44 protein-coding genes and 2 pseudogenes are annotated in these 57671 nt (G+C 34.6%); 20 read left to right on the top strand and 26 right to left on the bottom strand.

The window, feature by feature from the left end; translation table 11 throughout:
* Positions 1 to 25: 25 nt before the first annotated feature.
* The 3 genes from IRZ80_RS09770 to IRZ80_RS09760 form a co-directional block, all read right to left on the bottom strand.
* Entirely contained in the window at positions 26 to 1021 is a 996-nt protein-coding gene (locus IRZ80_RS09770) for an NAD(P)H-dependent glycerol-3-phosphate dehydrogenase (protein WP_194641379.1), read from the bottom strand.
* Positions 1022 to 1318: 297 nt separating this feature from the next.
* Entirely contained in the window at positions 1319 to 2482 is a 1164-nt protein-coding gene (locus IRZ80_RS09765) for an iron-containing alcohol dehydrogenase (protein ID WP_194641378.1), read from the bottom strand.
* A 97-nt stretch (positions 2483 to 2579) separates the two neighbouring features.
* Complete coding sequence (locus IRZ80_RS09760; RefSeq protein ID WP_194641377.1) at positions 2580 to 3350, bottom strand: type 1 glutamine amidotransferase domain-containing protein; 771 nt, start codon at positions 3348 to 3350, stop codon at positions 2580 to 2582.
* Positions 3351 to 3449: 99 nt separating this feature from the next.
* On the opposite strand from IRZ80_RS09760, the gene IRZ80_RS09755 reads away from it, so the two are divergent.
* From IRZ80_RS09755 to IRZ80_RS09705, 11 genes and pseudogenes are all read left to right on the top strand, one after another.
* Positions 3450 to 4349, top strand: a complete 900-nt coding sequence (locus IRZ80_RS09755; protein WP_194641376.1) for a LysR family transcriptional regulator — start codon at positions 3450 to 3452, stop codon at positions 4347 to 4349.
* A 135-nt stretch (positions 4350 to 4484) separates the two neighbouring features.
* Entirely contained in the window at positions 4485 to 5177 is a 693-nt protein-coding gene (locus IRZ80_RS09750; protein ID WP_194641375.1) for an NUDIX hydrolase, read from the top strand.
* A 10-nt stretch (positions 5178 to 5187) separates the two neighbouring features.
* On the top strand, positions 5188 to 6390 hold the full coding sequence (locus IRZ80_RS09745; RefSeq protein WP_194641374.1) for a M48 family metalloprotease: 1203 nt from the start codon (positions 5188 to 5190) through the stop codon (positions 6388 to 6390).
* Position 6391: 1 nt separating this feature from the next.
* On the top strand, positions 6392 to 11800 hold the full coding sequence (locus tag IRZ80_RS09740) for an AAA domain-containing protein (RefSeq protein WP_194641373.1): 5409 nt from the start codon (positions 6392 to 6394) through the stop codon (positions 11798 to 11800).
* Positions 11801 to 11892: 92 nt separating this feature from the next.
* A complete protein-coding gene (gene prs / locus IRZ80_RS09735; RefSeq protein WP_194641372.1) occupies positions 11893 to 12726 on the top strand; it encodes a ribose-phosphate diphosphokinase in 834 nt (277 codons plus the stop codon).
* Positions 12723 to 13259 (top strand): NADAR family protein, encoded by a 537-nt coding sequence (locus tag IRZ80_RS09730; protein ID WP_194641371.1) that lies wholly within the window; start codon positions 12723 to 12725, stop codon positions 13257 to 13259. Before prs ends, IRZ80_RS09730 begins: the two co-directional genes overlap by 4 nt.
* 12 nt (positions 13260 to 13271) lie before the next feature.
* Positions 13272 to 13743: pseudogene (locus IRZ80_RS09725) on the top strand (Appr-1-p processing protein).
* Between the two features lie 56 nt (positions 13744 to 13799).
* Positions 13800 to 14435: a DUF4291 domain-containing protein gene (locus tag IRZ80_RS09720; RefSeq protein WP_194641370.1), complete on the top strand. Its 636-nt coding sequence runs from the start codon at positions 13800 to 13802 to the stop codon at positions 14433 to 14435.
* A 6-nt stretch (positions 14436 to 14441) separates the two neighbouring features.
* Positions 14442 to 14990: an RNA 2'-phosphotransferase gene (locus IRZ80_RS09715; RefSeq protein ID WP_194641369.1), complete on the top strand. Its 549-nt coding sequence runs from the start codon at positions 14442 to 14444 to the stop codon at positions 14988 to 14990.
* Between the two features lie 39 nt (positions 14991 to 15029).
* Positions 15030 to 15488 (top strand): nucleoside 2-deoxyribosyltransferase domain-containing protein, encoded by a 459-nt coding sequence (locus tag IRZ80_RS09710; protein ID WP_194641368.1) that lies wholly within the window; start codon positions 15030 to 15032, stop codon positions 15486 to 15488.
* Positions 15489 to 15492: 4 nt separating this feature from the next.
* A complete protein-coding gene (locus IRZ80_RS09705; protein WP_194641367.1) occupies positions 15493 to 16965 on the top strand; it encodes a nicotinate phosphoribosyltransferase in 1473 nt (490 codons plus the stop codon).
* 38 nt (positions 16966 to 17003) lie between these two features.
* Here IRZ80_RS09705 and nadD read toward each other — a convergent pair whose 3' ends face one another.
* The 5 genes from nadD to IRZ80_RS09680 form a co-directional block, all read right to left on the bottom strand.
* A complete protein-coding gene (gene nadD, locus IRZ80_RS09700) occupies positions 17004 to 17585 on the bottom strand; it encodes a nicotinate (nicotinamide) nucleotide adenylyltransferase (RefSeq protein ID WP_194641366.1) in 582 nt (193 codons plus the stop codon).
* Positions 17586 to 17679: 94 nt separating this feature from the next.
* A complete protein-coding gene (gene gmk, locus IRZ80_RS09695; RefSeq protein WP_194641365.1) occupies positions 17680 to 18252 on the bottom strand; it encodes a guanylate kinase in 573 nt (190 codons plus the stop codon).
* Between the two features lie 7 nt (positions 18253 to 18259).
* A complete protein-coding gene (locus IRZ80_RS09690; protein ID WP_194641364.1) occupies positions 18260 to 19135 on the bottom strand; it encodes a hypothetical protein in 876 nt (291 codons plus the stop codon).
* Positions 19136 to 19151: 16 nt separating this feature from the next.
* A complete protein-coding gene (locus IRZ80_RS09685) occupies positions 19152 to 20012 on the bottom strand; it encodes a YicC/YloC family endoribonuclease (protein WP_194641363.1) in 861 nt (286 codons plus the stop codon).
* Positions 20013 to 20378: 366 nt separating this feature from the next.
* A complete protein-coding gene (locus IRZ80_RS09680) occupies positions 20379 to 20729 on the bottom strand; it encodes an arsenate reductase family protein (protein WP_194641362.1) in 351 nt (116 codons plus the stop codon).
* Positions 20730 to 20804: 75 nt separating this feature from the next.
* Here IRZ80_RS09680 and IRZ80_RS09675 point away from each other — a divergent pair, with 75 nt between their 5' ends.
* Together IRZ80_RS09675 and IRZ80_RS09670 are read left to right on the top strand one after the other, a co-directional pair.
* Positions 20805 to 21260 (top strand): DinB family protein, encoded by a 456-nt coding sequence (locus IRZ80_RS09675; protein WP_194641361.1) that lies wholly within the window; start codon positions 20805 to 20807, stop codon positions 21258 to 21260.
* A 127-nt stretch (positions 21261 to 21387) separates the two neighbouring features.
* Positions 21388 to 22536 (top strand): annotated as a pseudogene (locus tag IRZ80_RS09670) (cystathionine gamma-synthase); the annotation flags it as partial.
* Positions 22537 to 22594: 58 nt separating this feature from the next.
* Here the strand turns inward: IRZ80_RS09670 and IRZ80_RS09665 are convergent.
* Positions 22595 to 23380, bottom strand: a complete 786-nt coding sequence (locus IRZ80_RS09665; protein WP_194641359.1) for a THC0290_0291 family protein — start codon at positions 23378 to 23380, stop codon at positions 22595 to 22597.
* A gap of 291 nt (positions 23381 to 23671) precedes the next feature.
* Between IRZ80_RS09665 and gdhA the strand changes: the two genes are divergently transcribed.
* From gdhA to recO, 3 genes are all read left to right on the top strand, one after another.
* A complete protein-coding gene (gene gdhA, locus IRZ80_RS09660) occupies positions 23672 to 25015 on the top strand; it encodes an NADP-specific glutamate dehydrogenase (RefSeq protein ID WP_194641358.1) in 1344 nt (447 codons plus the stop codon).
* A 212-nt stretch (positions 25016 to 25227) separates the two neighbouring features.
* Entirely contained in the window at positions 25228 to 27522 is a 2295-nt protein-coding gene (locus IRZ80_RS09655) for a T9SS type A sorting domain-containing protein (protein WP_194641357.1), read from the top strand.
* A gap of 90 nt (positions 27523 to 27612) precedes the next feature.
* Complete coding sequence (recO, locus tag IRZ80_RS09650; protein WP_194641356.1) at positions 27613 to 28326, top strand: DNA repair protein RecO; 714 nt, start codon at positions 27613 to 27615, stop codon at positions 28324 to 28326.
* 22 nt (positions 28327 to 28348) lie between these two features.
* On the opposite strand, the gene IRZ80_RS09645 is transcribed toward recO, so the two are convergent.
* From IRZ80_RS09645 to IRZ80_RS09570, 16 genes are all read right to left on the bottom strand, one after another.
* Entirely contained in the window at positions 28349 to 29653 is a 1305-nt protein-coding gene (locus tag IRZ80_RS09645) for an ATP-binding protein (protein WP_194641355.1), read from the bottom strand.
* A gap of 20 nt (positions 29654 to 29673) precedes the next feature.
* On the bottom strand, positions 29674 to 33195 hold the full coding sequence (locus IRZ80_RS09640; protein WP_194641354.1) for a hypothetical protein: 3522 nt from the start codon (positions 33193 to 33195) through the stop codon (positions 29674 to 29676).
* 43 nt (positions 33196 to 33238) lie between these two features.
* Complete coding sequence (locus IRZ80_RS09635; RefSeq protein WP_194641353.1) at positions 33239 to 34696, bottom strand: contractile injection system tape measure protein; 1458 nt, start codon at positions 34694 to 34696, stop codon at positions 33239 to 33241.
* Positions 34697 to 34701: 5 nt separating this feature from the next.
* The gene (locus IRZ80_RS09630) at positions 34702 to 35418 is read right to left on the bottom strand and encodes a hypothetical protein (RefSeq protein WP_194641352.1); all 717 of its coding nucleotides are present in this window, start codon (positions 35416 to 35418) and stop codon (positions 34702 to 34704) included.
* Positions 35419 to 35443: 25 nt separating this feature from the next.
* Positions 35444 to 37942, bottom strand: a complete 2499-nt coding sequence (locus IRZ80_RS09625) for a hypothetical protein (RefSeq protein WP_194641351.1) — start codon at positions 37940 to 37942, stop codon at positions 35444 to 35446.
* Positions 37943 to 38095: 153 nt separating this feature from the next.
* The gene (locus tag IRZ80_RS09620) at positions 38096 to 41098 is read right to left on the bottom strand and encodes a hypothetical protein (protein ID WP_194641350.1); all 3003 of its coding nucleotides are present in this window, start codon (positions 41096 to 41098) and stop codon (positions 38096 to 38098) included.
* A 4-nt stretch (positions 41099 to 41102) separates the two neighbouring features.
* Complete coding sequence (locus IRZ80_RS09615; RefSeq protein WP_194641349.1) at positions 41103 to 44201, bottom strand: baseplate J/gp47 family protein; 3099 nt, start codon at positions 44199 to 44201, stop codon at positions 41103 to 41105.
* 45 nt (positions 44202 to 44246) lie between these two features.
* Positions 44247 to 44657 carry a GPW/gp25 family protein gene (locus IRZ80_RS09610; protein ID WP_194641348.1) on the bottom strand — a complete coding sequence of 137 codons (411 nt, stop codon included), beginning with the start codon at positions 44655 to 44657 and terminating at the stop codon, positions 44247 to 44249.
* 5 nt (positions 44658 to 44662) lie between these two features.
* On the bottom strand, positions 44663 to 44956 hold the full coding sequence (locus IRZ80_RS09605; protein ID WP_194641347.1) for a PAAR domain-containing protein: 294 nt from the start codon (positions 44954 to 44956) through the stop codon (positions 44663 to 44665).
* A gap of 6 nt (positions 44957 to 44962) precedes the next feature.
* Positions 44963 to 46630 carry a phage baseplate assembly protein V gene (locus IRZ80_RS09600; protein WP_194641346.1) on the bottom strand — a complete coding sequence of 556 codons (1668 nt, stop codon included), beginning with the start codon at positions 46628 to 46630 and terminating at the stop codon, positions 44963 to 44965.
* 6 nt (positions 46631 to 46636) lie between these two features.
* Complete coding sequence (locus IRZ80_RS09595; RefSeq protein ID WP_194641345.1) at positions 46637 to 47407, bottom strand: hypothetical protein; 771 nt, start codon at positions 47405 to 47407, stop codon at positions 46637 to 46639.
* Positions 47404 to 47577 (bottom strand): DUF5908 family protein, encoded by a 174-nt coding sequence (locus IRZ80_RS09590; RefSeq protein WP_194641344.1) that lies wholly within the window; start codon positions 47575 to 47577, stop codon positions 47404 to 47406. The genes IRZ80_RS09595 and IRZ80_RS09590 overlap by 4 nt, the downstream gene beginning before the upstream one ends.
* Before the next feature lie 31 nt (positions 47578 to 47608).
* Positions 47609 to 48067 carry a phage tail protein gene (locus IRZ80_RS09585; RefSeq protein WP_194641343.1) on the bottom strand — a complete coding sequence of 153 codons (459 nt, stop codon included), beginning with the start codon at positions 48065 to 48067 and terminating at the stop codon, positions 47609 to 47611.
* Positions 48068 to 48071: 4 nt separating this feature from the next.
* The gene (locus IRZ80_RS09580; RefSeq protein ID WP_194641342.1) at positions 48072 to 48512 is read right to left on the bottom strand and encodes a phage tail protein; all 441 of its coding nucleotides are present in this window, start codon (positions 48510 to 48512) and stop codon (positions 48072 to 48074) included.
* A gap of 66 nt (positions 48513 to 48578) precedes the next feature.
* Positions 48579 to 50528 (bottom strand): phage tail sheath C-terminal domain-containing protein, encoded by a 1950-nt coding sequence (locus IRZ80_RS09575; protein ID WP_194641341.1) that lies wholly within the window; start codon positions 50526 to 50528, stop codon positions 48579 to 48581.
* Between the two features lie 44 nt (positions 50529 to 50572).
* Complete coding sequence (locus IRZ80_RS09570; RefSeq protein ID WP_194641340.1) at positions 50573 to 51247, bottom strand: DUF4255 domain-containing protein; 675 nt, start codon at positions 51245 to 51247, stop codon at positions 50573 to 50575.
* Between the two features lie 261 nt (positions 51248 to 51508).
* On the opposite strand from IRZ80_RS09570, the gene ileS reads away from it, so the two are divergent.
* The 3 genes from ileS (at position 51509) to IRZ80_RS09555 (ending at position 56112) form a co-directional block, all read left to right on the top strand.
* Positions 51509 to 54913, top strand: coding sequence for an isoleucine--tRNA ligase (gene ileS, locus IRZ80_RS09565; protein WP_194641339.1), 3405 nt, complete (start codon positions 51509 to 51511; stop codon positions 54911 to 54913).
* A gap of 4 nt (positions 54914 to 54917) precedes the next feature.
* A complete protein-coding gene (locus IRZ80_RS09560; RefSeq protein ID WP_100432822.1) occupies positions 54918 to 55298 on the top strand; it encodes a TraR/DksA family transcriptional regulator in 381 nt (126 codons plus the stop codon).
* A gap of 208 nt (positions 55299 to 55506) precedes the next feature.
* Positions 55507 to 56112 (top strand): lipoprotein signal peptidase, encoded by a 606-nt coding sequence (locus IRZ80_RS09555; protein WP_194641338.1) that lies wholly within the window; start codon positions 55507 to 55509, stop codon positions 56110 to 56112.
* A gap of 157 nt (positions 56113 to 56269) precedes the next feature.
* Here the strand turns inward: IRZ80_RS09555 and IRZ80_RS09550 are convergent, their stop codons facing one another.
* Positions 56270 to 56833: a 5-formyltetrahydrofolate cyclo-ligase gene (locus IRZ80_RS09550; RefSeq protein WP_194641337.1), complete on the bottom strand. Its 564-nt coding sequence runs from the start codon at positions 56831 to 56833 to the stop codon at positions 56270 to 56272.
* A gap of 408 nt (positions 56834 to 57241) precedes the next feature.
* Between IRZ80_RS09550 and IRZ80_RS09545 the strand changes: the two genes are divergently transcribed.
* A partial coding sequence (locus tag IRZ80_RS09545; RefSeq protein ID WP_194641336.1) for a hypothetical protein occupies positions 57242 to 57671 on the top strand: 430 nt, incomplete at its 3' end.

Here is a 57671-nt window from a genome sequence, read left to right as displayed (position 1 = left end):
TTTTATTTTATCTGAAATCTGCACTCTAATCAAGCTCCTCAGTTAGTTTTTTAAACACAGCTTTGGCTTCTTTTCCTTCGTACAAAATTGTATAAACAGCATCAATAATTGGTGTGCTCGCACCGTAACCCTGGTTGAGTTTATAGGCACTTTTTACGGCATAATATCCTTCGGCAACCATGCTCATTTCCATTTGCGCCGATTTTACGGTATAACCTTTTCCAATCATGTTTCCGAACATTCGGTTTCTGGAAAAAACAGAATACCCAGTCACCAATAAATCTCCCAAATAGGCAGAATCATTAATGTTACGTTTCATTTTGTGCACTTTTTTGATGAATTTTTTCATCTCCCGAATGGCATTGCTCATAATCACTGACTGGAAATTATCGCCATAACCCAATCCGTGTGCAATCCCTGCTGCAATAGAATAAATGTTTTTCAGCATTGCGGCATATTCAGTACCTATAATATCATCTGATATTTTTGCTTTGATATAATTTCCGGATAAATTTTTGGCAACTATTGAAGCTTTTTCAGGATCGCCGCAGGCAATGGTTAAATACGAAAGTCTTTCCAATGCCACTTCTTCAGCGTGGCAAGGGCCTGTAATTACTCCGATATTGTAATATGGAATATCATATTTATAGTGAAAATGTTCCCCAACAATTAAACTGGTTTCGGGAACGATTCCTTTTATAGCAGAAAAAATGATTTTATCTTTTAAAGAAACTGTTAGTTTTTCTAATTCAGCATTTAAAAATGCCGAAGGAATTGCAAATATAATGTAATCTGCATAAGCAACAGCTTCATTAATATCGTTCGTAAGTTTGAGTTTTTTATTATCAAACTCTACAGAGCTTAAATAATTAGGATTGTGTTTGTAGGCTTTAATGTGTTCGATGGCTGCTTCATTTCGCATATACCATGAAATCTCGGGAAGATTAACGCACAACATTTTAGCTATAGCAGTTGCCCAGCTTCCGCCGCCTATCACTGCAAATTTTAAATTATCGTCCATTATTTTATAAAATTTCACCAAAAGTACTTAAAAATATACCAATTACACAAATTAATTTTTTTGTTAGGTGTCTATTTTACAGGGGTTTTTAATGTCTTTTGTCAAAAAATTAAATTATTTATATTTTTTTTGATTTCATGCAATATTTACACAGCACTTACGTTGTAAGTGATTATAAATAAAATGTTTAAGTAAGAATATGAATTTTGAGTTAGTTAGTTTTGTTTTAGTATTTTAAAAAGGCGTCCATTGTGGTTAAATGAGCGCCTTTTTTTATGAATATATGTAATGTTTTGATTAGTAGCTTGCTAATACAATCTCTTTCACTTTTTCTAAAGTAATATTTTGTTTTTCTCCTAAAGCTTTCCAGCCTCTTTTTTCAAAACGATCAACAATAAAATCGGCAGTTTTTTCAATGTTTTCAGCATTTTCAGAAAGCAGGGTTTTCATTCCCATAGTTTGGAAAAATGCTATCGTTTTCTGAATGGCCTGTTCAGCAATTTCATCTTCGGTTCCTGTTAACTGAAACACGCGTTTTCCGTATTGAGCCAATTTCCCTTTTTTGGTTTCAAACATTACTTTATAGAGGTTAGGACCTATAATTGCTAGTGTTCTGGCATGGTCAATTCCGTAAAGAGCAGTTAATTCATGTCCAATCATGTGTGTAGCCCAATCGGTTGGAACTCCTTTTTGAATTAATCCGTTTAAAGCCATAGTACAGCTCCACATAAAATTGGAAGCCAAAGCATAATCTGTTGGGTTTTCTGCTACATCTGGACCAATTTGGATTAAAGTCTGTAAAATACTTTCAGCAATTCGGTCTTGTAAAAATCCCTCATGTACATACGTCAGGTATTGCTCCAGTACGTGAGTGTAGGCATCTACAACTCCGTTTTGTAATTGTTTTTTTGGCAGTGATTCAATTACGGTAGGATCACAGATAGAAAATTTTGGAAATAAAGCAGAACCGCCAAAATCCAATTTTTCATGAGTCGCTGCAATAGTTACCACCGAGCCCGAGTTCATTTCGCTTCCCGTTGCCGGCAAAGTCAAAACTGTTCCAAATGGAACGACATTTGCTCCTTCTTTAAAAAGAATTCTTTTTTTAAGAATATCAATTGGATCTCCTTCAAAAGGAACGGCAGCCGAGATAAATTTCACGCCGTCAATCACGCTCCCGCCGCCAACGGCCAAAATAAAATCAATATTTTGCTCTCTGATAATAGCAACGGCTTTCATCAAAGTCTCAAAATGCGGATTGGCTTCGATTCCGCCAAATTCCACAATATCGTAACCTTCCAGACTTTTGCGCACCTGTTCGTGAACACCATTTGTAAAAATACTACCTCCTCCGTAAGCAAGAAGAATTTTTGCATTGGCCGGAATCAGTGTGTTTAATTTTTCTATTTGTCCCTTACCAAAAACCAATTTGGTAGGATTGTATAATTCGAAGTTTAGCATGATGTATGTTTTTAATAAAGAAGTTACTAAGCAACTAAGTTACTAAGATTCTAAGTTTTTTAAATCTTAGTAACTTAGAATCTCAGAGACTCAGAAACTATTTTTTAGAATTTAATTGTGCTAATAATTTAGCAGCTACCAGTTTGGATGAAGCAGGATTTTGTCCTGTAATCAGCAAGCCGTCTTCTACTGCATATACTCCCCAATCAGCTCCTTTGGAATATATTGCGCCATTTTTTTGTAACTCGTCCTCTAGCAAGAAAGGAACAATTTTGGACAATCCAACAGCTTCTTCTTCAGTGTTGGCGAATCCTGTAACTTTTTTTCCTTTTACTAAAAATTCTCCATTTACTTTTACATTTTTTAGAACGGCAGGTGCATGACATACAAATGCAACTGGTTTTTTGTGTGTGTAAAAAGATTCAATCAAAGCGATAGATTTTTTGTCTTCGACTAAATCCCAAAGCGGTCCATGGCCTCCAGGATAAAATACAGCATCGTAATCAGCTTGATTTACGTCGGATAATTTTTTTGTGTTTTTTAGTTTTTCCAATAAAACTTTATCGGCATCGAATCGTTTGGTGTCTTCTGTTGCTGATGAAGGATCAGCACTTTTTGGGTCAATCGGAGGCTGTCCTCCCTTTGGAGTTGCGATGTCAATAATCACGCCTTTGTCCAATAATGCATAATATGGCGCAGCCAATTCTTCGGTCCAAAATCCTGTTTTCTCTCCTGTGTTACCCAATTGATCGTGGCTGGTAACTACGAATAATACTTTTTTCATCTTTTTGTTATTTTGCTTTTGCGCCGTTGCCATAAAGGAACCTGCAATTAATAATACGATTGTTAATAGACTTATTTTTTTCATAATTTGATGTGTTTAATAATTATCGATGAGCAAATTTATGGCGAATATGGTATCAGTAAAAATAATTTAAATTATGTTTGTGATAAATTTATTTATATCATGGTTAATCTAGAATGGTATCGAACATTTAAATCAGTGTATAAAAACGGAAACTTTTCTTTGGCAGCCAAAGAATTATTTATCAGCCAGCCCGCTGTAAGTCAGCAGATAGTTATGTTGGAGGCACATGTAGGCTACAAGCTTTTTAATCGAAAGTCCAAAGGGGTTGAACCAACGGAATACGCTAAGTTACTCAATAATTTAATTATCGATGCATTGGACCGTTTGGAAAATGTAGAGAATGGTTTTAGGGCTAAAGCGTTTAATTCCAATAGGTTAATTTCGGTTGGAATTTCAAGACATTTGATGAGCAGTATCGGGAGTGCATTGGTCTCAAAATTTGATTTTATCGATTTTAGTTTTCATATCAACGATGCGTTATTTGATTTGGTAAATACTAAAAAATTAGATTTTGCTATAATGACCAAACAATTTGACACCTTTGATACGATTCAGAAAAAAGTGGGGGAAATTAAGCAAGTGATTGTCGGTTCAGCCAATCTTGATTTTTCTGGTTTTGAATCAAAAAAGAAAAATCAAGATTATGCGGCTATTGAAAACTGGCTGAACGAGCAAAAATGGTACAGCCATGATGCGGGAATTCCGCATATAAAATTGTTTTGGCTACATGTTTTCGCTAAAAAAAGGCCATCAATGGTTGCCAATTATATCATTCCATCCGAATATGAGATGCTTGAAATCCTTAGTGAAAATACCGGAGTAGCCGTTACTTGGGATATCAATGCTAAAAATTTGATCGAAGAAAAGAAGTTGCAGTTGATATGGAATAGCGATGAAATGCCAAGTACAGCTGTGTTTTTGTTGTCGGGTAAAAACAGTAATTTGACTGCTGTTTTTGAGGATATAGAAAATGAATTGAAAGCGGTTTTGGGGAGTTGATTTGGTTTTAAATTCTAAAAAGCGAACTATAAAAATTGTGTTTCATTCAATTAGATTTTCTTTAAGAATTTCCGAAATAAAGTTCAATTTGTAAAACTATTTTTATATTTGTGTAAATCATACGCATTTATAAATATGAGTGAAAATCAGAATATCAGGGTTGCTGTTGATGCTATAGTTTTTGGCTACCAAAACAACCAACTGTACGTATTGTTAATTCAGCAAAAATTTGGAACCGAAAAATCCTATTGGGCGTTGCCTGGCGGTTTGGTCAAAAACGATGAATCTTTGCAGGACGCTGTAAAAAGGGAATTGAAAGAAGAAACCAACATTACGGTTAATTATTTTGAACAGCTTTTTACTTTTGGTGACGATGTATTTCGTGATCCTCGAAATCGGGTTATTTCGGTGGCTTATTTTGCGTTGGTGGATGCTGAAAAATTAAAAGTTATAGCCGATACGGATGCCGAAAAGGCACAATGGTTTAAAATTGATGAGATTCCTCCCTTGGCTTTTGACCATACAATTATTTTGGGCAAGGCAATTAAACGCCTAAAAGCCAAACTTACTTACGAACCCATTGGATTTGATTTACTGCCAAAAGAGTTCTTGTTCTCTGAACTCGAAAATTTATACTGCATCATTTTGGAAAAAGAAATAGATCGAAGAAACTTTAGAAAGAAAATATTAAGCTTCGAAATTATTGAGGAAACAGATCGATTTTCTCCAGTTAAAAGTGGTAGACCTGCAAAATTATTCAAATTCAACAAACAGAAATACAATGCTTTATTGAGCGAGGGTTTTCACTTCGAGATAAAATTTGCCTAAATAACATATAATGATAAAACCATTCCCATTTCATACCGATTTAAGAAATCATTTCAAGAAACAAGGCAAAACCTGGTCTTGGTTTTCTGAAGAAAAAGTAAAAGTAGAACAGCAGGAAGCCTATAAAACCGATCTATTAAAAAATGCTTATCGAATAGATTCCGAATCGGAACCGAAAGTGTATGAAATTTTAAGCAGGGCAAAGGATAAACTCGGAATTCTTATCCCGATTACGATTTATCAGTCACAAACGATTGAAGCCAATAATGCTGGAGTAGTTTTTTTCGAAAAAGAAGCGCACATCATACTTTCGGGAACGATTTTAAAATTGCTGAATGACAATGAACTGCTGGTTTTGTTTGCTCACGAACTGTCGCACATTTTATTGTTTAATTTGGAAAATGGTGATTTCGAAATTACAAACAGAATCATCAATACCATTGCGAGTGACCAAAGGAGCGAATTGTTTTATTATGAAACGGCAAGATTGTATCAATTATACACCGAATTATTCTGCGATTTGGGAGCTTTAAAAGTAAGCGGAAGTTTGGAAACCACAATTGGTACTTTGATCAAACTAAATGCTGGTTTGGAAAAAGTTTCAGCGGAAAGCTATCTAAAGCAAGCCGATGAAATTTTAGACAGAATTGATAAAGGTTCTGACGGAGAAACGCATCCGGAAAATTTTATTCGCGCCAAATCTTTGGAAATTTTTGAAAAGGATAATGCTAATTTTTACACTAGAGTTGAAAAAATTATTTCGGGAAAAACAGATCTTCATCAATTAAACTTGTTTACTAAATCATTGGTTTATGATATTACAAAAGAATTACTCTCTATTATCCTGAAACCAAAATGGACACAATCTGAATATTGCAACACACTTTACAAACAGTATTTTTCTAACGCTGAGCGAAACAGCAAAGCATTTATTGATGATAATTTCAAATTGAAAATAGAAAACAGCAGGAAAAATCTAAAAGATTATTACGCCTATGTGATGCTTGATTTTGCACTTTGCGATGCCGATTTAAAAGATGGTTTTATTGGACATATTCTGGATATTTCGGAGCAATTGGGTTTGGAGGACAATATGAAAACGGTTTTGAAAAAAGAACTGAACCTTACTGAAAAAACATATAAATCATTCTGTCAAAACTGCACCACTACTTTGAACAGCATTTTGGAATCAGAAAAAGAAAATACCTACTAAGATGATTACACCAATAAAGGAATCGGCTTTTTATCAATTTATTACCGAAAATTTTCAGAAAGGAACTTTTGCCAACGACGATATTATTGCCATAATGCTACCGCTGTTAAAAACGGTTGCCACCATTCATAATCAGGGGAAAGCAGCTTCCCTTCACGATATTTCTACGATTTATATTGACGATGAGCATCTTAATATCGATGATAAATCATTTGAAATAAAAAACAATTCGGCTCCTGTTTCGAAATTGTTTAAAAGCAAAAGCAGTGCATTCGAAATTACGGGAGAGCTTTATAATGAGGTCGAAATTGGCGAAGAAATAAGCAGTAAATATGATGACAAAAGTGTTGCTGACGATGATTCAGAAAATGTAAAAAAAGCAATTTACGTAAAAGATTACGGTTGTTTTGAGCTTGAATTTGGACATCATGACCCGCTGACGGATATTTTTATTTTGGGAATGATTTTGGCGAGTATCACACTGCGGTTTGATTTTACGGATATTGAAAATGTCAAAAAGTTTGTTGACTACAGAAAGAAAATGTACTTTTTGAACAGCAAAATTAATCCCGCCATTGCCAATATTATTTTGGGAATGACCGAACTAAACAGGGAAAAACGCTGGAAAGATGTAAACGAAATTACCGAAAAACTCAAAAATTACAGGGATTATAATCCTGAAACCGAATATGATTTGTCGAATTTAGTTGATGCTAAAACGCAAAACAAAAACCAATTTATTCACGAGAAACTCCGCAATAGACTTTTTGACAATAGCAAACGCAATAGATTATTGTATTTTCAGCCGAATTTAAAATTCCTTAATCTTACGGTTTCGTCGGTTCCGCAAGTGCTGAATTATCAGAATATAGACCCTAATTCTATTTTTTACTGGAATTCGGAAATTTCTAAAAAAATAAGTAAAACAAGCACGATTTCGCTCAATAAGTATTTGGAAATTGGTGATAATCCATACATTATTTCCACGTTGGATAAAATTCGTCTGGAGGCAAATAAGGATATAAATGAATATGGTTTTAGTCAATTAAAGCTGGCGATATGTAATTTAAATTGGTTCAATATTAAAGAAAACAGTTCCGAAAAAATAGTTTCGCCTTTGCTTTTGGTTTCGGTTATCCTGACCAAGAAAAAAGGTGTGAAAGACCAATATTCATTGGAATTTTTAGATTCGGAAGTAGAAGTGAATCCTGTTTTGGCTAACATGCTAAAAGAGTTATATGACATTCGTCTGCCGGAACGAATACAGCTTTCTGAAACCAAAATAGAGGAAGTTTATGAATTACTGCGACTGCAGGTAGAGGACAATAATTCGGGAATTGTTCTTGATTATATCGACAAACCCAAAATTAAACTGATTCATTCGCAGGCCAGACAGATTCTGACGCAGTTTAATAAACGTTCCAAAAAAAGAGAGGCAATTCAGGATCAGCGAAGTCTGAGTTATTCTTATCAGCAGGAAAATTTTCAGCCGTATGGTTTGGAGCTGTTCAGAAATTATGTTTTTACACAGGCCTCGTCTTTGGAATATTTGATAAACAGTGATATCAAAAGCAATCCGCAGTTTTTTAATCAAAATAAAACCATTGAGAGAGAATTTTATCAGCTCGACAATGGAGAAACAAATCCTTTTCGCTGGGAATTCGACACATGTAATTTGATCCTGGGAAATTTTAATTATAAAAAAATGTCATTGGTCCGTGATTACAATCAGGTTATTGAAAATGATGTCGAAAGCAATGTTTTCAAAAGCCTGTTCAATTCATTGGCACAAAAAGATTTTAAGAACGAATTGGAATCAAGCAACAGTTTTACAAAAACGTTTAACGTTGTTGCGAGCGATCCCACACAAAACAATGCGGTAAAATATTCGGAAACGGGCGAAAGCTATATTATTCAAGGGCCTCCTGGAACAGGGAAATCGCAGACCATTGCCAATTTGATCGCCAATTATGTTGCCAATGGCAAAAAAGTACTCTTTGTCTGCGAGAAACGTGCGGCCCTGGATGTAGTTTTTTATCGTCTAAAAAATCAGGGACTTGACGATTTATGCAGTTTGATTCACGATTCACAAGCCGATAAAAAGGAGTTTATTTTTGATTTGAAAAAGACTTTTTACGAGTTTACAGCCTCGAAAAATAGTTTTCAGTCCATAGAAAATAACCGAAATACTTTAGTTCAGAAAATTGACGAAGAAATCAATAAAATTTCAGGCTTTCATGATTTTATGAATGCAAGAATTGATTCTGAAAATGAGCTTACGATCCAATCGGTTTTTGATGTCCTGATTTCTAATTCCCATAAAGCTTTATTGGAGAATCTGAATATTTTGGACGATAATGCAGGTTTGCAGGATTGGGAAAAGAAGTATGAGTCACTAGAAAAATTATACGCCATCAATCAGGAAACGAACCAATCTGAGTTTTTTTCAGTGCATCCTTTCCGTTTTTTAAAGATGGATGTGTTTCGTAAATTTCAGCATGTATCCGATTTAAAAAAGGATTTGGAAAACAGTCAGGAAATAGTAGAAAATATTTCAGAACAATTGGATTTTGTTTCGATTCCAACAAACATTGATACTTTTTTTGAGATTCATAAATTTCTCCGAAAAGCAATGTCCTGTTTTATATATTTTGATGCTAATGTTTCTGAATTATTGGAACCGAACAGTACGCTGTTCAGATCGCTTGAAAATGATGTTCAGACTTTATTGAAGTTAAGAAATGAAATAGAGAAGCTAGCTCAGCAATATCCGCATTGGATAAAAACGGTATCTGAAACCGAGGCCAAAACTGCTTTGGAAATCATCAGAAAAAATGAAAACAGCTTTTTTAATTTTATAAATTCTGATTATAAAAAAACAAGAAAAGAAATTCTTGCCGTTTATGACATCAATAAACATGCAGTGAAGCCTAGTTTATCTGCCGTTTTAGAAAATTATAGCACCCAATTTGAACTGGAGGAAAAATTTAATTCCCTAAAAAGTGACTTCGAAAGCAAGTATAGTCTTGGTGATTTATTCGAATTAAAATACCATACCGAAACGTTAAGAAAAGAACTGGATTCTACAATTTTAGATTTTGTAAAAAACCTTAATGAGTCAGAACGAAAAGAAGTTGCTGTAATCAAAAATTTGTTTCTAAAAGTAAATTCTTCTTTATGCGACAGTATCGAAAATTATGAGAATTTAAGTTTGTCAGCTATTGAAAATGAAATTATAGAAATTAATAAAAAGAAAGCCTATTTTGATTTGTATGCTTCTTTTTTTGAGGAAATTCAGGATATAAATCCTTCCATAATTCAATTATTAAAAGGAAAGAAAATCCCGCTCGATCATTTGAAAATTACTTTGGCTGAAAGATCATTAGAGAAATATTATGCGATTCATTATACGCACAAGCGGTACAACATGGATTTGCTGCACGCATCGATTCAGAAAATCAAAAAAATGCATGTTGATTTATTGGAACTGAATGGTAAATATATCATTGCAAAGCAAATCAGTAATTTAAAAGAGCTGATTTTAACTTCTGAAATGTCAGTTTCTGGAATGACTTTGGGACAAAAAGAAAGAAAAAAATCGATAACAGAAGGGCGAAAAATTCTTGAAAATGAATTTAGTAAAAGCATCCGATTTAAATCTATCCGCGAATTGGCATCTTCAGATTCGGGGCAGATTGTCCGAGAAATAAAACCCGTCTGGCTGATGAGTCCTTTGAGTGTTTCGGATACATTACCGGTTGATGAAAACTATTTTGATGTCGTGATTTTTGACGAAGCGAGCCAAATTACGCTTGAGGAAGGACTTGTGCCTATTTACAGAGCCAAGCAAACAATAATTGTTGGGGACGAAATGCAGATGCCTCCGAGTAATTTCTTTGGAAGTTCTTCAGGCAATCAGGATGATTTATGGGCAGACGCAACGGAAGAGGATAACGATTCATTTTCACTTGATGCTGATAGTTTCCTGACGCAGGGCGCACGAAAATTCCCGTCGATTATGCTGGGCTGGCATTATCGAAGCAAACACGAAGCCTTAATTGGTTTCTCGAATGCTTCTTTTTATGACAGTAAATTATTGACGATTCCTGATTTGAAAGATCATGGAAAGTCAGCTAAACCTATAATTGTTGCTGATGTAATTGAGGCTAAGGACAATTTGGAACAATTGTTTTCGAAACCAATTTCATACCATTATATCGAAAATGGAGTATATAATGCGAGGTCGAATGTAAAAGAAGCACAATATATTGCCAATATGGTTCGGGAACTTCTGATGCAAAACAAGGAGCAAAGCATTGGAATTGTGGCTTTTTCGATGGAACAGCAAAATGAAATCGAAACTGCTATCGAAGCAATTTGTATTGGAGACAAGGTTTTTGAAAACTTGATTGAAGAAGAATACAAACGTATTGAAAACAATCAATTTGTTGGACTTTTTGTGAAAAATCTTGAAAATGTTCAGGGAGATGAACGGGACATTATCATTATGAGTACCTGCTATGGCTACAATCCGCGGGGAAAAATGCTGATGAATTTTGGTCCGATTAACAAACGGGGAGGAGAAAAACGATTGAACGTTATTTTTTCTAGGGCCAAGAAAAGTATGTGTGTCGTGAGTTCCATAAAATATTTTGACATTAAAAATGAATACAACGAGGGAGCCAATTATTTTAGAAAATACCTTCAGTACGCTGAATTGGTTAGTTTGGGGCAATTGGAATCGGCGAATAATGTTCTGAATTCAATCAACAGTAAAAACAGTATTCAAGTTTCAAGCCAAATAGCAGATCAGTTACTGGACGAAATTGAAAAAATGGGCTATTTCGTAACGAGAAATATAGGTCAGAGTAAATTTAAATGTCATTTGGGTATCAAAAAATCGGCTGATGACGAAGAATTTGTTCTGGGAATTATGGTTGATGATGAATTACATTATTCGAACAATGATATTTTGGAACAATATCTTTTGAGGCCTGAAATTTTGAAGGCAAATGGCTGGACTATCTGTCAAGTTTATTCGAAAGATTGGATAGAAAATAGGCCAAGAGTTTTGAAAATGATTGGAGCTTCGCTTAATAGTGAATTATTTTTTGATGAAGTTGAATTTGAGCAAAGCTCTGCCGAAACAGAAGATATTGTTGATGCCGAAGAAGAAATTCAGCCCGAATCAGGTGTAAATACTGATTTTGAAAGATACATCAACACTTCGAATGGCAGTAATAAGTTTTGGGAAATAGCTACGGAAAATAATAATGTAATTGTTCAATATGGCCGAATAGGAACCAAGGGACAGCGGATGGTTAAAGCATTTGAAACCGAAGATGATGCTATAAAAGAAAAGCGAAAACTGATTGCTCAGAAGCTTGCAAAGGAATATTTTAAGGATTAAAAATATATTTTGCGTAATTTTTACACAAAACAATTTGTAAGTTTAAATTTAATATTTATATTTGCGTATAATTAACGCAAAATAAAAAAATTATGATACTCAATTTAGATTCAAATTTCAAACCATTTACTACGGAGTCAGTAATCAGTTTTCAGAATTTTACTTTTTCAGGTGGTGAACCTCACATCAAAATAGAACCAAATTTTGACGTGACGCAAAAAGTCACTATTACCCACAGACTAAATTCATTCAATGATTTGGGATTATTGTGCATTGCCGTTGACGCGTTGCGCAGGATGGGTGTGAAAGACACGGAACTTTTTATTCCTTATTTTCCTGCCGCAAGACAGGACAGGGTTATGATAAAAGGAGAGCCATTATCTGTAAAAGTGTATGCTGATATTATCAACGGAATGCAATTCGATAAAGTGTTTGTTTTTGATGCGCATTCAGAAGTTACTCCGGCATTGGTAAACAATTGTGAAGTGATTCCGAATCATACTTTTATTGAAGCAGTTGTAAAAGCAACAGGTAACGGCGTTAAATTAATTTCTCCCGACGGTGGTGCTTTAAAGAAGATTTACAAAGTTTCAGAATTCCTTGGCGGAGTTGAAGTGGTAGAATGCAGTAAAAGCCGTGATGTAAAAACAGGAAGATTGTCAGGCTTTAAAGTGTATAATGACGATTTGCAGGGCGCAGACTGTTTGATTGTAGATGATATTTGTGATGGAGGCGGAACATTTGTTGGACTAGCCGAAGAGCTGAAAAACAAGAATGCCGGTAAGCTGTATTTGGCTGTAAGCCACGGAATTTTCAATAAAGGATTAGAAGTTTTGGATTGTTTCGAAAAAATATTTACTACCAATTCATTCAAAGATTTTGAAGGAGAAAGTGTTGAAGTCATAGGATTAAGTCAATTGATATGAAATACAGTTTGGAAAAATTGGTGGCTCAAAATAGTGAAAATAAATATGTTTTCTTTTGGGGACATCAGCCGTCAAAAGATGGAACCATTACGAAAACCTGTTTTAGTCAATGGTGGATTAGTCCATTTGTGGTAGAAGGCATAACTTATAAAACTGCAGAGCATTGGATGATGGCTAAGAAAGCAGAACTGTTTAATGATCAAGAAGTTTTAGAAAAAATAATTCAGGCAAATTCTCCGGCGGAAGCCAAAAAATTAGGAAGAGAAGTAAGGAATTATGTAGATTCCCTTTGGCTAAAGAACAGATTTGAAATAGTAAAACAGGGCAATTTCAATAAGTTCAATCAAAATCCAGATTTAAAAGAATTCCTAATCAATACCAAAGAAAGAATTTTGGTCGAAGCCAGTCCGGTAGATTCCATTTGGGGAATTGGTATGGCAACAGATCATAAAAACATTAATAATCCAGAAAAATGGAGAGGATTAAATCTTTTGGGTTTTGCTTTGATGGAAGTTAGGGATGAATTGAAATAAAATTAATAAAAGATGAAAGATATTCAATATATAAAAGGCGATGCAACATCTCCAGAAGGAATAGATAATAAGATAATTGTTCACGTTTGTAATGATATTGGCGGATGGGGTAAAGGATTTGTTATGGCTATTTCGAAAAGATGGAAAGAACCAGAAAAGCAATATCGTGAATGGTTCAAATCTAAAAATGATTTTGAATTAGGAAAAGTACAGTTTGTTCAGGTTGAAGAAAATTTATGGATAACTAATTTAATTAGGACAGCATAAAATCAATAAAGATGAAAACGGCGAAGCTCCAATTCGATATCATGCTATTGAAGAAGGATTAAAAGCAGTCTCTGATTTTGCAAAAACAAACAATGCATCAGTTCATATGCCAAGAATTGGATGTGGTTTAGCTGGCGGAAAATGGGAAATGATAGAACCAATTATTCTTAAAATGTTATCTAATCAAGATATAAAAGTCGTGGTTTATGATTTTTAAGCCACCAAAAATTAATTAAAGAACAAAATGCAATCACGTTATTGTGTTGTAATAAAATGAAAATAGAATTAAAAAAATATAGCGAGCAATTAAAAGAGTGGCCGAAATCTGGTTATCATATAATGGCTCAGTACGACGATGAAAAAATAATAGTATATCAGTCATACCGAAAAGAAATAGGCGAATTTGCCGTAAAAAATCAGTTTTTTGGAGGTGCTTTCAGTCTTGACCGAATGACTTGGATTAAGCCCAATTTTTTATGGATTATGTATCGAAACGGCTGGGGTACAAAAGAAGGGCAGGAAGTCGTTTTGGCAATCCATCTAAAAAGAGAAGCATTCGAAAAATATCTTCAAAATGCTGTTTATTCTTCTTATGCAATAGAATTTGAAGTGAGTTATGAAGAATGGCAGTCACAAGTAAAATCCTCTTCAGTACGATTACAATGGGATCCGGATCATAGCCCGTACGGAGAAAAATTAGAAAGAAGAGCAATTCAGATTGGTTTGCGAGACGAATTTACAAGATCTTATTCCAAAGAAGATATTTTATTAATTGAGGATATTTCAAATTTTGTAAAAGAGCAATATAAATTTGTTCAGAATAAAGAATTGGACAATCTGCTGATTCCAGCTGAAAAACCTTTTCTTTTTGAAGATGAAAAATTGAATAAAAAATTAAGACTTAAATAGAAAAAGATGAATGAAAAAATAGCAAAAAGCGTCAGCAAATTTTTGAGTCTAGTGCTTAGACATTCGCCTGAAACTATCGGATTAAAATTAGACAAAAACGGCTGGGCAGATGTTGATGAATTAATTGAAAAATGCCATCAATTTGGAAAAGAATTTGATTTTGAACTATTAGAGGAAGTTGTAGAAACCAATGACAAAAAGCGATTTACGTTCAATGAGGATTTAACAAAAATAAGAGCCAATCAAGGTCATTCGATAGATGTTGAATTAAATTTAAAAGAGTACGAGCCGAATGATTTTTTGTATCACGGAACAGTCGAAAAATTTATTGATTTAATAAAAGAAAAGGGCTTGCAAAAGATGAGCAGGCAATATGTTCACTTGAGTAAAGATAAAGAGACTGCTGTAAAAGTGGGCAGTAGAAGAGGAAAGCCAATTATTTTGAAAGTAGAAGCCAAAAAAATGTTCGAAAACGGATTTAAGTTTTATTTATCCGAAAATAATGTTTGGTTAATTGATGAAGTTCCTGCAGAATATATTGATTTTGAGGTTTGAATTTATAGAAGTTAGTAATCTATTAAACCAGTACATAAAATGAAAAAAATATATAGAGCTCCAGAAACAATCGACAATATAAGTCAGGATACCCAAACTATTTTTCTAGCGGGATCTATAGAAATGGATAAAGCTATTGATTGGCAAAAAAAATGTGAAGAGGTTTTGAGCACTCAATATATTGTGTTTAACCCAAGAAGAGAAAAATGGAATTCAGATTGGGAACAGTCGATTACAAATCCTCAATTTAAGGAGCAGGTAGATTGGGAATTAAACGCACTAGAAAAAGTAGATATCATTATTATGTTTTTTGCAAATAATACAAAATCTCCAATATCATTATTAGAATTCGGACTTTATGCTCAGTCAAAAAAAATGAAAGTAGTAGTAGAAAAGGATTTTTGGAGAAAGGGTAATATTGATATTGTATGCGAAAAATACAATATTCAACAGTATGAAAATTTAGAAGAGTTGTTACAAAATTTAACTAACAAATAAAATTATGAACCCATTATTATTAACAGATGGTTACAAAGTTGACCACAAAAGACAATACCCAGACGGAACTACATTAGTATATTCTAATTGGACTCCTAGAAAATCAAGGATTGAAGGCATTGACGAAGTTGTATTTTTTGGATTGCAGTATTTCCTTAAAAGATATATTATCCAAGATTTTGATCAACATTTTTTCAAACAGCCAAAAGAGGCAGTTGTGAAAAAATATGCCCGCAGAATCAATAATTATTTGGGTGAAAACCAAGTAGGCACAAAACATATAGAGGATTTGCATGATTTGGGATATATTCCTATGGTTTTTAAGGCTTTGCCAGAAGGTGCCAGCGTGCCTGTCCGTGTGCCTATGTTCACAATGTACAATACAATTCCTGAGTTTTTTTGGCTGACCAATTATTTCGAAACACTGCTTTCCGCAGTAATCTGGCTGCCTTGTAATTCGGCTACTATTGCAAAACAATATAGAAAAGTATTGGACAAATATGCCAAAGAAACTTCTTCAATGCCCGAATTTGTTGATTGGCAGGGCCACGATTTCTCGATGCGCGGCATGGGCTGTATCGAGGCTGCAGTAACATCAGCAGCTGGACATTTATTGAGTTTTACAGGAACTGATACGATTCCGGCAATTGATTTTTTAGAAGAATATTACAATGCCAATTCAGATACTGAATTAATAGCAGGCTCTGTTGCAGCAACCGAGCATTCTGTAATGTGTATGGGTACAACTGAAGGAGAATACGAAACTTTCGAAAGATTAATCTGCGAGGTGTATCCAAAAGGAATAGTTTCTATCGTTTCTGATACTTGGGATTTATGGAAAGTACTTACTGATTATCTGCCTCGATTAAAAAATCAAATAGTTTCCAGAGCAGGAAAAGTAGTCGTTCGTCCAGACAGCGGTGATCCGGTTGATATTATCTGTGGTAACCCAAATGGCAAAACCGAGCAGGAAAGGAAAGGGGTAATCGAATTGCTTTGGGATGTTTTTGGCGGTACAATAAATGAAAAAGGGTTCAAAGAATTAGTTCCTCAAATAGGAGCTATTTATGGAGACAGTATTACCGTGGCTAGAGCAACAGCCATTTGTGAACGATTGAAAGCAAAAGGTTTTGCATCTACCAATATAGTGCTTGGAATAGGTTCATTTACTTATCAATACAATACAAGAGATACTTTTGGATTTGCGATGAAAGCTACGTACGGAGAAGTAAACGGTGAGGGAAGAGCTATTTTTAAAGATCCAATTACAGATGACGGTACCAAAAAATCAGCCAAAGGATTAATGAAAATTGAATTGGCTGATGGCAGATATATTTTAAAAGATGAAGTGTCTTGGGAAGAAGAGCAAAAAGGAGAATTGAAAGAAGTTTTTAGAGACGGAAAACTTTTAATTGATTTAAGTTTATCTGAAATTCGAGATCAAGTCAAAAAGAATGTACCGCAACTAACGTTATAAAAACTAATAGCCTAAGTGATCAACTCATTTGGGCTTTTTTACTTTTTATAAAAATTATTGTGATCAATATATTCCCAAACTTTATTAGGTAATAAAGGCTGTACATTTTTTCCTTTTTTGACATTCTCTCTGATAGAAGTCGAAGATATTTCCACAACAGGAGCATCAATCAAATGGATTTTAGGATGATTTTTTAGTTCTAAATTTTCAGCCTCAGACGAAATGCGGGGATAAACATAAATGTTGTGATGTTCCAAAATCGCTTCATAATTTTTCCATTTGTGAAATGACTTCAAATTGTCTTCACCCATGATTAGGGAAAACTCGTGATTAGGATATTTCTCTTCTAAATGAACCAATGTATTTACCGTATAATTCGGTTGTGGTAATTTGAACTCAATATCCGAAGGTTTTATTTTAGGAAAATCTTCGGTGGCCAGATAAACCATCTGCAAACGATGGTGATCATCGAGCAAACTGCTTTTCTTTTTGAGTGGATTGTGCGGTGTAACAACCATCCAAACCTGATCCAAATCGGAATGTTCTGCCATGTGATTGGCAATGATGAGATGCCCAACATGGATGGGATTAAACGTTCCGAAATAAAGTCCGATTTTCATGTAGTTTCGCAGAATTTCACAGAGTTTTTTCGCAAAGATTCGCAAAGACTTTTTGTGTATCTCTGCGTTTTCTTTGTGAACCTTTGTGTAATAATTATTTTTTCACAAAATCCTTTACCAATTGATGTGCTTCTTCAAGGGCTACTGCCAAATCATAATTTTTGATAATTACGTCAAATTGGGGAGCAGTTGCCAATTCTACCGAAGCCTTTGCAATTCGCATATTGATTTTGTCTTCGCTTTCGGTGGAGCGTTCTTTTAGTCTTCTTTTAAGTTCATCAACACTTGGAGGTTTTACAAAAACAGCCAAAGTTTCCTCTGGAAATTTATGTTTGATACGCAAACCGCCGGCCACATCAATATCAAAAATCACGTTTTTGCCTAAAGCCCAAATGCGTTCCACTTCGCTTTTTAGCGTACCGTAAAAATTATCGCGATACACTTCTTCCCATTCAACAAAATCTTCCGCGCGGATATGGTTTTTAAATTCTTCAAGGGACATGAAGTAATAATCCTTTCCGCTTACTTCTTCACCGCGTGCTTCGCGTGTGGCAGCCGAAATGGAAAATTCCAGATTCAAATCTTCCTGTTTTAATAAATGTCTAACTATGGTGGTTTTCCCAGATCCTGATGGAGCCGAGAATACGATTAATTTTCCTTTTTTCATTGTTGTACTATTTTATAAGTCTTATAGATTCAGTATCAATCGTGATAATTTTACTGCTTTCTTTATCATCATTTGAATCTGTAATTTTATATTTGAGTATTTTTTTATTGCTTTCTTGTAAATCTTCTGAATGAATAAATGCTCGACAATTATCTGTTTCTATTTCTTCAAATTGAATCAATTCATTTTTATTGTTAATCACTAAGATTACATAACCGTAATCCATTGCTCCTCCACACATACCTTGGATATTTGGATTGCCGTATTGTTCATATTTTAATAACAATCTTATCTCAGAAGCCGATATTTTTTTTGAAACTATTTCTAAATCTTTATAATCTAAATGATAATTGGAAAGGTTGATTTTTGAATTACCAATTTTTAAAAATTTGAAATCTTCAAAAACATATATGTCTTTTAGTTCATTATTAATAGTTAATTGTAAATTTTTAGTATTATTTGACCATATGTTTTCTTTTGGATTATTTGAGATAAAAAGTTTCTCATTATAATTTTTGAAAGTTTCAATTTTATCCAATTTATCCCAGACAACTCCTGAAAAATCAAAATCCAATATTTTTTTTTCAAAAGATTTATCATTAGTATTAAATAAGGTCAATCCTGTCATTGGATTAAAAACACCAACCAACGGGATGTTTTTCTTTACTTTATCATAATAATACCAGCCTTTAACAGAATATACATATAAATGATCTTCTGAAAATTTTTCTACTTTTAAATAAATAGTGATATCATATTTGCCATCAATTGAACCGTAAAAAATTCTGTCATTTGTTCTGAAACTTTCAATTGAAATGTTTTTTTGTTGTGAAAAACAAGTTAGTGTTGTTAGAAAAAAGAACAGTAAAATATTTTTTTTCATTTCAAAAAGGTTTTAACTAAAGTACATTCAGCACCTGCTCCTTAATTTTCTCCAGTTCATCTTTCATCTGAACGACCAATTTCTGCATCTGTGCGTGATTAGATTTTGAACCCATAGTGTTGATTTCGCGACCCATTTCCTGTGTTATGAAACCCAGTTTTCTACCGTTGGCTTCTGTTCCGTTGATGGTTTCAAGGAAATAATCCAAGTGATTCGTCAACCGGACTTTTTCTTCAGTAATGTCTAATTTTTCGAGATAATAGATCAATTCCTGTTCAAAACGATTCTCGTCAACATTGACTTTCAATTCAGAAATGGCAGTCTGCAGACGGTCTTTTATCGCCTGAACACGCTCCGGATCAAGTTCCAAAGCCTCATTCATATATTGACGAATGTTCGCAATTCTCAATTGGAATTCATTTTCCAAAGACAAACCTTCGTCTCTACGGAAATTTAAGATATTTTGTAAAGCTTCTTCGATTGCGGTTTGGATTTGAGCCCAATCATTTTCGTCGATTTCCTCACGTTCAATTTTCATCGTGTCCGGCATGCGCACGGCCATTTTCATCAATTCGGTTTCATCGGCATCGGCATAGACTTCTCTCAATTGGCTGATATAAGCCTTTACGATAGGCACGTTGACTTTGGTCGAAGTCTGTTCGGCGGTACTTTCGATAAAAATCGAAAAATCCACTTTCCCTCTCTCCAGTTTCAGGGCGATTTGGTTGCGTAAACCTAGTTCCATTTCGCGGTACAGTGAAGGCATTCGCACACTCAAATCCAAACCTTTGCTGTTCAGGGATTTTACTTCTACCGTAATTTTTTTGGTTGGTAACTGCAAAGTCGCTTTACCAAAGCCAGTCATCGATTGTATCATATATTTTTCTAAAAGTGTTCAAAGATAAGAAAAAAGTGGTCAGTGCTCCGTTTTTAGTAATCAGTGCGTCACAACGCAGATAATTTTTCATTAATTTATCAAAAAGATAGAATTGATTCTTTTTCTGGAGCAGAAAGATTAGGCATTTTTAGCAGGCATTGGTCCCGCTTTTCGTTACAATCTTATAAGCCGAACCCCGGCTTATAAGGATTTTTACTGCAAACGAAGTTCACTGAACTCCTATAGAAATAAAAGTATAGTGAAGTAATCGGGGCTAAAGAGAAACATTTGTATTTTTTGTAGGCATCTCAGACCTAACAGGTTTTTAAAACCTGTTAGGTCTCCATAAAAGACCAAAAAAGCATATTACCCCAATACTTTCATCACCTGATGAATATTCTGCTGAGAATTACCAATGTATATTTTCTCGTCAATGATAAAAACCGGACGGCTCAGAAACGTATAATGCTCCAGAATGTATTTTTTATAATCGTCCTCAGAAAGGGATTTGTTCTTCAAATCCATCGATTTGTATAACTGTGCCTTTCTGCTGAACAGAGCTTCATAACTTCCCGAAAGTTTGTGCATTTCCTCCAGTTCTTCAGCAGTTATTGGGTTTTGCTTAATATCGTGAAAAGCCAGATTATGTCCTTCAGGCAGTGATTTTATAATTTTTCGGCAAGTGTCGCACGAAGCGAGATAGTATATTTTGTTCATTATTTTTTCTGTTTTCTAAATGCAAAGGAAAACATTTGATTTTAAAATGTTTAATTTTATGCAAAAAATAAAACTATGCAAGATACATTTGAAGTTGCCAGAACAGGAAGAAGAATGCTGAATTCTTATTTTGAAAACTATACGTTAGAACAGCTGAATAAAATTCCTGATGGATTTTCTAATAACTTAATCTGGAATATAGGTCATATTGTAGTGACACAGCAATTATTAGTTTATAAATTATCAGGACTGCCGATGATGGTTTCGGATGCAATGGTAGAGAAATATAGAAAAGGGACCAAACCAGAACAAGATGTTACACAAGCAGAAGCAGATGAAATAAAAGAATTATTATTTGATACGCTTCATAAATTAGAAACAGATTACAACAATGGAATTTTTGTAAATTATCAGGAATACCCAACATCTACAGGATATATTTTGAAAAGCGCAGTAGGGGCAATTGAATTCAACAATTTCCATGAAGGACTGCACATCGGAATTATGATGAGCATTAGAAAGTTTGTGTAAACTTTTGAAAGAATAAAATAAGTGTACTAAATTTTCTTGCCACAGATTAAAAAGAGTATGTATTTGTAATCTGTGGCTGGTTTTTTGTCACCAATAATTAAAAAGCTGAACAGCAGAAAAAAATAAAACGATGAAATTTAATACCAAAGTCATCCACGGAGGCCAGCATCACGATCCAAGCACTGGAGCAGTAATGCCTCCCGTTTATCAAACTTCTACTTTTGTACAGACAAGTCCCGGAAAACCTTTAAATCCGGATTATGAATACAGCCGTGCGGCAAACCCAACGAGAACAGCTTTGGAAGATGCTTTGGCGAGTATCGAAAACGGAACCCGCGGATTAGCATTTTCATCAGGACTTGCGGCTACTGACTGTATTTTACGATCCTTTAAAGCAGGGGACGAAATCATCGCGATGGACGATTTATACGGCGGGACTTATCGTATGTTTACCCGAATTTACAAGGATTCTGGAATTAAATTTCATTTTGTCGATATGAACGATTTGGATAATTTCAAGTCCCTGATTAATGAAAACACCAAAATGGTCTGGGTGGAAACACCAACAAACCCATTAATGAAATTGGCTGATATTGAAGAAATAGCCAAAATAACTAAAGCCAACAATATTCTTTTTGCAGTCGATAATACTTTTGCAACACCTTATCTGCAAAAACCTTTAGACTTGGGGGCAGATATCGTTATGCACTCAGCTACTAAGTATTTGGGCGGGCATTCAGATGTGATTGCAGGTGCCTTAATCGTAAAAGACGAAGACTTAGGGAATCAGCTGCATTTTCAGCAGTTTGCTACCGGAGCTACTTTGGGGCCAATGGACAGTTTCTTGGTGCTTAGAGGAATTAAAACCCTGCATTTAAGAGTACAGAGACATTGTGAAAATGGAGCCAAAGTAGTTGAGTTTTTGAATAATCATCCTAAAATAAAAACAGTTTATTATCCAGGACTGCCAGATCATCCATACCACGAAATTGCCAAAAAGCAAATGAGCGGTTTTGGCGGAATGGTTTCTTTCACATTTGTATCTGGCAAAAAAGAAGATGCAATACAGTTTTTGGAAAAACTAAAAGTGTTTACGTTGGCAGAATCTCTAGGCGGTGTAGAATCATTGGCCAATCATCCGGCTTTAATGACTCATGCTTCTATTCCTGAAGAAAAAAGAAAAGAAGTTGGAATTACTGATGACTTGGTTCGACTGAGCGTAGGTATAGAAGATGCCGAAGATTTAATATCCGATTTAAATCAGGCATTAGCATAAAACTAAAAAATCCCAACTAAAATTAAGAGTTGGGATTTTTTTGAATATGTTTTTATTACTAATTGTCAAGGTAAAAGATATACCCCACACCTATAAAAGTGAGCCAATCATTATTTTTATTTTCTTTAAATAATTCAGCATTAGGATTAAGACCGTCAACCCAATCCGAATTAAAATATTGAGCCCTCATATCAAATACAAGATCAGACATTGGAGTCAGTTTATAGCGGGTTCCAATATTTAGGACTCCGGAAAAAACCATTTTACTTTCGTTAGAAAACCCATACGGGTGTCCGTCTGAAGGGACTAAATATTTTGGATTAGTGGTAGCTGTATTTCCAAGTTCTCCTAATTCAGAAGTAGCTGTTGCGGTATAATAGCCTATTTGTGGCCCTATAGCGATATATGGAGCAAAACTCCCTATTGTTCTCTCAAAATCATGAATGTGAATGAAGCTGTATTCAAGCTGGAAACCTAAATTAACCACTTGAGTCGAACCCCGCATTGCTTTTAGCTGTTTCGATCCGATAGTGTTTTTTTCAACCCATTTTCCGTAATGCTTTAAATCGGTTTTACTGTAGGAAAGTTCATTTCTCACTTTGAAATGTTCTGCAAAATAATCATTTACAAAGTCAGTATAGGAGAAACTCATATAGTCAACAAATGTAATTCCAAACCCCATATTATTTAAATTGGTTTCGGTATCGTTACGCAACCCGTAATCGGAGCGAAACTCAATTCGTCCAGCTATTACTCCTAACTCATGGCTTATTCCTGCTTGCGAAAAAGAATTAAATGGTAAACCAATTAATAATAGTAATGCAATTTTCTTTAGTTGAGTCATAAGTCCGTGGTGTTTTAGTGACTGAGCAAAGATAATAAAACCGCAAGATAGGATTTATTAAATTATAAAAATAAAATAAAATTTTAAAAAATGAGTGTATCTTTATAATTATTATTAATACTATATCGATTTCGTAAAAACATTGTTTCATGTGTTTGATTTTTTATAAATGATTAATAAAAAGATAATTTTGTCATAATACAGTGTAAAAAAAGTTAAAATACCTTAATAAGATGTATATTTGTAACAACTAACGAAAGCGTTTGCTAAACGTTTATAATTTATTAATCCATGTCAAAAAGTATTACAGATTTTATAGAATTGGTTGCCAAAAAGAATCCGAATGAGCCGGAATTTATGCAGGCTGTTACAGAAGTTGCTGAAACAGTAATTCCTTTCATCGAAGAAAATAAAAAATATCAGAATAAAATGCTTCTGGAAAGAATGGTCGAATCAGATCGTATCATTATGTTCCGGGTAGTCTGGACAGACGATAAAGGTGATACACAGGTAAATAGAGGGTATCGTATTCAAATGAATTCGGCTATCGGACCATATAAAGGAGGGATTCGTTTTCATCCATCTGTTAATTTAAGTATTTTGAAGTTTTTGGCTTTCGAACAGACTTTTAAAAACAGCTTAACTACACTGCCAATGGGCGGCGGAAAAGGAGGAGCCGATTTTGACCCAAAAGGAAAATCAGATAATGAAGTAATGCGTTTTTGTCAGGCCTTTATGACCGAATTATCAAAACACATTGGAGCTGATACTGATGTTCCTGCTGGAGATATAGGTGTAGGAGCAAGAGAAGTGGGATACATGTTTGGTCAGTTCAAAAGATTGAGAAACGAGTTTACAGGGGTTTTAACCGGTAAAGGAATTTCTTTTGGAGGATCATTGATCCGTCCGGAAGCAACTGGATATGGTGATGTATATTTTGCACAAAGCATGCTGGCAACTAAAGGAGAAAGTTTTGAAGGCAAAACAGTAGTTATCTCCGGGTCAGGAAACGTAGCACAATATGCAGCTGAAAAAGTAGTGCAGTTAGGAGGAAAAGTAGTAACTATGTCTGATTCTGCTGGATATATCTATGATGCTGACGGAATTGATGCATCCAAATTGGCTCACATAATGCAGATTAAAAATGAGCTGAGAGGAAGAATCAGCGATTATACTGCGAAATATCCAAATGCCAAATATGTGGCCGGCAAACGTCCTTGGGAAGTAAAATGTGATGTTGCTCTGCCTTGTGCAACTCAAAATGAATTAAATGAAGACGAAGCCAAAACTCTTGTTGCCAACGGATGTATCTGTGTAGCCGAAGGAGCAAATATGCCTTCAACTCCCGAAGCTGTTCATGTTTTTCTAAAGGCTAAAATTTTATTTGCTCCCGGAAAAGCTTCCAATGCAGGCGGAGTTGCCACTTCAGGACTTGAAATGTCACAAAACTCACTGCGTCTAAGCTGGACTTCCGAAGAAGTAGACGAAAGATTAAAATCCATCATGAAAGACATTCATGCTTCATGTGTGAAATATGGAACAGATGAAACAGGTTTTACAGATTATGTAAGAGGAGCTAATATTGCCGGATTCGTAAAAGTTGCCGATGCAATGCTTGCTCAAGGTGTGGTTTAGAAACTATAGATTGCAGATCGCAGAATTCAGTCTGCAGAATTTAAATAGTAAAAATGCCTTTTTTCTGTATAAGATTAAAGGCATTTTTTTTGTACTTCTACAATATCTGATTTCTCCAGACTGCAATCTGCAATCTAAAACCTGAATTCTGCAGTCTAAAATCTGTAATCTAAAATCTCTTGTGCTATATTTGTGAACCAATTTGTTGTTCAATGCGAAAAAGACTTTTATACCTGTTTTTTTTATTTGTGGTTCAAATCACTTTTGCCCAAAGTAATTTGTTGTGGCAGGGATATTTTTCTTATACCCAGATCAAAGCAGTTTCCGAATCACCAAAAGCAATTTATGCTGCTTCTGAAAATGCCTTGTTTTCTAAAGATAACAGCACCAGTATTATAAAAACCAAAACAACAATTGACGGGCTTGCCGGCGAAACCATCACTGCACTGTATTACAGCCCAGCCTTTAACAAAACGATTGTAGGATATCAAAACGGCTTGTTAACGGTAATCAACGAAGCCGATGGTTCTATGCTTAGAGTTGTGGATATTATCAATAAAAGTCTGCCGGCCAATATAAAACGAATCAATAATTTCATGGAATACAACGGAATTGTTTATGTTTCCACCGATTTTGGAATCGTACAGTTCAATTTAACTACTCAGAAATTTGGCGACACCTATTTTATCGGCGACAATGGAGCCGAAATCAAAGTTTCGCAAACAGCAGTCCACAGCGGATTTATTTACGCATCAACTTCTAATGGTATTCGAAAAGGAGATATTACAAACCCGAATTTAATAGATTACAAACAATGGAATGTAATAGCAGCAGGTAATTGGTCTGGAATTACATCATTTGGAACTGAATTGTATGCTGTAAATACAGCTGGTTATGTTCATAAATATGATTCGGCATCTAATACTTTTAGTAGTTTTTTGCAATTATCAGAACCAGCTGTTAATTTTCGTTCCAACGCTGATTATTTGATTATAGCAACACCTAATTCTGTTTTGATTTACAATAAACAAATGGTACTCCAGCGTCAGATAAATCAAAATCAAATTACAGAAATGCACGGCGGATTTAGCTGTGCATCAGTAATTGGAGATACTATTTTTATGGGTACTAATGAAAAAGGGCTGCTTACAGCTTCACTTTCCGGCAGTTCAGCATTCGATAATATAACCCCAATCGGGCCTTCACGCAATAATATTTTTGCTCTTCAAGCATCACAAAATCAGATTTGGACAGTGTATGGTGATTATGATATTTTTTACAATCCTTATGATTTAGATGATTTTGGAATTAGTAAATATTCAACATCAGGATGGTTAAATATTCCTTTTGCTGAGGTGCTTGGAGCCAAATCCATGACCCGAATTGCAATTAATCCAGCCAATGAAAAAGAAGTATATGCGAGTTCTTATTTTTCAGGCTTATTAAAAATACAAAGCGATATTCCAACGATTTTATACAATCAAAATAACAGCAGTTTAGAATCTTTAACAATCAGTCCGCCGGATCCTAGTTATATCGATATTAGAATCGGAGGGACAGTTTTTGATAAATCGGGAAATTTATGGGTCAATAATTCCAGAGTTGTAAATGGTTTAAAAATGCTAAGTTCTGGCGGGCAATGGAAGACTTATGCTATGGATAAAATTATAAATACGCCCGGAAGTAATGATTTTGGCACTATGGTTATTGATAAGTATGGGACAAAATGGATGTCTACCAATATAAATGGTGTAATAGCATTTAATGAAAGCAGTAATACGTTCAAAAAAATGACTTTTGGAGCCAATCAGGGAAATTTACCTGTACAAGATGTTCGAGCGCTGGCCGTTGATACTAAGAATCAGCTTTGGATAGGAACTACAAAAGGATTGAGAGTTTTGACTAATGTAAACAGTTTTCAAACAGAAAGCCAGTTAACTGCCGAAAGCATTATTATTATGGAAGATAATCTGGCTCAAGAACTGCTTTACGAACAATTTATAACCGACATCGAAGTTGATGGAGCCAATGAAAAATGGATTGCAACTGCAGATGCCGGCGTATTTATGGTTTCTTCAAACGGTCAGGAAACCAAATATCATTTTACAACAGAGAATTCACCACTGCCGAGTAATACAATAAATGACATTAGTATCAATAAAAGCACAGGTGAAGTTTTTATAGCGACTTCCAAAGGTTTGATTTCTTTCAAAGGAATTGCTACCTCGGCTAGCGATAATTTAAACAATGTATATGTTTATCCGAATCCTGTTCGTCCAGAATATACTGGGACAGTAAAAATAAATGGATTGCTTAATAAAGCCAATGTAAAAATTACCGATGTGGCTGGTAATCTGGTTTTCGAGGCCATATCCGAAGGAGGAACAATAGAGTGGGACACCACCGCATTTGGAAAGTACAAAGTAGCATCAGGAGTATATATGATTTTTGTATCGGCTCAGGATGGAAGTGAAACCAAGGTTAAAAAGGTAATGATTATAAGGTAGTAGTAAGGCTATAAGCAATAAGCTCTAGGAAGTAAGCAGAAAACTACAAGGGTCAAAAATCTAATAATCCAACAATCTAATAATCTAATATTGTTAGTAAAAACCAAAGCCATAGTAATTTCGTCCTTAAAGTTTCAGGAAAAAAGCTTGATTGTAAAATGTTTTACGCTCTCAAATGGCTTGAAATCTTATATGGTTCGTGATGCTTTTTCTTCCAGGAAAGGAAGCTCTAAAATAGCATATTTTCAGCCTTTGAGCATTATAGAAATTGAAGCAGTTCATAAAAACAAAGGTACTCTGGAAAACTTCAAGGAAGTAAAAATCTCGTACCCTTTTCATTCCATACATTCGGATATTTTTAAGAGTACAATGGTTTTGTTTCTCTCCGAAATTCTGCATCATTCGATTCATGAAGAAGAGAAAAATGAATCTTTGTTTACTTTTCTAGAAACTGCTTTGCATTGGCTGGACCAGCACGATGAGATTTCCAATTTTCATTTGATTCTGATGCTGGAAACTACAAAATATCTTGGATTTTATCCAGACACTTCAGATATTGATATGTCTTTTTTCGAAATGACTGAAGGTGTTTTTACGCCTTTTCATGCTATTAGTTCGCTCACAGAACATGAAACACAGCTGTTCAAAAAACTGATTAACCTAAAATTTGATAATGATCAAAAAACGTTTCATGTTATTGAAAGGCAATTGCTTTTAAAAATTTTAATTGATTATTATAGTTTTCATCTCGACGGATTCAAAAGACCTAAATCTTTGGATGTTTTGAAAGAAGTTTTTTCCTGATCCCTGTAAAGGCGACTCATTGTTATCCCGTTTTGGAAACCAAAGTTGCGGTAATAAACAGTTTTTCTTCTTTGCTGTATTCTAATTCGATTCCCTTTAAAATGTGTTCAGAATCGATTATTGTGGTGTTTTGGTCAAGTGTCTGCAAGCAGGCAAAAGCCATCGCTGAAACTATTTGGGCACCATTGAGTTCATAATTTTTAGCAGCTATCTCTAGAATGTTATGATCTTTTAGTTTTGTTTTCTTAGGCATACAATTCTCCCATAATTGCAAACGTTCTTCGGCTGTAGGTTTGTTAAAATGAATAATGGAATTGAATCTTCTTAAAAAAGCATCATCAATATTATTTTTGAAATTGGATGTCAGTATTACTAATCCATTAAAATTTTCGACTCTTTGTAATAAGTAACTAACTTCCTGATTGGCATATTTATCATTGGAAGATTTGGTTTGTGTCCGCTTGCCAAACAGGGCATCGGCTTCGTCAAAAAGGAGAATCCAATTTTTGTTTTCGGCCTGAACGAATATTTTTTCCAGATTTTTTTCTGTCTCGCCAATGTATTTAGACACGACTTGGGATAAACTGATGCGATAGACTTCTTTCCCGAATTCCTTTCCCAATAAAGTAGCAGTAAGTGTTTTTCCAGTTCCCGATGGACCATAAAATAAACACCGGTAGCCAGGAGCAATCTGCCTGGACATTCCCCAGTCATGACGCAATTGATCCTGATGTTTTAGCCAAAGTTTAATTTGGCTGATCTGATCCTGTGTATTCTGATTTACAACTAAGTCTTCCCATTGCATTTGTGTTGTAATCTCCTGAGCAGGAAAGTTTGTGCCAAATTTTGGTTTTAATTTTTCGCCATAAAACAAAAGATGTACTACTTCTGGAGGTAAAATAATACGGCCGCTCATTAAGGGTTCTCCTTCTTTTACATCTTCCAGAAATAAAATATTTTCTTTGGAAAACCAATGCGAAGGCGAAAATAACTGCTGTATTTCTAATCGGTAATTGATATCTTCTTTTGCTAAAACATATTGTGCAGTTTCGCCTGTAGGAAGCATTCCTCTATGATTCTCAAGTCGGATTCCTCCTAATTCAGGGAGTTCACCACCATCAGGATAAATTTCTTTTATGATTTCGTCAAAAAAATGAGGGAGGATATTTGGCACTAATGCCAAAAGCAAAATCACAGCTTCCTCATGACTTGTTTGTCGACCTAAAGCTTCAGAAAAAGAGTTTTCGAAATTATAGGAAACAGCTTCTTCTTTATTTTCTGTACGAAGTGATTGGATGAGATATGATTTTAAAGTCTGAAAAGGCATAAATTAATATTTTATTATTTTTAAAATTGAGAAATTCCAGTATAAGTCGGATCTTTTGCTTGAATTTGTGCTAATAAATTTTCTTTTTCACAACCAATTTGTTCTACGTAGTTATTTAAATGGGTCTTCCCAGCTTTAGTAAAGTGATCAAATATTTTGAATGCATATTTTAATTGAATTCCACTTTGTATGAGTTCTGTATATGATTTCCCATTCAAAACAAATATTTTATCAGGTTTTGATGCTTCATAGTTATCGTCTATATTTATTTTTATAGATTTATTAGAATAGAGTGCTTTATTTTCATCACTTATTTTTAAAGACAAACTAGCTTTCAAACTAGTTGGAATATGAACTTCTGCCTTTTTAATCTCTACCACTTCACTTGAGTCATTAGTATTAATTTTAGGAGTTGTTCTTCCGTATACAAATTGCATATTAAAATTTATAGAAGCTCCAGACTGAACGGATTTTTTCGCTTCGTTTTCTATTTGAGGTTCCATTTCACCAGTATTAAATGCTCCAGGAATTGGAGCCATATTATTCCAGGTACCAGGTCCAAAAATTTTATCGTTTAATAAATGGCCTCTTATGTAGTAAGTTCCTCCTCCCTTTTTCCTCTTCCTTAAAGTTTCCCATATAGTATTTGTAGCGCCAGGAGCAGAACCGGTTACCTTATCTTTTCTTCCTTTTTTTGAGAGATGTTTCACTTCAACGCTTTCTCCCAGACTAACTCCACCACGATTAACGGTTTTGTGTGTTACGTCTCCTTCTTCTAAAGTTCCAAAAAAAGAACTAGTCACTTTACTCAATCGCTCTAATTGAAATTCAATTATTTTTTTTCTCTTTAATTCCTCATCTTTTCTTTTTGGGTCACCTTCCGAATAAACATATTTACTACCTTTCAATGTGTCTATTTTACCAGCAATTTCAATAGCAAAGTATTTATCTTTATTTGAATTAGGGACTACCTTTTCAAGAAAACTTTTATACGTTTTTTTATCGCTAGCGACCATTAAGGTTGGATTATCTTCTTTTCCTTCAAAAAATAAAGTATGATTATTACCATCATTCCCTTTAAATTCTTTTCTTAATCCCAACCAAGAAAATAGCTTTCCACCTATAGCTTTCCCTAATTTCAATAGTCCTTTTACTGCTTGTCCCGCTTTTTCGAGTACCCAGTCGATGGCCTTATTAATAGGAGCCTGTATTTTATCGAGCAATGCCTGTACTTTTTTGCTTAAATCTCCAAGACCTAACAATCCTGCCAGAAAACCAATGGCAATAGGAACTAATTTGGCTAATGAATTTTCTACAAATGTGGCGGCTTGAGTTATTTTTCCAGCTACAATTAATGCGGTACTATCGACAATACTGTTTATTAAATCCAGTATTCGTCGGGCATTATTGATAAACCAGCTAATTACATCATAAATGAGTTTACAGGCTTTTATAAAAGCGCCCACAGGATTGAACAAACTGATAACCCAGGTAATTCCTGCTTTAATTACGGTTTCGATAAGCATATTTTGTATGGCATCTACTACCATGACTTTGAGGTCGCCGATTTTTTCTTTAATATAATTCCATAGTCCGCCAAGACCTTCCTTTCGGATGATTTGAAAAATTTCGAAACCAGTTTCTAATGCAGCTACTACAGTTGCACCATACATCTTAGTAGCTCTGGCTTTAATGTTTTCCCAAGTAAGGCCAAAAACCGACATTATGAATTCAAAAATTCCGCTTAAATCCCATTGTTTCGGGAATTTTATTGATGGAGGCATGTTTCCCATCAGCCATTCAAAAAATCCTTTTTTGAGATGTTCTAATGCATTTTTGCCAAAATTTTTGAAACCCAAAACAATTGCACCCAGTAAATTGGATAGAAAACCAATAGGATCCAAAATTATTTTTCCTACCACATCTGCCACTTTTGCTAATATGTTAAGCAGCAGATTTTTCATTTCTATTATTGCTTTGATTACCCCGACAACAGCATCATAAGCACGTTCCAGCCAGCTTTTGTTTTCTTCTTGTATTTTATCAAAAGTTTCTTCTAATTTGGCAACGGCAGCATTAAATTTTGTGGTAATGCTTTGTTTGAGTCCCTCATTTGCTTCCTCTACCTTGGAGTCAAGTTCTGTAAATCTATCAGTGGCATGTGCAAATACATCGCCTGCAATTCTCTGCGTGTCCTTGTCCTGATTTTTCCAGTAATTTTGAGTTTTGAGCTTCCCATCTTCAATGTCTTTGGTAGCTTTGTTTAATTCTTTTTCGACAAAATCACCAATTTTGCGCACTACAGGCGCCAGCGAATTGATAAAATTATCCTGCTCTTCTATAAAAACTTTCTTGATATCATTTGGAATTCCAGCAGCCCAATTGGCTAAATCTTCCAGCCAGTTAGTGTCCGTTCTTTCTTTTACATTTTTTTCAAATGCTTTGTTGGCAATATCCAGTGCTTCATCAAAATCCTTATTTACTTTTTCGGTCAGGTTTTTCAGGTTGGTTTCAACCAAAAGCTTGGTGTCATCATAGATTTTATTTAAATCTGTCGCGACTTTGGTTCTAATCTCTTCCTCTTTCTGTTTTTTAAGTTCTTTATTTTTATCGACCTGACTTAATTGTTTATTTCGGGTAGCATTCATTTTTGCAAGCCCTCCTAAAGTGAGAGCATTGGTACTGCTTTTTGTAGAACCTGCAATGGGGTTTGCCGATTTTAAATACTGCTGGTGTGTCCCTTCAGCTTTTTTCTGGCTTTCTTTTTTTTCTGATAGTGAATGGTCAAAAGCGGGCTCATTACCATTTTGGAGTTGTGTTTCGGAAATATCATTATTAGCCAATTCATCATCTATCTTTTTAGAATCGGAAGAAAGATCGTTGTCCTGTGCCGTTTTTAGCGGTGGCGCAAAACCAGGATTGGAAACAGTTGGATAGGCTCCAATATCTTCTTTTGGTAATGGAGTAGCAACTTTTGTGACAACACTATTTTGATCTGGACTAGCACTAACGGAATTAGATAAATCGCCATTTGTATTTTGTTTTTCTTTTTCTAAAGTATCTGTAATACCTTGTTGTGCATTGCCCATTTTTTCAGAAGAAGTCTGGTCTTTCTCCATTTCTTCTTTGTTTTTGGGAATCACTTTTTTAATATTTTCCAGAATAGCATCAGAGAATTTTTTGGAATCAAATTTTTTAGTTTTTTGATTTGCCATGTCATCCACCTGATTGGATTTGGCCACACTCGATTTTTCTAATGATGGATCTATAGCAACCGATTTTTGCATTTCCTCTTTTTTCTCGGTTGCGGTTCCGTGTTTTTTTTGAGATTTTGCGGTTTTGGCAATTTTAGCTTTCTGGATATCAAGAATAGATGCTTTTTTTAGATTAATCACAGGATCTGGAGCTTCTTTTTTAACCTTTACAGCTGCGGGTACAAGAGCAGTTACCTTCTTTTTCTTCTTTACTGCAGAAGGAAAAAAAGGAATTGTTTTTCGCTGTGGCTTTTTAACTGGTTTAAATTGAAGTCCTGTTTTAGACATTTTATCTAATGATTAAGGTATTAATTCATTGTGATCGTTTTCTTTAATTCCAATAACAGTTTAAAAAATCTTCCATCCATGGGGTTTTGATTATTTCGATTCCCCATGGCAATTGATTCAGTAAAACATCGACACCTTCCTGTTTTACCCATAATTCTATTTTTTTATTCTCGGTCAGCAGGATTTTTCCCTTTCGTTGTAAAAATGTTTCCCGTAAACCGGCAATCGAGGTATCTCCAAGAATTTTCCAATGCCCGATAACAGCCAGCAGTAAACTTTCACATTTTTCTATTTCTCTCTGGCTAATTTCGAGTTTTGTATTTACTGCATTTTCTGTAGGAAAACCACATAAAATCTTATTGAGAACCAATTCATTTTCTCCTATTTTGGTTTCTCCGTTAATTAAAAACTGTGTCAATAAAATGGCTTTATGCTGATTGATTTTATTTGTCCAGCTTCCATTTTCAATAAGATCTAATTGTTCGAATAAGCGTTCTAGGAAAGGATGAAATAATATCAGACCCGCATTTTCAACATATATAAGATTTTCGGTTTTAGAATTGGGACTTTCCAGTTCATCGTTTCCTAGAATTTCTAAAGTGTTTTTTTCTTCGACTGCTGCTGCTTTATTTTTATTTAAAGAAGTAAAATCGTTTAAAACCGCTTCCCAAAAAGCTATAAACTCAGAATTCATAAACTTTTGATGAGTATTATAACTGATGATTTCTGGATTTAATAGTTCTTTTAACACCAAAAAAGAGCTGATTTTTATATCCCAATATTCTGATGAAATAATTTTAATTGTATTATAAACTTCAAAGCGGGTAATTTTTTTTTCTTTTAAAAAATAAAATTGCCAGGCCATAAATTCGATCCAGGTTTCTAAAATTGTCTGAGAAAAGTAAGTTGCTTTTGAAACCAGTGCCGATTGTAATAACTCTCTGAAACCATTTTGAAAACCTTCAAGCCGGTTTTCTATTTTCGATTTAAATAATTCTGAAAAAGTGTATATAAAACGAATTAAACTATTTGGGTTTTCAAGAAAAAGTGATAGCAGTTTCTGCATCATAGAATCATTTATCTCTAACTTGATAATTAATTCTTCAATGTTTTGGAACTGTCCATTTTCTGGAATAAATCCTTTTTTTAAAAAATCAAAAAATAAATTCTCAGCTATTATTTCTTGCAAAAATAGTGTCTGCGGATTATCAGTTCCATTTAAATGCTGTTCCATATTCTCGAAATGTAATTTTAAATAGGCATCAATCTGTTGTAAAGAATGTGTAACGATTTCTTCCTTCCAATTTTTTTTGGATAAAGGCGGAAGTTCAATTTCCAGTTTGTCAATTTTCCAGATATAGTCTGGCAAAGAATAAATATTGAGTAATGATTCAAGTTTTGGATAAAACTCTTTTTCTAATACCATCGCAACAGTATTTTGTACTTCTTTCCCGAAATCGACAGAAGTACAATTTATTTGTAAAGTATGTTGCTGAACCAAGTGCATTATTTTTCTTCGAAAATTAAATCATTATCTTCTATGATACTGCTAAGCATTTTGTCTAAGGATTCTTGCATTTCTTTAGAGAATAGACCATATTCAAATTTGTTTGGTTTATACAGCAGCGCCATTGATGTGGAAATATGTCCTGCGGAAGGCAGAATAATATGAACTCCAGGTTGTTTTTGTCTGTCTACTAATAAACCAACTCCGATAATCATCATTGGAAAATCAGATCCGCTTTTTGAGTTTGCTCTAGTCTCAACATGGGTTATAACTTCTCCAGTTGCAGGAGCGGTACTGCTTATTTTGTCCTGAGCTTCAAAAAAAGGAACCATAAATGTGAGATACATTTGTTTCTTATTGATGTTGGGTAAAAAAGATAACAAAATCTTATATTCCTCTTCTTTGATAGGAATAAACAGCCATTCGGGATTATCTCTTCCTTCTTTTTGGGGATCACGCAACATGGCTTCAATACAAAGATACAGGGAACATGAAAGTTTTTCGATTCCGGTAAAATTCACTTTCACTGATGCAAGTTGCTCTGTTCTTAAAGGATTATCCATATTTCCAAAATCAAAACTATTAATTGCCGTTGAAGGTTTATCCGAAAAATCCAAAATGTCTTTAAGAATCTTGTTGGTATCAACAGCGCTTATATTTCCTTTTGCAATAATTTTGCCGTCAATTGCTGTAATTATTTCTTGTTTGGTTGCCATAGCTTTATTTTTTTAGGATTATTGTCTAGGTGTTAAAATCATCATTATTAAAGTCTGCTTTTTCAAAATCTCCAAGCTGTGTTTCCGTATTCCCTATAATGATATTGATATTGTTTCCCTCGGGATTTTGGATGTAAGGCAGAAAAAAATCGGCAAGTACTACTTTTTGCGGAGCGGTATTTTCTATCAGTACCAATGGCTCAAATTGAAACAAGCTTGTGATATTGGTCATGAAAAACTCTTGTAAATGTGCCGGATAATTGGCTGAGAGATTTTGCTGAGCCACCTTAATCAAGTTCGCTTTGAGATTCTCCGTTTCATTTTTGCAATCTTTGAGCGCATTTGCATCATAGGAATCGATAGCGGTGAATTTTGTTTTGTTTAATAATACACTTTTGGTAAGATCGTCTTTGATGGTTTTGGTTTCTTCAACAGTTCCAAAAGAAAAACTATCGGTATAATTTTTTATCGAATTAAGAAGCACTTGATACTTGGGCGCAGTTTGCTGTGGTTTGAAAATGGTAGTATCCGAGTATATCAAAATAAATGTCCCGCCTACAGATACTCCCGCATGGTGCTCCATTCCTTTGTTTTTTTGTAAAAAAGAGGATAAAAACAAATCTTTATAACTGGAATTCCATCTTTTTACAGCTTCATCATAAATTACTGTAAAGGCATCTTCCAGAAATAATTCATTAATCTGATCCAAATGGTCGATGAGATCTTCAACCAAAATGGTTATGTCTTTTTTGCCCCATAATAAACAAAACCGATGAAACAAAAACAGCACATTCAGGTTTTTGAAAATTTCATAAAAGCTTTTATAATTAGGCAAAAATTCACTTAAATCATCTGTCAGCAATGATTTTACTTCATTCAAGATATTTTTCAGAGAAGTAATCGTGGCATCCGTCATGATGGTTTGCTTGACAATTTCGGTCTTATTAGAACTTATCCAGTTAATTACAAACTCAGTAATATTGTATACTTTCTTTCGGGCCAGATCATAATCAACTTCCAAATCGGACCAATCGCCCTGATGTTTGGTAATATCTACATCCTTACCCGTAAAATCTACTGCATTGAGTGCAATTGTTTTAAAAGGCAGATTGTAAGTATCTTTTAACGAAGACAATTCGGTAAGTACTTCCAGATAATTTTTGCCAATATGGCCTTCTATTCTAAAAAAATTATAAGGTTCCAAGTCATATAACAATGGTTTTTTGACCCATTGTAAATCGGTATAATTTGGTTTTTCGGATTGATAAGAAAGAATTTCATTGGTTTTATTTTTTACTGTTTTATCCGGATTCCATTTTTTATTGAGTTCCAGAAAGTTAGAGTAATAGTATGGAATAGATTTTTGTGATAAAGGATTTTTACCATAAATAGTGGGAGTTATCCGTAAAACAGTATCCGAAATTGACCATGATTTTATCATAAGAACCAATCGCTCAAACAATATATTGAGTTTGTTTCTTAGCAGAATCTCTTTATCAGTATTTCCTGTTTTTACATAAGGAGTTCTGAAATTATTTTCCAAATTGATGTTGCCCAGAATAATATGAAAAGGAAATTGACCTTCGTCAAAACAGCAAAAAGTTGGATTTTGATTCTGAAAATCTACAATTTCATTGTAAGCAGATACAATATCGGCAATCCAGTCGCATACGTATTGAACTTGCAATTTGTCTTTATTTGCATTGATGATCTGCAATAATTGCGTTTTGCAATTGTTTAATGAAGAAAAATCAGAAGTGGGTTTGAGTACATTTTTATTTGTATTATAAATTTCATTTATTTGGTTAGAAAGCGTAGTCAGGAAAGCATCATCATACCAGTTTTTAAAACCATTAAGCACTTGCTGACCCGTTATTAAGTTTTTGAATGGGACATTATATCTGGGACTAACGAGTTTTTGGGAAGTTTTTTTAATATCAAAACCCTGCAGTAACAATGGTGCAATATCTGCATTGTTTATAACCAGTGGCCGAATGTTAAACTCAAGTCTTTTGCCTTTATCATCACAGTTAGTATTGACACAGTTTTTTTCGTCTATTAATGCAGTTTCCAAAATAAATAAAACTGTTTTATCATTGAAAAAACCGTTGGGAATTGCTGTTTTTAATGGCTCGGTAGTATTAGATTCCAGTAATTCAATGGCATTTTTGAATGGCAGATATTTGGATCCGTATTTCAAAATGGGTTCCAAAAAAGGCTCTTTACTGTAATTGGCTCCCAAAAAATTGGCCGAAAGTTCTAAATTATGATAAAACGTAAACAGTTTTTCCTCCCAGTTTATTTCATAACCCAATGAAGTAACTGCTGTTCCGCAGCTTATTTTAATTTGATTGGGTTGTGGATGCGAAATCTCCAATCCACAAACAATTCCCATCCCTAAAAGGCCTGTTCTTGATAAACGATCCTGCTCCTCAAGATAACTTACAACAGTATTAAGATGTTTTTGGCTTAGGACTTGATCGGCCTCAAAAACGGGATATTTGGAGTTGTTAAATGCTTTCATATCTGTAAAATTTATTTTTTAGAAGTCATATATGGTATCGTCTTCTTATTTATTTGGTGTTTATCTCACAATAATTTATTTTCATCGGTGTTCGATGATTATTCAATTGTTTGCAACAAACTTATTAATAGTGGCGATTTCATAGTGCTATTTTTAAAGTGTTCCTAATGCTGTATTTCCTAATAATATCGGGTTGGCTGTTTCACTCAGATGACAATCGAATAAGTTTCCTTCGGGGTACATAGTGTTCAATTCATTGAGAGCAGTTATCATTTGTTTATGACAGAGTAAAAAACTGGTTTCATCTTTTGGTAATAGTGTTTTAGAACATTGCCTGATCCTAAAATACCGATAGTTTTCGAGCCAGTTTTTATACGCTTTCTGAAACTGAATCATATCACTTGCATTTACCCAGCAAATTTTCAGCAAAACATGAGCGGGAGCTTCCTGCCTAAAAATTTTCTCTGCATATTTTCTAAAAGTCAAATTTCGAAAACGGGTCAAATAACCTGGCAAAACAATCGTCGCTTTGAAAGAATAAGGATCATTATTGGCTTCATCCCTGCAGTCATCCTGTAAACAAACGGTGAGTAAATCACTGTCTGTGTGGGTTGCCAAAAAAGGGCGAAGCAATACATGCTCTATCGAATAAAAGTTCTCGAAAGTTTCATTGAGAGCCTGCAATAATGAATTGTAATAGTTGTACGCTTCTGCAAATGAGTTAAATGATTTGTCAATTTTGGCAATTTTAGCGGTGTCCTGTTCCAGATAGAGATAATATTTGGAACCCGATTTATGAATTGCATAATCATTGGGTTCAAAAATATGCTCTTGCAGCCAGTTCCATTTAATTATCAAATCGGTGCCTGGATTTTGTATTTTAAAATGAATTATTCCCAGTTTTGTGGATATCGATAATTGAGACTGAGGGCTGTCATCATTGGCAATATCTCTCAAAATAATACTATTGATGCCTAATAATTTGGCAACTCGCTTTTCATACCCGCCACGGGAATTGGAATTCCAAAAATCGGGTGGAGTCAGTGTATTTGGATGTATGTAATCCATTCCGACGCCTCGTTTACTGCTTATTTCGGGATAATCATTAATGAAGTTCTGTTTGTCCTGAATTAAATCTTCGTATTGAAAACTAAGTTCACCCAAACCTTTTGCATCCTGATTGACCTGATACATCATAAAAACATACTCATTGAAGCTTTCTCCAAAACGCGACATCAAATGGTCCAATGCGCGATTGCGTCGCTCGTAAAAATTAGTTTTGTTTTCGTAAATAGTTACATGATCATCGTTTGGAATCCACAAATTCTCCTCAAAGGAACTGGTGTATACTTCATTAGAATAAAATTCTCCTCCGTTCCAGTCATTTTTGGAAAGAAACTTTGGAAAGTATGTCCGGTCTATTGTCTTTGTGTCCAAAATGTTTTTGGAGTTGTATAACTGATTGAAAAAATCAGCCAAAATCTGATCATAAAAATGCAGGTAACCCTTGAGCTGTTTGACCTGTGCTTTTCGCAAATCGGATTCTTTATCTGTTAATTGGTTTTTTCCTAAACCATAATTTTGAGGAAATTCATCCTGAATACTGTAAAACTCATCCAGCTGATAAAAAGTTCCAGACGGATAAGGAAGTTCATTATTAGTATTGAGCAGTTTATAATTTTTTTGCTGTGACTTATATATTTCTATTTTTTGATCTACCAGCATCTGATTATTTTCAGAAAGCAGAAATGGGATCTTTTTTTGAAACAAAAGTATTTTGGACTTTTTAGGAGTAAAAATAGGATTGACTTCCCCAGAAAGATTCAGACTCCAGGGCTGACTGGAATTTCCAGGCACAGGCTTGCCATTTTTGTCATAAGCTGTCAGTAAAAGATTGCTTACCGAAATCACTCCTTTTACGTCCATCAATACAGCAATAATATCCGAAGAATGAATCGCCGTTGGTAACGAAGAATGGATTAATTCTTCATCTTTCAGGAATCCGTGGTCGAGTTTGGGACCTAAAAATAAATCCTCTGAGTGATACCCTTCATTGAGTAATTGTGCTAATGTGTAAAAACGGATAGGAGGATTGATGACATCAAAAACAGCAATTTGAATTTGTGCCATAACATCAACTACATTGCTTTGAGCCTCTATTTCAATATCAACACAAATTCCTATTTCAATACTCTCGATAGTGGAGAGACATAAATAGTCTTCGGTAAAATTTCTATTTTGATGCAGTTTTTGATGTACTTTTTGAAAAGCAGCATCGACCTTATTTTTTTTATCTTTAAAAAGTGTTACTAAATCAAGATAGTTTTTTGAAATAGAAAAATGAGCGAATACAAGATCTATTTCACTTGGATCATAACAGCTAATCGTAAAAGTCAAAAATTCTGTTCCGTTTGGAGTTTTAAAAAGAGTAAGAACAATTTTGTTATCAATTTTCTCTATTTTTTTACTTTTTATTTTGGCGGGTTTGCTTAATGCTTCCAGCAGATTGGCTTTTGGACTGCTCCACGTGTCAAACATCGGATTGACATTTACCTGAATCCATTGATCCTGATTTAAAAATTCAAAATCCAGAAGCGTCGAATTTAAATCGCCAAGTATCGGATCTTCTTCCAGTTCCAATACTATTTTGTTTAAACCTCTGAGCGGTAATTTGTCTAAAGCGGTATTGTTTTTATCAACCGGTTTTAAACTTAATTTATCCTCTACCGGATTTATATAAATTGGAATTTCATTATCATGCGGAGCAGGAAAGCCTGAAGAATCAGCAGTTTTTCTGGCAGCCAAAAACCAGGCGTTCGAAATACCATCGATATCAATGAGCAATTTTCTATAATCGATTTCGGTAAGGGGCGCATTGGAGAAAATAGTGCTGGCGGGAAAAAAACTATTGTTTGAAATTTCTCCAAACTTGTTGCATAAAATGTTTTTGATGTCAAAAGTGGTTCGATATCCCAACTCGGTAATAGCGTAAGACAAAACTTCAAGAATGGTAATACCCGGATCATGGGCATTGTAATCTGTCCAGAATTTGTTTCCCAGTTTTTCTATATATTTCATTCCCTCTTTTCTCAAAAAATCATAATCCTGAGAGAGAGGAAGCTTTCGGTCTTTTGCTATAAAATAATCTGTTCTCATAGGATCAATTATTTATTTCTTCTATAAAATGAGACTCATTGGGTACAAATAAGGTAAAATCGGTCATCGGGGTAATTTCTTTTACTTTATAAAATATATTTTTTATGCTGTCGTTCGTATCATTGAGAATAATTTGATTGACCTCAAAATCAGTAATATAATCGACAAAATGCTGATTGTCTATTAATTGAATCAGCTTCGATATTTCGATAGCATTGGCAAAAACGAGTTCAGTATTCTCAAATGCCCAGGGACTCAAATAAGAATTGATGATTTTAGTCAGTTCTTTTGCATACATAAGTGTATCGGCACCCGGAATTTCGTGGTATTTAACTTTAAATCTGACTTCTATTTTTTCTAATGTTGGCGTTTTTACAGCAATTCTGGCATGAGGCGAAGCTATTTTGGCAATATATTGCTGAATTTTTTTCATAATTCCCAAACTCAAAAGCGGTTTCCAGGAAACAGGATTTTGATAATTATTTGATTTTGCTATAGGAATTAATGTAATGTATCCCGCCGAAACATTGGATAGGATTGTGCTATTATAGCGGTAATGATTCAGGCATTTTATGCGATGCACTTCGGGAAATTCGTCCAAAACAAGGCGTTCGTAATCCCATAAAGTAATCGCTCGTTTTTTATGTCTTAGCCTTTCGCTGGAGCGCTGATATAATAACAGATCATCTTCTTTTTTCCTGCCCGAAAAAGAAGCATACGGCTGAATTACTTTTTTTATAAAATCTATTGGCTCATTAAATTTGGAGATAATTTCTTTGGGTGTATTTTCAATAAAAACACTACCGTTTTGTTCGAAATCTGTCAAAACTGCTTTTAAAGCCTGGGTGTGAATACCTATAAAATTACAAATAGCATCGATCCGGTCTATTGTAATTTTTACCCAAAAAAGTGATTTTTCCAGAATAGTAGTGTCACTGGTGTCAAATTCGGGTATCGTTAACTGAACCAAACCAGATTGGGACAATCCATTTGTTTCATCTCCCATTTCATGGGTATTAATAAGAGTCCATGAATTATGATTGAGATAAAACCATTCGACATTTGCCGTTTCTTGTCTGGGATTGGCAGTTCCCTCTGCAAGCTGAATCAAAAGTGATAATCCATTTCCTGGAATTACTTTATCAAAACCCAAATAAATTTCCCCGCCCAGAGGTGCATCATGTGGAAATCTGGAATCATATAATTCATCTTTTTTATATCCAAAAGGCAGAATGTGATATACTTCAATTGGGTTATTGGAAACACCATTACTGTAAGTGTCATCCACAAAGTATCCCAAACTGATGTCGTTAATTGTGGGTGCTGTTGGCAAAACGATAGGAAGGGTAGTACTCTTGCTTGCGCCAATGAAGTCCTGCAGAAATTTTTCTCCTGCAAAATCGGTATCGTTTAGTATAATTTTGGTATAACCAGAAACAGAAGAAGAGTCTGGTAATGCATTTTTTTCCTGATATTCCGGTATGGGGTTTGTATTTTCAATATAATAATAAAAATTTTCCGGGGATGTCCATAGTCCATCAGCCAGATTTGATGTTTGCATCGTTACAGTATTATATAAACTGGGATTGATATCAAGGTATATTTGAGAACTTTTTTTGACAAAAGCTTCGTTACAGCCTATCACAAAAGCATTACCATTTTTTGGAAATTCACCAAAAGGTTTGAACGATTTACTGGTATCAGCTAATCCGGTATCCGTTCCTAAAACAAAGTTTTTTAAACCGTAAGCGTAAACACTAATTTCTATTTTGTTTATATCAATCTGTTTAGCTTCATTTTGTGATACAATTTTTAGAATCGGATAGTTTGTATTTATCTTGATAGTGTTATGAATTTCCGGATTATAAGCGATTATTTTTTTTTCGGATGGCGGAATTTCTATTAATATGGATCCTTCACGATTAGTGATATTAGTAATTTCTATTACTTTTTTTTCGCCAGTCATAAAAAACTTGTAGTGTGTTAAATCTAACTCTTCATCATTAATTCTGAGTGTGATTTTTCTGTGGCCGCCACTTAGGAAAAACAAAGGGCTGGCAATAAGCAAACCTGTTTCTACCATTGCACCTGTATCGGGAAAAGCACTGAATGCTTTATTTTGTGCATTCGATTTTATAAAATCATTTTGTTTCCAAGGAATATCCAGAGTTTTATAATTGCTTAAAAAAGAATGCAGAACCCCGTTGTTGATTACCTGATCTGATGTTGAAGCATAGAATTTATTTTTGCCCAGACTATTTTTGCCCGCAGGAAAAACAGTCCCTTTGGGAATCAGAACCGTTTTATCCGGATTAGGTTCAAAGAGCAGATGTACATAATCAGGACGCGCATTCGCAGGCTGTATTTGTAAAACGTCTTTGTAATAAAAATCAAGATGCCTGTTTGTAAATTCGTTAAGTTGAGTTTGGGCAATACCCAAAAGTTTCAAAAACGAAAGATATAATGTAAAATGAGGTTTGTGATTGGAATAATTTTCCAGCTGATTGTCAATACTTTCTCCAGAAATCTGCTTCCAGTTTTGAATTAATCCATAAAGCTGTTGTACCGTTTTGTCAAACTGACTATTCGAGAATAATGCCAATGGATTTGATGCTGCACTTATTTTGTCTTTTAAATCCTTTATTTTTTGAATAAAATAAGGCTGAGTTCCCTGTAGTGTTTCTTTGACTGAAATACCTGAATCAAGAAAATTTATTTTTCGGGTAAAATCTAAAAACTGACTGTTGATGGTTTCAAAATAAGATAAGAGTATGTCTTTTTGATCTGTTACAATTGTTGCAGATCTGACTTCGGTTTTGGTAATTTTATATTGCTCCTGCAGTTTTTGGACATCCCACAAATACAGTTGTACCAGAATGGAAGTCGATTCCCATTGAAAAAAATTAGCCCAATTTCCGTCCTCGACATTCGTATCATTATAAAATTTTATATGACTGGCCATTTTTTGGGCAAATGCAATAAAATCGATTTCCTTTCTTTCATCTATAAGAAAATGATCGGGCTTAAGGGCCACCAAAAATCGCTCTTCCTGGGTAGTTCCCATTCCTTGATGAATTGATATGTTTGATGAGCAATCGTCCATTTTTTTATTTTTATTATAAATAGTTCAGCAATAAAAAATCAGTTTTTATTTAATGTATGTTCCCTCTTCCAGATAAAAAGGATAAACGTAATTCTGTCTTGAGTTGGTAGTTCGTATTGTGTAATCTATTTCTAATTTTATAAGTCCTTGTGATGTTTCTTCGGAACCAAAAGAAACGTTATTGAGATCTATTCTGGGTTCATATTTGAGTATTGCCATCTTTACAATCTCTTTTATTTTAGTAAGCAGTGTTACTGTAATGTTTTCAAATAATAAAGGGGAAAGATTACATCCAAAATCAGATCTTAAAATACGCTCTCCAAGTTTTGTTCCCAAAAGAATCTGCAGACTTTGGTTGATATCAGTGGCTCCGTTTACCGTTTCAACTGAACCGGAAATGGAATTAAATGTGGGCGGAAAACTCCAGCCTGTTCCTATAAATGTTTCGTCGTTCATATTTTCTAACCTCCTATTAAAACTGTTGGACAACCTAGTATTATTGTTCCTCCATGTGCTGTTGAGTCTCCCATTCGTGTGGCCGCTTTACCGCCAATGGTAACTGTTCCCGAACCTTTTGTAATCGAATCGGGTGGACCTGTACACAGACAGTTATCTCCCACAACTGCTGCTGGCATGCCGCCTATGAGCACAGTACTATTTCCTCCTGGCAAAATGGGTCCGCCTACATGAGGAACTGAGCCTGGTCCTACCGAAGGGCAGACATGCATATCTGATACTCTTGCTGCTGCTGGCATATTTTATTAATTTATTTTTATGATACCTCCTTTTAATTCCATATTTCCAGAAGCACTGACACTGCAGCCTGTTCCATCTATTTTTACATCTCCAGATGCTTTTACTATAAAATCTTTACTGCTTTCTATCGTAATTCCATCTTTGTTCATAGTAATTTTATTTTTGTTTTCGTCTTCCAGAACGAATCCTTTTTCATCATCGCTTATAAGAAGTTTATTTCCCTTTTTGGTACTTAGTTCAATAGCTTTTTTTTCATCATCCAGAATCACTTTAGTGCCTTCTTTGGTTACAAAACCTTTAAGATAATTTTCCTTTGCGATGGGAAAAGGCATTGGTTTGGCACTGCTATATAAACTTCCCAAAATAATTGGTGTATCAGGATTATTTCCCAAACAGCCCAATATGACTTCATCATCCACGCTGGGAATAAAATAACTGCCCATGTCTTTTGAAGCATTTAGAGTAGCGAGCCTTGCCCATACTCCTTCTCCTTTTTCAGAGAGTGTAGGAATGCGGACTTTGATTCTGAACTCCTTATTTGGGTCTTCTTCAATTTGAACCACAACACCTATCTGCAATCCGCTGATTGAATTGGTCTGACCCATTTGTGCCTGAGGGCTTGCCGTTTGTTTACTGGCATTTTCTGCAAATGAAGGTTCTCCTTCAAAACCCAAAGTATATTCGGTTTTCCAGCTGCCATTCTCAATAGTATGTTCTATGGCGCTAATGATAATAGCCTTATCATCTATTTTTTCATTTACTTTATTACATTTTATAAAATCTCCTGTATGTGCTTCCAGATTGCCAAAAGTCTGGATTTTGCCATTGATGGTCTGGAGTTCGCTTTTCTTTAAAATTGCTTTGAGCATCCTTTTTACAGTACCCTCGCTAAATCTGTTTTCATTGAGTTTTATTAATTTTTCAAAGGGATTTATGGCTTCTTGTGTTTCTTCTGTTTTCACTATTTTTTGAGTAGCGGGATCCCAATGCTCAATAATTGCTTTTTTTAATTTTTTTGTTTCATCTGATTTTCCTGTAAAGGAGAAAACATTAATTCCATTTTCGGCCAGATATTTTTCTGAGGGTGGGGATTTTAATAAGTCTACACCATTAAACTCCCCATTTTTTATCGAAACAAAAACGCCAACCGAGTCCAGATAACCCAAAACAAAATCCCATGGCAGCGTAGCTGGGTTGTGTGTTATTTTTTCTTTCCCCCAATCTTTTCCAGATAATTCATCGTTGAGCTTTAATTTTTTTGTAAATAGTTTTAATTTATCTTCAAACGTCTGATTGTTAGTCTCAGCTTCCGTACTGGGCAATGTCATATCAAAGGCAATGTCTTTGCATTCTATTTTTATATCGATAAAATTGCCGTTCTGCACTTTTTCAGTAGCTTTTATAACTCCTTTAAAAAGTGTTTTTTTCTCTTTTTTAATAGTAACATTAAAAGTGATTTCATCATTTTCTTTTAAGGCGTCACTAGGAAAAGTTTCTTTTTTGTCGACATCCCTATTCGAAGCAATAAATGTGAATTTTGCCGATGGAATTTTATTGAGCTCAAAATGAACGTGCGCTTCTTTGAGTAAGGTATCCAGTCCGTCGTTTTTGTCCTTCACCAGGATTTCCAATTTTAGGACTTCATCTTCGTCTATATAGGGTTTAATAGGCATACTAAATTATTTTATAGGCGGGAAAATCAATTTTTTACCTAAGCGGATATTTCTAAAACTCAATATGTTATTAGATTGTGCTACATCTATATAATAATTGGGACTTTCATATATGTTTTCGGATATAAGAGTGAGTTTGTCATTCATTTCAAATTCGCGTTCATGAGTAAGATCTGGAGAACTCTTCTTTTGTTCCTTGACCATTATTTTATAAGCGACTGTTCCTTTAAAAGTACATTTGGCTTTGGCTCGAATGGGTCTTCCGTCTTTTCGAAATAAATAATATTCAATTTCCATGTTTTTCAAACGGCATTGCAGACTATAACCGCCCCATAAAAGCTGTAAATATGCGGTATGATGAGTTTTGCCATTGTAACCTAATAGCAGGTTTTTAAATTTTTCCAAATCTTCTTCTACTGATTTTACTTCGGCAAAAGGGTTTACAATTGCCGGTTTTAGTGCATCCAAAACATCGCCTGCTTTATCCAAAAATGACATTTCTCCTTTCCCGTCTTTAATTTTACCTGGAGGAACAACACCCGAACTGTCAAAAAGGAATTCAAAAGTCACCTCTTCGCCTTCAATTTTGTTAAATTTCAAATCGTTGCCGGTGGCACCCATAGGCTGGCTTTCATTAAAAACAACATTCTGTTTCATGGTGTACTTCTCTGGGTTGAGCTGTACAAAAATGGTATTCTTGGGATCTTTGTCGTACTCATTGGTCTCAAAAACCTCAATTCTCATTTTGTCTATTATACCTAAAGCTGCCTGTATCATCGTTCGGATTTTTCTTTTATTTTTTCTAACACTTTAGTGGTACATTCACGGATAAGCTCTGATTTTATAGAATCTAACTGCACTTTATCCAAAGGTGCCTGAGATTGGAAAGATTGTTTTTCCTCCTCAATTTTCACGACAATGCGCAATTCTTTGATTTCTATTGGCATAATTTTTAATATGAATAAACAGTTGATTTTTTTAAAAACTCGGAATCGGAATCTCTTTAAAAAAATTATATTTTAAAGAGATAGTTTCAATGACAATTTTGTTTTCTTCGGCATTAAAATCCCCATAATCTATAGACAATGGAATAGCATGTGATACATACCATGCTTTTACGGGGTTTCCATTTTCATTTAATAAGGAAACCACCAGATTAGCCGGACTGAAATTGAAATTTTCGATAGCATTCAGGCACCACATCGATACGCCCGACATATCCGAAGTCAGCCCTCTTTTGAGTACCAAATCCTGATATCCAGATCGTATGGGTAATTGATGTGTGAACCTATTTTGACCGCCTTCTTTTATCGATTCCATTTCCAGAGTTGCTTTTAAACCGCCCACACTTTGAAACTTGGTATCAATACTAAACTGGGGTAACAGTTCAAAAATTACCGAAAAATGAAAACCTACTATAGGATTTGAACTCGCCATAGGATTAAGCTACATGTTCCATCGTAAAACCATGATTAGCAATCTCAACGGTGTCTATTGCTGCTTCATTGGCATCAGATTTCATGTCTGAACATTTTAACGAAACAATAAAACAGTCTTTCACTTTCCAAACAACAACTGGTGCATGAGCTTCGTTCAAAAGAGAAATGGTAATATTTCGTCTTTCGACAGTGTTCATGGCTACGGTATTGTACCATTGATAAAACTCGTTATCACCAGCAAAAACACCTCTTTTAAGGGAAATATTACTTAGTTTTTGCAAGCCAGGCATTTTTTTCTTGAAAAATTCAGGACTGGAACCCACTCGGTGTTCTATAACATCCATTTCTTTATTTAAACCCGAAACCTCGGTAAAAGCTATTTTTGTACCGCCCCATTCAACACTAAAATGGAACTTTGGTATTGGGAAGTCTGTATTAGGCATAATTTTATTTTTTAAATATTAATTGCTAAAAACTATTTTGTTCGAATGATTTCTCTTTACGAGGCGTTATGATTTTTGCTGCATCTGCTTGAATTCAAGAATAATAAACTCAGCAGGTCTGGATGGGGCATATCCTATTTTTACGATCAATCGTCCTTCTAGAATATCTTGGGCAGTCATCGTCTGGTTGATTCCCACAGCTACAAAAAAAGCGTGTTCTGGTTTGGCTCCGGCCAATGCACCATCATTCCAAATCAAGGTCAGATAATTTTCAATCATACCTTTTACGTTGACCCATGTTTGAGAAACATTAGGCTCAAAAACATAACGCATACAGGCTTTTTTTACCGATTCTTCAACCATAATGGCCAGACGTCTTACGTTTACATAGCGCCAATCATTGCTGTTTCCATCGAGTGTGCGGGCACCCCAAACCAAAAATCCTTTGCCAGTAAATTTGCGTATGGCATTGATGGATTTACCAGTTTCATGAATATTCATAGGTTCCTGGTCAAAGTCGTTGATATCTCTGGTCAATCCAATAACTCCATTGATACTGACATTGGCTGGTGCTTTCCAAACGCCTCTAGTGCCGTCGGTTTGTGCATAAATACCAGCTATGGCACCACTTGGAGGAACAGTATTCATGCTTTGAGATAATTTAGAAATAATGCTTCCGTAAATTGGCATTTGAGCGATGAGGTTGTTTTCTTGTACTAATCCGTATTTGTAAACAGCATTTACAGCAGTGTCTAATGTATTTATTACGAGAGTATGTAATTTATTGAGCTCAGCCTGAATTTTTACAAAGTCAGGTTCATTATGTGGAGAAGGAGTTGCAACCGGATTGCTCAATTTGCCATCATACTCGTTTACTGGAGATTCTGTAATTGCCGAAATGGTACCCCAATTGCCATTAAAGTTTGCATCAAGAATTGTTGCTAATGGCAAAGGATCAACATTAGTGGTACCATCGACTTTTTTTAGTTTTTCATATGCTTTTCTAAAATCGATTAATTTTTGAACCACTGGTTTCAAAGAAATCGAAACCAAATCTGCATTGACATAAGTGACCAAATCTGAATTAGTATAATCATTTGGTTTTGCAAAAACTTTGATGAGATTCCAGCTTTTTATTAAGTTGGCATTCAGTTTTGTTGCATTTACTGTTGGTGTCCAATCCAATAATTTATTGGCAGAAATTGCATCTTTATGACTTGATTTTAAACCAGAAACATCTGTATGAAGTGCTTCGAATGAAGTGATGTTCGCTTTAAGATTTGTGTCATTAGGGTAAAATTGTTTGAAACCGCCTGTAGAAGCTAATGCAGTACTAATATCGGACAGCCTAAAGGACTGCGGAAAACTGCATGTCAAATACGGATAATAAGCTGCGCCATATTTTAGATTATTAGTTCCGATGTTTTCTCTAAAATCAGCATTATCAGCAAGAGCTGTTTTTGCTTTATCATATTTTACATCCATAATAACAAAGCGGTCCATGAGCTTTTGGCATTGCATTAATGCTTGTTTTTGAACCTCGCCAAGATCTGCAGCGTTCAGATTCACAGCGTCGGGGAACAAAAGCAATGTTGGCTCATCAAATTTTTCCAGAGCAGCAACACCTGCAATGAATTTTGTTTTGGTAGCAGCGTCAAAAGCAGGAGCATCTGAATACAGCCCGATAGATTGAATATAGCATTCTCCACCGCCGTTGCCATAAAATAATTGTAAGCTGTTATAGAGTTTAAACTGGCTTTCCAGAACCGTTGAATTATCGGTTGGAAGCAGATTAGCATCCAAATCGACTGTAATACCAGTTGGTCGGGGAGCTCCGCCATAGAGTTGTTCAAATTCCAAAAAAGAAGATACTCTGGTTGGAATATTTGGAGTGGGTGCATTTTCAGTAAAACCCACAAATGCTGGTACTGCAGTCGCTACTTGAGCAACAGAAGGCGGGAATGCATCAATCTCATTGATGTAGACTCCAGGTGTTTTGATAGAGCTAATATTCATGACTTATTATTTATTGGTTTTTAAAAATTATTGGAATATTAATTTTAATCTAATAGAAAGGAACTGGCTTCTATTTCTCCCGTTATATCACTTTTGTCATTAGTCCATAATTGAGCTTTTGCATTGTTGATGACAGGATCCGTTGGCAGGCTGTTTTCATTTTGTATGCGGATCATCCGCATGGAGTATAATACTGAGGGCATATATCTGCTTCCCAGATAAGACCACATCTGATTGAGATGTTCTGGCTTCAGGCTAACCAGATCTAATATGATTTTATTCATAGACTTAGCCTGATTTTCAGAAACTTCGGTTTGTTCAAACAAATTAGTAGTATCATAATAAAACACATTGTTATACTGAAGGCATTTGATGATGTATTCTAATTTATCAAGACCTTCTGCATATTTTGCCTGATCTTTATTGTAAGAAGTAAACAATAGAGACAAAATCAGATTTTGAGCAGGTTTTTTGTATTTTTCAATGGAGCTGCCATTTCCAGAATATTCTTTGTATAGACTTTGATTTTTTAGTGTTTTGTCTTCTTCAATATTTACTACAGAAAGGATCATTGAAGATTTTTCCTGTATAAAATTATCTCCGTCATTCAATGTGGCAACATTTGTCAATTCGATACTTACGGCAACTCCATTATTCAATACAGCAATTTCAGTAGTGATTTTTTTGCAAAGTTTGTCTAGTATCTTAGTTAAATTCATGAGTTGTTATTGGTTTAACATGCTGATTAAGAGGTTCAAACCTACAAATATTTTAAAAATCAAATGAGCGTAGAAATACCTGTTTTTTGATACGTAAAGTGCTTTGTGTGAATTCATTATAAGCATTATTATTAATTAATGTAAAGTTTCTTAAAATTGTGAGGAAGGAATAAAAAGCCGTAAAGTGTAACTTTTGACTTCTGACTTTCGACTTTCGACTTAATTTTATTACTTTCGCACCTCGATTAAGAAAAGGATAAAATGAGCACAAAATTTACTGAATACAAAGGACTTGACCTGCCTACAGTGGCATCAGAAGTTCTGGATTTTTGGAAGAAAGAAAATATATTTGAAAAAAGTGTAACCACGCGCGAAGGAGCAGAGCCTTACGTGTTTTTTGAAGGTCCGCCTTCGGCTAATGGATTACCAGGAATTCACCACGTGATGGCGCGTGCGATTAAAGATATTTTTTGCAGATATAAAACTCAAAAAGGTTTTCAGGTTAAAAGAAAAGCCGGATGGGATACTCACGGTCTGCCTGTTGAATTAGGAACCGAAAAAGAATTAGGAATTACAAAAGAAGATATTGGTAAAACCATTTCAATCGAAGAATATAACGAAGCGTGTAAAAAAACCGTAATGCGTTATACAGACGTGTGGAATGATTTGACCGAAAAAATGGGTTATTGGGTAGATATGGAAGATCCGTATGTTACTTATAAACCAAAATATATGGAGTCTGTTTGGTGGCTTTTGAAACAAATCTATGATAAAGGTTTGTTGTACAAAGGATATACGATTCAGCCATATTCACCAAAAGCAGGAACAGGATTGTCTTCTCACGAAGTAAATCAGCCGGGGGCTTACCGCGATGTAACGGATACTACAATTGTAGCGCAGTTTAAAACTTTACCTGAAACATTGCCTTCGTTTTTACAAGGTTTTGGAGATATTCACATTTTAGCATGGACGACAACTCCTTGGACACTTCCGTCAAATACAGCTTTGACAGTTGGTCCAAAAATCGATTATGTTTTAGTAAAAACTTTCAATCAATATACTTTTGAGCCAATCAATGTTGTTTTGGCTAAAAACTTAGTTGGAAAACAATTCGGAAAAGGATTTTTCTTAAGTGAAGATGACGCTGATTTTGACAATGTGAAAAACGGTGATAAAAAATTGCCGTACAAAATCTTAACCGAAGCAAAAGGAGCAGATTTAGTTGAAATCCGTTACGAGCAATTATTGCCTTATGTATTACCATACGAAAATGCCGAAAATGCATTTAGAGTAATATCAGGTGATTTCGTTACTACAGAAGACGGAACAGGAGTCGTGCATACAGCTCCGACTTTTGGTGCAGATGATGCTAAAGTTGCAAAAGAAGCAAAACCGGAAGTGCCGCCAATGTTGGTTTTGGACGAAGATGGAAACGCAGTCCCTTTAGTAGATTTACAAGGAAAATTCACTTCTCATTTAGCTGACTTAGCCGGTAAATACGTTAAAAACGAATATTACGATGCAGGACAGGCTCCGGAGAAATCTGTAGATGTTGAAATCGCTATTCGATTAAAAGAAGAAAATAAAGCATTTAAAGTTGAGAAATACGTGCACAGTTATCCACACAGCTGGAGAACCGATGAGCCGTTATTGTATTATCCCCTAGATTCATGGTTTATTAAAGTAACCGATGTAAAAGATAGAATGTTCGACCTGAACGAAACTATCAATTGGAAACCTAAATCTACTGGTGAAGGACGTTTTGGAAACTGGCTGAAAAATGCCAACGACTGGAACTTATCTCGTTCTAGATATTGGGGAATTCCGTTGCCAATTTGGAGAACTGAAGACAAAAAAGAAGAAATTCTTATTGGTTCTGTTGAAGAATTGTACAATGCGATCGAGAAATCGATCGAAGCTGGTTTTCAAAAAGAAAATCCATTCAAAGGTTTTGAAATCGGAAACATGTCTGAATCAAATTATGATTTAATTGATTTGCACAAGAATGTTGTGGATGAAATTACTTTAGTTTCTGCTTCAGGGAAACCCATGAAGCGCGAAAGTGATCTAATCGACGTTTGGTTTGATTCTGGAGCAATGCCTTATGCACAATGGCATTATCCTTTTGAAAACAAAGACAAAATTGATGAGAATAAAGATTTCCCGGCAAACTTTATCGCTGAAGGAGTAGACCAGACACGTGGATGGTTTTATACGTTACACGCAATCGGAACCTTGGTTTTCGATAAAATAGCATACAAGAATGTAGTTTCAAATGGTTTGGTTTTGGATAAAAACGGACAAAAAATGTCCAAACGTCTAGGAAATGCCACAGATCCTTTTGAAACCATTGCAGAATATGGTCCTGATGCAACCCGATGGTACATGATTTCGAATGCAAATCCTTGGGATAACTTAAAGTTTGATATTGAAGGAATTGCTGAGGTTCGCCGTAAATTCTTTGGAACTTTATACAACACTTATTCATTCTTCTCGTTATATGCTAACATCGATGGGTTCAAATATGCCGAAGCTGAAATTCCGGTAAACGAAAGACCTGAAATCGACCAATGGATTATATCAGAATTAAATACTTTGATAAAATTAGTAGATGAAGCGTATGCGGATTATGAGCCTACGAAAGCTGCTCGTGCTATATCCGAATTTGTACAGGAGAACTTAAGTAACTGGTACGTTCGTTTATGCCGCCGTCGTTTCTGGAAAGGCGAATATGCACAAGATAAAATAGCCGCTTACCAAACGCTTTATACCTGTTTGGTAAGTATCAGTAAACTAAGTGCGCCAATTGCTCCGTTTTTTATGGATTCCCTTTACAGAGACCTGACAAAAGCTGCTGAAACAGAAAAATTTGAGTCGGTACATCTAGCTCAATTCCCAGTTTCAGTTGAAAAGTATGTTAATAAAATGTTAGAGAGCAAAATGCAGAAAGCGCAGACAATCTCTTCTCTTGTTTTATCACTGCGAAAAAAGGAAATGATCAAGGTGCGTCAGCCATTGCAAAAGGTAATGATACCAGTACTTGACGAGAATCAGAGACTTGAAATTGAAGCAGTTTCTGACTTAATCAAAGCAGAAGTTAATGTAAAAGAAATCGTACTCCTTGATGATGCTTCTGGTATATTAATCAAGCAGATCAAGCCGAATTTCAAAGCTTTAGGGCCACGTTTTGGAAAAGATATGGGATTGATATCCAAAGAGATACAGAATTTAACCAGTGAACAAATCTCACAATTTGATAAAGAGGGGGCCTTAACCATTGTAATTGCTGGAAATAGTGTAATTTTATCATTAGAAGATGTAGAAATATCGTCACAGGACATTGAGGGCTGGCTGGTTGCCAACTCAAATGGAATAACGGTTGCGCTGGATATCACAATTTCAGATGAATTAAAACAAGAAGGTATTGCTAGGGAATTGGTGAACAGGATCCAAAACATCCGTAAAGATGCGGGATTTGAAGTTACAGATAAAATTAAAGTTCATTTGCAGAAAAATGATTCTTTGGAAATAGCAGTAAACGCCAATAAAGACTACATTAAATCGGAAACACTGACAGAAACGCTTGTTTTCGAGAATGTTATGGAGAATGGCACGAAAATTGACTTTGATGGAATAACAACAAGTATAATAATTACAAAAAATTAGTATTATGGTAGATGAAGTAGCAAGATACTCTGACGCTGATTTAGCAGAGTTTAAGGAAATCATTCAGAATAAAATCGTAAAGGCTCAGGCTGATTTGGATTTGATTAAGAGCGCCTACATGAATGACCTTAACAACGGTACGGATGATACATCTCCAACGTTCAAAGCATTCGAAGAGGGGAGCGAAATAATGTCTAAAGAAGCTAACTCGCAGTTAGCCATTCGTCAGGAAAAGTTTATACGGGATTTGAAGAGTGCATTATTCAGAGTAGAAAACAAAACGTACGGTGTATGCAGAATCACCGGAAAATTAATTGGAAAAGAAAGACTAAAAATTGTTCCTCACGCTACAATGAGCATCGAGGCAAAAAATCTTCAGAGATAAAAAAGACTTTTAAAAAGTTGCTAAGATTCTTAGTCGCTAAGTTGCTAAGATTTTGGAAGATAATTTTAAAAAACTATCGTTAAACCTAAAGAAACTTAGAAACTTAGTATCTCAGTCACTTAGTATCTGTTCTTAACAATAATTAACGCTCCTTTAGGAGCGTTTTTTTTTCTTAATTTATTATTTTTACGCCTTTAAATTTTTATAGATGTCATTAGTAAAAGCATACTTACTTATTGTTCTTATATTGTTAGTAGATCAAGTATCTAAAATATATGTAAAAACAAATTTTATTTTAGGGGAAGAGGTTCATGTATTCAATTGGTTTCAGATTCATTTTATCGAAAATGAAGGAATGGCTTGGGGAACTAAAATACCTGGAGAATATGGAAAATTAATCCTGACTGTTTTTAGGCTTTTTGCGGTAACAGGAATTGGCTATTGGCTGTGGGACTCTGCAGAAAGAAAGAAAGGTTCAAATTATCTTATTGTTGCCATAGCTTTAATATTTGCAGGTGCATTAGGAAACATAATTGATTCCGTTTTTTACGGAGTTATTTTTGATAACAGTCATCAGCAGCTCGCTACTCTGTTTTCAGACAATCCTTATGGAACCTGGCTGAACGGGCAGGTAGTTGATATGTTTTACTTTCCTTTTGTAAAGGACTATCCAATGCCGGAATGGGTTCCTTACTTTGGCGGACGTAATTTTACTTTTTTTAATGCCATTTTCAACATTGCCGATATGGCCATATCTACTGGAGTTGGTATTTTGATAGTATTTAATAAAAAAGCTTTTCAGAAACATCCATAAATACTTTTTTGAATCATAAAAAAAATAGGCTGTTCGTAATGAGCAGCCTATTTTTTTATTTATGTATGAGTCCTATATAAAATCACTTAAAATTTAATTCACAAAATCTGCACGATAGCTAATTGGCCTAATGAGAGTAATTTTATTAGATAATACCTTAAAACCGATATATTCCATTTGGAGTAACACAATAATCCAGCAAAATGTCACTTTCAAAAAGATCCAGAATTGATTCTTCCGGTTCAAAGAAAGACAAGCCAATTTTAATGGTTTCGGGTTTGCATTGTGAGAGGAATTTGTCATAAAATCCTTTTCCGTACCCCACACGGTTTCCTTTTATGTCATAAGCCAAAAGCGGTACAAAAACCACATCGATTTTTGTAGCTGGTACTTCCAGTCCGTCAATGGGTTCGGGAATATTATATTCGTTTTTTTTGATTTTGGTATTATCTGTCAAAAGAAAATGAGTCATTTCCCTAGTCACAAAATCACTTTTTGAAATCACGATTTCTTTATCTTTTCCAGAAAGGAGGTGAAGAATAAATTCGGTATTGACTTCTTTTTGTTCTTCAATGGATAAAAAAACATGGAAATAGGTTTTGTCCCAAATCGGGAGTTTAAGTATTTCATTGGCAATAGCCAGACTTTTTTCTTCTATTTCAATTTCCGAGAGACCGCTTCGTAATACTTTATACTTTTGTCTTAATTCCTTTTTCAGCATACAGTGATTCCTTTTTTAGATCGGTTATAAAAGTACTCAAATGATTTTAACCAATAAATAAATTTAAAAGATATTGACTCCTTTTATTACCGTTTGGCTTTTATCAGTTCCAATCAATATTTTTATTTGAAAGTTATTGTTTCCAGCTTTTTAGTTTTCATCTCTTTCTTAAGTTTACTTCAATCCACTTCAGGATTTTTTACTAATTAGGACACTTAAAACAATTTTTTTTGTTGTTGTGTTTGTGTTTAAATTATTGTAAATAAGTTATTTAATATTTTTTTATTTGGAAAGAATCGGTCTTAGATATGCCTTAGAGCAGCGTATCCTTTTTATTAAATATCACTGATTTTGGGGATTGTTTGTTGTAAGAAAACACTATATTTTTGTAAAATATTTCAATAAAAAATGAAACAAATTCCTAAAATAATGTTTTTTTGCTTTATTCTGATTCTGTCAAGTTGCGAAAAAGATGATTTGACACAAGTTAATGATGGCGAAAGTCCGACATCTGCAATAATCTATAAATCCAAGATAGAAGATTATTGGGGTAAATTAAAAAAAGGTTCTAGTAATGAATCGATATCCAAAATCGAAGAGTTATCGACTGCAGCAGATCTTAATAGTTTAAAAATATATGATTTAAGGACAACCGAAAAATTAGTGATAGCTGATGTAAAATCATTACAGGGATTAGATGGGATTATCAAGATTATTTTTTATCTAAACGGTGATAAAATGGTGCGATCAAACATTGTCACATTAAAAACCAATGAAACGAATATAGATTATAATAAAATAATACAATCAGTAGTAAATGCTGATAAAAAAGGTTTTA

Origin of the sequence: Flavobacterium sp. HJJ (genome assembly GCF_015351475.1) — a bacterium.
In the GTDB taxonomy this organism is placed as follows: Bacteria; Bacteroidota; Bacteroidia; order Flavobacteriales; family Flavobacteriaceae; genus Flavobacterium; species Flavobacterium marginilacus.
This window is presented reverse-complemented; position numbering and strand designations above follow the sequence as displayed.

Bases quoted from the DNA above. Each gene is read 5' to 3' on its own strand.
- IRZ80_RS09555 (WP_194641338.1), top strand. From the start codon at position 55,507: ATGTCATTAGTAAAAGCATACTTACTTATTGTTCTTATATTGTTAGTA.
- ileS (WP_194641339.1), top strand. From the start codon at position 51,509: ATGAGCACAAAATTTACTGAATACAAAGGACTTGACCTGCCTACAGTG.
- gmk (WP_194641365.1), bottom strand. From the start codon at position 18,252: ATGAAAAAAGGAAAATTAATCGTATTCTCGGCTCCATCAGGATCTGGG.
- IRZ80_RS09715 (WP_194641369.1), top strand. From the start codon at position 14,442: ATGAATGAAAAAATAGCAAAAAGCGTCAGCAAATTTTTGAGTCTAGTG.
- IRZ80_RS09620 (WP_194641350.1), bottom strand. From the start codon at position 41,098: ATGAGAACAGATTATTTTATAGCAAAAGACCGAAAGCTTCCTCTCTCT.
- IRZ80_RS09580 (WP_194641342.1), bottom strand. From the start codon at position 48,512: ATGCCTAATACAGACTTCCCAATACCAAAGTTCCATTTTAGTGTTGAA.
- IRZ80_RS09640 (WP_194641354.1), bottom strand. From the start codon at position 33,195: ATGTCTAAAACAGGACTTCAATTTAAACCAGTTAAAAAGCCACAGCGA.
- IRZ80_RS09720 (WP_194641370.1), top strand. From the start codon at position 13,800: ATGAAAATAGAATTAAAAAAATATAGCGAGCAATTAAAAGAGTGGCCG.
- IRZ80_RS09610 (WP_194641348.1), bottom strand. From the start codon at position 44,657: ATGAACGACGAAACATTTATAGGAACAGGCTGGAGTTTTCCGCCCACA.
- IRZ80_RS09705 (WP_194641367.1), top strand. From the start codon at position 15,493: ATGAACCCATTATTATTAACAGATGGTTACAAAGTTGACCACAAAAGA.
- IRZ80_RS09760 (WP_194641377.1), bottom strand. From the start codon at position 3,350: ATGAAAAAAATAAGTCTATTAACAATCGTATTATTAATTGCAGGTTCC.
- IRZ80_RS09685 (WP_194641363.1), bottom strand. From the start codon at position 20,012: ATGATACAATCGATGACTGGCTTTGGTAAAGCGACTTTGCAGTTACCA.
- IRZ80_RS09600 (WP_194641346.1), bottom strand. From the start codon at position 46,630: ATGCCTATTAAACCCTATATAGACGAAGATGAAGTCCTAAAATTGGAA.
- IRZ80_RS09570 (WP_194641340.1), bottom strand. From the start codon at position 51,247: ATGAATTTAACTAAGATACTAGACAAACTTTGCAAAAAAATCACTACT.
- IRZ80_RS09750 (WP_194641375.1), top strand. From the start codon at position 4,485: ATGAGTGAAAATCAGAATATCAGGGTTGCTGTTGATGCTATAGTTTTT.
- IRZ80_RS09630 (WP_194641352.1), bottom strand. From the start codon at position 35,418: ATGGCAACCAAACAAGAAATAATTACAGCAATTGACGGCAAAATTATT.
- nadD (WP_194641366.1), bottom strand. From the start codon at position 17,585: ATGAAAATCGGACTTTATTTCGGAACGTTTAATCCCATCCATGTTGGG.
- IRZ80_RS09675 (WP_194641361.1), top strand. From the start codon at position 20,805: ATGCAAGATACATTTGAAGTTGCCAGAACAGGAAGAAGAATGCTGAAT.
- IRZ80_RS09765 (WP_194641378.1), bottom strand. From the start codon at position 2,482: ATGCTAAACTTCGAATTATACAATCCTACCAAATTGGTTTTTGGTAAG.
- IRZ80_RS09625 (WP_194641351.1), bottom strand. From the start codon at position 37,942: ATGAAAGCATTTAACAACTCCAAATATCCCGTTTTTGAGGCCGATCAA.
- IRZ80_RS09665 (WP_194641359.1), bottom strand. From the start codon at position 23,380: ATGACTCAACTAAAGAAAATTGCATTACTATTATTAATTGGTTTACCA.
- IRZ80_RS09745 (WP_194641374.1), top strand. From the start codon at position 5,188: ATGATAAAACCATTCCCATTTCATACCGATTTAAGAAATCATTTCAAG.
- gdhA (WP_194641358.1), top strand. From the start codon at position 23,672: ATGTCAAAAAGTATTACAGATTTTATAGAATTGGTTGCCAAAAAGAAT.
- IRZ80_RS09615 (WP_194641349.1), bottom strand. From the start codon at position 44,201: ATGGACGATTGCTCATCAAACATATCAATTCATCAAGGAATGGGAACT.
- IRZ80_RS09585 (WP_194641343.1), bottom strand. From the start codon at position 48,067: ATGGCGAGTTCAAATCCTATAGTAGGTTTTCATTTTTCGGTAATTTTT.
- IRZ80_RS09550 (WP_194641337.1), bottom strand. From the start codon at position 56,833: ATGCTGAAAAAGGAATTAAGACAAAAGTATAAAGTATTACGAAGCGGT.
- IRZ80_RS09730 (WP_194641371.1), top strand. From the start codon at position 12,723: ATGAAATACAGTTTGGAAAAATTGGTGGCTCAAAATAGTGAAAATAAA.
- prs (WP_194641372.1), top strand. From the start codon at position 11,893: ATGATACTCAATTTAGATTCAAATTTCAAACCATTTACTACGGAGTCA.
- IRZ80_RS09560 (WP_100432822.1), top strand. From the start codon at position 54,918: ATGGTAGATGAAGTAGCAAGATACTCTGACGCTGATTTAGCAGAGTTT.
- IRZ80_RS09655 (WP_194641357.1), top strand. From the start codon at position 25,228: ATGCGAAAAAGACTTTTATACCTGTTTTTTTTATTTGTGGTTCAAATC.
- IRZ80_RS09575 (WP_194641341.1), bottom strand. From the start codon at position 50,528: ATGAATATTAGCTCTATCAAAACACCTGGAGTCTACATCAATGAGATT.
- IRZ80_RS09755 (WP_194641376.1), top strand. From the start codon at position 3,450: ATGGTTAATCTAGAATGGTATCGAACATTTAAATCAGTGTATAAAAAC.
- IRZ80_RS09595 (WP_194641345.1), bottom strand. From the start codon at position 47,407: ATGATACAGGCAGCTTTAGGTATAATAGACAAAATGAGAATTGAGGTT.
- IRZ80_RS09690 (WP_194641364.1), bottom strand. From the start codon at position 19,135: ATGAAAAAAAATATTTTACTGTTCTTTTTTCTAACAACACTAACTTGT.
- IRZ80_RS09710 (WP_194641368.1), top strand. From the start codon at position 15,030: ATGAAAAAAATATATAGAGCTCCAGAAACAATCGACAATATAAGTCAG.
- IRZ80_RS09645 (WP_194641355.1), bottom strand. From the start codon at position 29,653: ATGCCTTTTCAGACTTTAAAATCATATCTCATCCAATCACTTCGTACA.
- IRZ80_RS09740 (WP_194641373.1), top strand. From the start codon at position 6,392: ATGATTACACCAATAAAGGAATCGGCTTTTTATCAATTTATTACCGAA.
- IRZ80_RS09590 (WP_194641344.1), bottom strand. From the start codon at position 47,577: ATGCCAATAGAAATCAAAGAATTGCGCATTGTCGTGAAAATTGAGGAG.
- IRZ80_RS09605 (WP_194641347.1), bottom strand. From the start codon at position 44,956: ATGCCAGCAGCAGCAAGAGTATCAGATATGCATGTCTGCCCTTCGGTA.
- IRZ80_RS09770 (WP_194641379.1), bottom strand. From the start codon at position 1,021: ATGGACGATAATTTAAAATTTGCAGTGATAGGCGGCGGAAGCTGGGCA.
- IRZ80_RS09680 (WP_194641362.1), bottom strand. From the start codon at position 20,729: ATGAACAAAATATACTATCTCGCTTCGTGCGACACTTGCCGAAAAATT.